Here is a 57377-nt window from a genome sequence, read left to right on the forward strand (position 1 = left end):
AGAACTCCACCTCCTACGGCAAGGACCTGGGCGACGTGCGCGCCTTGGAGAAGCTGCTGCCGCGCCTGGCCGCCGTCGAGGGGCTGGAGCGGGTGCGGGTCAGCTACCTGCAGCCCGCCGAGGTCCGCCCCGGCCTGGTGGAGGTGCTCACCACCACCCCCGGCGTGGTGCCCTACTTCGACCTGTCCTTCCAGCACGCCAGCGGCCCCCTGCTGCGCCGCATGCGGCGCTTCGGTGACCGTGAGCGCTTCCTGGAGCTGCTCGCCACCGCCCGCAAGGGCGCACCGGAGGCCGGCGCGCGCTCCAACTTCATCGTCGGTTTCCCCGGCGAGACGGAGGAGGAGTTCGAGGAGCTCGTGGCCTTCCTCGGCGAGGCCCGTCTGGACGCCATCGGTGTCTTCGGCTACTCCGACGAGGACGGTACCGAGGCCCTGAACCACGCCGACAAGGTGGCGGAGGACGTCGTCGCCGAGCGTGTGGACAGACTCAACCGGTTGGCCGAGGAACTCATGGCCCAGCGGGCCGAGGAACGCATCGGCGGTGAGGTGACCGTCCTGGTGGAGGCCGTTCTCGAAGACGGTGTCTACGAGGGCCGGTCCGACCACCAGGCACCCGAGGTGGACGGCAGTACCATCCTGTACGGCGAGGGCCTTTCCGTCGGTGACCTGGTGCGCGCCACCGTCATCCAGGCGGCCGGGGCCGACCTCGTCGCCGAACAGGATGGGGAAGCCGGAGAAAGATGAGCACCCACGACCCCGCGGCGTCGCCCGCCCCCCAGGTTCCCCTGTGGAACATCGCGAACATCCTCACGATGAGCCGCCTGGTCATGGTGCCGGTCTTCGTCTGGTTCATGTTCCTGGACGGCACGTGGTGGCGTCTGGCGGCGTTCGGCGTATTCGTCGTGGCCGCCATCACCGACCGTGTCGACGGTGAACTGGCCCGTCGCCGCAACCTGGTCACCGACTTCGGCAAGATCGCCGACCCGATCGCCGACAAGGCGCTCACCGGGGCGGCGCTCATAGTGCTGTCCATCCAGGGCGACCTGTGGTGGTGGGTGACCATCGCCATCCTGGTGCGTGAGTGGGGCATCACCTTCCTGCGCCTGGCCGTGCTGCGCTACGGGGTGATGCCCGCGAGCAGCGGCGGCAAGCTCAAGACCGTCCTGCAGATCGTCGCGATCAGCATCTACCTGTTCCCGTTGCACCTGCTGCCGTTCACCGACGTGTTCACCTGGATCGCCCACATCGTCATGGCGGCCGCCCTGACGATCACCCTGTGGACCGGGCTGACCTACGTCCTGGACGCGGTGCGTCTGGTGCGCGCCAAGGGTGGCAACAGGACGTGAGCGAAGAGGCGCCCCGGCCCGTGGGCGGATCCATCGGTACGGCGGCCCTGGAGGCCGCCACCGACGTCCACCGCGCCCTGTTCGAGGCCGGGGCCACCTGCGCCACCGCCGAGTCCCTCACGGGCGGTCTGATCGGCGCTCACCTGACCGCCGTCCCCGGCACCTCCGCCACCTACCGGGGCGGGTTGGTGACCTATGCCACCGACACCAAGGCCTCCTTGGCGGGGGTGCCCGCCGACCTACTGGCCGAGCACGGCGCCGTCCACCCCGACGTGGCCTTCCACATGGCCCGGGGCGCCCGCCGTGCGTTCGGATCGGACTTCGCGGTCGCCGTCACCGGCGTCGCCGGACCGGATCCCCAGGACGGGCGACCCGTCGGCACCGTCTTCGCCGCGGTGGCGGGACCCGACTCGCGCACATGGGTCGAACGGTTCCGTTTCACCGGCGATCGTGCGGGTATCCGCTACCACACGGTCGAGGGCGCGCTAAGGCTCCTGATGACCGCCGTTCGCGGGAACGATGCGGGCAGCAGCACCCGGTATTGACCCTTTCGCCCGGTGCCCTCTCCCATAGCGTGGGAACAAAAACACCCCCGGATGGGGTTCACCCTCCAGCGAACAGGACAATGAGAGGTGCCCGAATCGGGCGTGAGGCGGGTACGGTGTTGTATATGAAGGTCGCTACCGGTGGGAGGGAGCGCGAATGATGGTCCTGCTTCGTCACCTACTTGGTGACGTGCTCAGGCGGCTAAGGCAGCGCCAGGGCCGCACCCTCCGTGAGGTGTCGGCCGACGCACGTGTTTCCCTCGGTTATCTTTCCGAGGTCGAGCGCGGGCAGAAGGAAGCCTCTTCCGAGTTGCTGTCATCGATCTGCGGGGCCCTCGGGGTGCCGCTGTCGCAGGTGCTCAGGGAGGTCTCCGACCAGCTCGCGTTGGCCGAACTCCAGGAAGCCGCCCTGTTGGAGGACGCGGTCTCCGGCGACCCCGTTCCCGCCCGGGACCTCGGCATCGCGCCCGTACCCGACCGGGTGCCCCAGGTGGCCGACATGGCCGGCGTCTGACCAGGCCCTCCCACACATAGACGTGGGAAACCGGTCCTTCCCCTGAGGGGAGGACCGGTTTCTCGTGTCTTCGGGGGTTCAGCGGTGGCTGTGGTTGACCCAGGAATCGGGGTCCTCGGCCAGGACCCGCACCTGGTCGGGGAGGTCGTTGGTGACCAGGTGCTGGAGGTTGACCCCCTCCAGGATGGCGCGTTCACTGGCGCGCAGGGCGATCCACACCTGTTGCAGACTGCGGGCCGCCCCGTCGTAGTCGACGTGTTCGGGGCGTTCACCGCGCACGTTGGCGAGCGGTCCGTCGACCGCTCGGATGATGTCGGCGAGGGATATCTCCCCCGCGGGCCGGGCGAGCCAGTAGCCGCCAACGGGACCCCGTTGACTACGAACCAGACCTGCTCGGCGTAGCTGGGTGAGGATGTTCTCTAGGAATTTTCCGGGGATGGCCTGCGCGCGTGCGAGCTGCTCGGCCGTCACCGGACCGTCGCCGGCGACAGCGAGCTCTGCGGCCGCGCGAAGCGCGTAGTCGACCCGGGCTGAAAGGCGCATGCTGTGATTATGCCGTGGTTAGAAGGGCGAATGGGGCACCGGTCCCCGACGGGTGTCGCCGAAGGCCGGGATGCTACGGCTCAAGGATACTTCTCCTACCGGGTACGGGGGACATGGGTGACGATTCGGAGACGGGTACGGCGAGAGACATCGGGGCGGCCCACGCGACCGAAACCGGTCAGCCGGTCACCTCCAGGGCCCCGGCCGCGCCGAGAAGTTCGGCCGCGCTCAGCCCGTTGACGTGGGCGGCCCCGTACGTGCTCACATAGGCGCCGCAGTCGGGCCGCCAGATGGGCAGGCCCATCTCCACCACCACCGCCTTCGGGTGGGTCGCCAAAAGGCCTCTGACGAACGCCTGGGCGCTCGGGTAGCGGTGCGCGTCCCGCACGACCACGACCAGGTCGCGATCGCCCACCGCGGACAGGACCGTCGAGGGATCGTCGACCTCGGGGGAGACCCGCACCGTGTCGCGGAACCACGGACCCAGGCCCCAGGGGACGTCGCCCACCGCCATGCCGGCCGGTGCGTCCACCTCGACCACGTACGGGTCCGCCAACGACGGCAGCTCACCGTCCACCCGTACGGCCCGACGGGCGCCGGTCAGCCCGATGGCCGAAGAGGCGTCGTGGCGGGCGCGTTCGACGGCCGAACGACCCACCCACGCGCGCAGGTCCGCGTTGCGTTCGGCGGCCTCCTCCAGCCGTTCCCCGCGGAGCCGACCCTCGCGGACCGCCCGCACCAGGGCGGCCCGGACCTCGGCGACCTGGTCGGCGTACACGAAGCGGCCCAGGCACAACAGGTCGCAACCGGCCGCGACGGCCAGCACGCTCGCCTCGGGGATGCCGATGCGCTCGCTCACCCCGCGCATGTCCATGGCGTCGCTCACCACGACCCCGGTGAAGCCCATCTCCTCGCGCAGCAGGTCGTTGAGCAGCGCGTGGTTGAGGGTGGCGGGCCCCTCGGTACCCAGCGCGGGTAGTTCGATGTGGGCGGTCAGGATCGAACGCACACCCGCGTCGACGGCGGCCCGGAAGGGCATCAGCTCACGGCGGCGCAGCAGGTCGGCGTCGGCCTCCACCAGGGGCAGCGTGTGGTGGGAGTCCTGCGAGGTCGCCCCGTGGCCGGGGAAGTGCTTGGCGCAGGCGGCCACTCCGGCCTCCTGCAGGCCCCGCACCGAGGCGGCCGCGTGTCGGGCCACCAGTTCGGCGTCCGAACCGAAGGAGCGCGTTCCGATCACCGGGTTGTCGTCGGCGACGTTGACGTCCACCGATGGCGCCAGGTCCAGGTTGAAGCCCAGGCCGGCCAGTTCCAGCCCCAGGGCCCGGAAGGTCTCGCGGGTCAGGTCGGGGTCGTCGACCGCGCCCAGCGCGGCGTTGCCGGGGTAGTCGCTGCCGTGCGCCTGGCCGATGCGGGTGACGTCGCCGCCCTCCTCGTCCAGGGAGATCAGCGGCGGAAGGTCGGTGACCTCACGCAGGCTCGCGTTGAGCGCGGTCACCTGCTCGGGGCTGCGCAGGTTGTTGTGGAACAGACAGACGCCCGAGATCCCGTCCGCCAGACCGTCCAGGATCCAGCGGGGGGCCTGGTAGGACTCGAAGGGCACCAGCAGGGTGGCGTTGGCCAGACGCTCCAGGGTCGGGTCGTGCGGCATGGCGGACTCCGTTCGTGAACATGGGTGCCCGATCGCGGGCATACGTGTGGCGGGTGAAGGGGGTGTCGGTGTGTCTTACGAGGTCAGCCCTTGACCGCTCCCATGGTCAGGCCCGATACCATGCGGCGTTGGACGAAGAGGAAGAAGATCATCACGGGGACGGTCAGCAGCGTCGAGGCGGCCATGATCGACCCCCACTCGATGGACACGGCGCCGAAGTAGTACTGCAGGGAGATCGGCAGGGTGTAGGCACCGGTGTTGTTCTGCAGGAACGTGAAGGCGACGAGGAACTCGTTCCACGCGGTGATGAACGCGAAGATGCTCGCCGCGGCCAGGCCGGGCGCCACCAGCGGCATGAGGATCCGCCAGAAGATCGTCCACCCGCCGGCGCCGTCGATGGCCGCCGCCTCCTCCAACTCCCGGGGCACCGCGGACACGAAGTTGCGGATCATCAGGATGGTGATCGGCAGCGCGACCGCCACGTAGATCACGAACACGCCGGACAGGTTGCCGACCAGTTCGAGGTCCAGGGCGTTGCCCAGGTGGAAGAAGTTGATGAACAGGGAGATGATCAGCGCTTCGACCGGGACCATCTGGATCACCAGCAGCATGATGATGAAGGCCGAGCGCAGCTTGAACCGGAACCGGGCCACGGCGATGGCGGCGAGCAGGGCCAGCATCGCCGCGAAGGCCACCGATCCGACGGTCACCACCAGGCTGTTGCCGAGGAAGGACCAGAACGAGGTGCCGGGGATGAGGACGCCCGACAGGACCCGCTCGAAGTGCTCCAGGGTGATCTCACGTGGGAACAGGGTGGGCTGCCGGGTGAAGATCTCGCCGGTGGGCCGCAGAGCGGTGGCCAGGACCCAGTAGACGGGAAAGACCGCGAAGACGAAGACCGCGAGGGCGGCCAGGTACAGGCCGAGTCTTCCGACGGACCTGCGCAGTCGGTGGACGTTGTTCATCGGGCCTCCTCCTGGCGGATCATGGTGCGCAGGTAGTACGCGCTGATCACGAGCACCAGGACGGTCATGATCACGGCGATCGCCGACCCCATGCCGTAGTTGGGCGGGGTCGAGGCGAAGCCCAGTTGGAAGATGTAGGTCGGGATCAGCGAGATGTCCCGGTTGCTGACGCCGTTGCCGAGGATGAACAGCTGGGTGAAGATCCGGAAGTCCCAGATGACCTGCAGCACCAGCAGCAGCGCGAAGAGCGGGCGCAGCATCGGGAAGGTGACGCTCCAGAAGCTCTTCCACGCGCCGGCGCCGTCGATGCGGGCGGCCTCGTAGAGCTCGTGCGGGATGCTCTTGAGCCCGGCCAGGACGCTGATCGCCACGAACGGGAACGACTGCCACACCACGGTGACGATGAGGATGGGGAAGAGGGTGCTCGGTGAGTTGAACCAGTTGAACTCGTTCCACCCCGAGCCCACCAACCAGTCCGGCAGCGCGGTCAGGAGGGTGTTGATCAGTCCGTACCTGGTGTCGAACAGCCAGCGGTAGACGATGGCGGCACTGATGACGGGCGTGGCCCACGCCAGCATCAGGCCGAGTCCCAGGGTGGTCGACGCCCACTTGGGCAGCTTGTGCATGAGGAGGCCGACGAGCGTTCCGAGGATCATCGTCAGGACCACCATGGTCAGGCAGACGATGATCGTGTTCCGGAACACCGACCAGAAGCGCTCGTCGGTGAGCACGTAGAGGTAGTGGCCGAAATCGTTCCACTGCGCCTCTTGGCCCCGCAGCTGCTGTAGTCCGTAGTCGTGCAGCGAGATCCACAGCATCTGGCCGATCGGCCAGAGCAGGACCACCGCGAGCACGGTCAGCGCGGGCAGGATCAGGAGGTAGGGGACGAGTCTGATGCGGGTGCGACGGGAGGCGGCCCGTGGCCGTCCTGGCGAGGGCGCCTCGGGTTCCGTGGCGCGTTCCAACGTTTGAGTCATGGACCGTTCCTGGCGGGTCGAGGGGCGGCCGCCTGGTGCGCGACCGCCCCTGTGCTTGGGGCGACCTACTCGGAGACCTCACGGTTGAGGGCCTCGGTGAGCTCTTCGTTGAGCTCGGGCAGGACGTCGTCGGCGGACTCGCCCTCGGCCATGCGCTGGACGGCGGTCTGGATCGTGGTCAGTTCCCACTGGACGTGGCCCCAGTTGGCGGTGTCGGGGAACAGACGCAGGTCGCCGGTGGCCTGGGTGGCGGCGCCGGCCAGGATCGGGTCCTCCTGGAAGGTGTCGCTCTCCAGCACGTCGGTGTAGGTGGGGAACATCGACGACACCTCGTTGTAGGGCAGCGCGTTGTCCTTGCTGTTCAACGTGGTGATGTAGTCGAAGGCGGCGTCGGGGTACTCGGAGGTGCCCCACACGGCCAGGTCGGAGCCGCCGCCGAAGGCGGGCGCCATACCGTCCACCCCCGGGATGGGCGTGGTGGCCCAGTGGCCGGCGTGCTCGTCGTTGAGGTCCTCCAGCTGGGCCTGGGCCCAGGGACCGTCGATGAACATGCCGACCTCGCGGTTGACGAAGTCGGCGTGGGCGCAGTCGACCTCGTTGAGGCCCACGCAGGCGCTCGGGGAGATGCCGTCGACGGTCAGCCCGGCGTAGAACTCCAGGGCCTCGGCGGTCTCGGCGGAGTCGAGTTGTCCGACCCACTCGCCGCCCTCCTCGACGGCGAACTCACCGTCGTTGGCCCAGACGAAGCTGGCGATGCCGTTCAGGAAGTCGGTGGGCGCGGCGAAGCCGGGGACGTCGTACTCGTCCTCGATGTCCTCGGCGACCTCGACCAGTTCGTCCCAGGTGGTGGGCGGCTCGTGGCCCAACTCCTCCAGCTGGTCGGTGTTGTACCAAAGGGCGCGAACGCCGCTGTACCAGGGGATGCTGTACTGTGCGTCGCCGAAGGTACCGTTGGCGTAGGCCCCTTCGAGGAGGTCGGCGCTGTCGTCCCAGCCCTCGACGTACTCGGACACGTCGTAGAGGGCCTCGGCCTCGGCCCAGGTGGCGACCTGGTCGTTGCCGATCTCTACGACGTCGGGGCCGCCGGAGACCAGAGCGGTCTGGAAACGCTGGCTGAACTCGCCCCACGGGATCCACTGGACGTCCACGTCGGTGTCGGGGTAGAGCTCCTGGTACTGCTCGGTGACCGAGTCCATGAAGGCGTTCTGGTCCTCGTTGGCGTCGCCCATACGCCAGACGGTGAGGGTGTCGGGGGCGTCACCGGACGAGCCGCCGTCATCGGATCCGCCACCGCAAGCGGCGGCCAACATGACCACGGTCGAGGCCAGTGCGATCTTGGGGAACCTCATGTGAACCTATCTCCCTTCGCACGTCGCGCCGGGGCGCGGCGCCTGTGCTCGAAGCAACCTGGGATCATGAACGGATCCGTGTGCCTCGACGTCTGATCGGGGGGTGCTGGGGCAGCACTTTCCTGGTCGCCCCTCCGGCGCGGGTACCGGGGTCCGAAACCACTACGGACCAGCCGGGACGTGACCTCCTGTGAGGTTGTGAGCTAAATTAACAGGAAACTTTCCTAATAAAAACAGGGTGAGGTGTCACGGTTATGTCTCAACGTCCGGGGACTCCCCGGCTGCTGCGCCAATTGAACGATCGCGCGGCACTCGAACTCCTACTCTCCGGCGGCCCGTTGACCAGGACGCAACTCGGCACGAGGACCGGTCTGTCGAAGGTGACGGCGTCCCAACTCCTGGCTCGGCTGGAGGAACGCGACCTGGTCCGGGTGGTGGGCAGCAGGGCCGGAGGGCGAGGCCCCAACGCCGCCCTCTACGCGGTCGTCCCGGAGAGCGCCTACGTCGCCGTCCTCGACGTCAGCGCCCACCGCGTCACCGCGACCATCGCCGACATCACGGGTCGGATCATCAGTGACGTCAGTGTCGACCCCAGCGCCTCCGACGATCCGGTCGCCCTGGTCCACACCGCCGTGATGCGGCTGGTGGAGACCGCCGAGGTCCCCCTCGAAAAGGTCCGCGCCTGCGTCATCGGCACCCCCGGGGTCGTCGACCCGCGCACCGGGGACATCCGCTTCTCCTTCGACCTCATGTCCTGGCACGAAGGGGTGCTCGAAGCGCTGCGCGCCGACCTCGAACGCTCGGTCATGTTGGAGAACGACGTGAACCTGGCGGCCCTGGCCGAACACGCGGAAGGGGCGGCCAAGGGGGTCGAGGAGTTCGTGCTCATCTGGCTCAGCGCCGCCGGCGGTGTCGGTATGGCCTCCATGATCGGCGGGCGCGTCCACAGGGGCCGCTCCGGTGGCGCGGGCGAGATCGGCTACCTGCCGGTGCCCGGAGCCCCCCTGTCCACCGACGTGGGTCTCTCCGGTGGCTATGAGTCCCTGAAGTCCGACGGCGACCGGGAGCTGCCGCACGGCTTCCAGGCGCTGGTCCACGCCAAGCAGGTGCTGCGCCTGGCCGCCGAACACGGCTTCACCGGAGAGGACGTCACCGAGGTGGTCGCCCGCGCCGCCGGCTCCGGAACCCCCGAGGGCGACGCCTTCCTCGACGTCTTCGCCGAACGGCTCTCCCGAGGAATCGCCGCCGTCAGCGTGATGATCGACCCCGGGCTGGTCGTCCTGGGCGGGGACGTCGCCCGCGCCGGAGGACCCAAGCTGGCCGAACGGGTGGAGGCCGCGACCGCCCGGATCGCACCCAACGCCACCGAGGTCGCCCTGGGAACGGTCGAGGGCAGCCCGGTCGTGCGCGGAGCCCTTCTGCACGGCCTGGAACGCGCCCGCGACGAGGTGTTCTCGGCCACCGTCTGACACCGTCTGACCCCCGACCGCGCCCCGGACGCCCCGGGGCGCGGGGGAGTCAGTCCTCCTCGCCGTCCGGGGACGGGGCGAAGGAGTCGAGCACCATCTCGAAGTCCTCCCGCTGTTCCTCCCGCAGGTCCTGCGGGAAGTTGAAGCTCAGCCGGTAGGAGACCGCGGTGTTCCCGTCGGTGATCTCACGGGTGAACATCCACCGTTCGGGGATCTCGCGCTCCTCGTGGATGTAGGTGGCCTCGTAGACCGCGCTCTGCACGCCGGGGCCCTCCAACCGCGGCTCCAGCATCAGCTGTTCCGCGTCGCTGTAGGCCTCGTCCTCGTTGAGCAGCTCGTCCATCCGGAGCATGGCGCCCTCGGCGTCGAAGACCAAGAGGTCGTATCTGGTCACGAACAGATCCATGTCGCCGGTCTCCACGCCGGTATCGAACTCGTAGGAGGCCAACCGGGTGACGCCGTTGCCCGGTGAGTCCTCCTCGTTCTCGACCATCGCCCAGCCCTCGGGGGCGACCAGCGTGACCACCCCGTCGTCGTAGCGGGTGAACCCCTCGGGAGCCCCCTCGGTCGAACCCTCCTGGGCCTGGGCGGAGGGTTCCGCCGATGGTTCCGGACTGGGTTCGGCGGCGGGCGTTTCCGGATCGGCGGCGACCTCCCGATCATCGGAGGAGAAGACGGACCACACCGTGAACGCGCTCAGCACCAGTAGGGCCAGGACGGCGGCCGCTCCGACGAACAGCGGCGTACGCGAGCGGCCGGGCCTGGTTCCGGTCGACGGCTCCGAGGCAGGGGTCGGGGTCGGAACAGGGGCCGGGGTCGGGACGGGATCGTCCAACAGGGCCAACGCCCGCTCCGGCAGCAGCCGGCGGCGCGGATCCCGTTCCAACAACCCGTTGATCACCGAGGCCGTCCGTCCCCGGGCCGGTACCGGCGGTACCGGATGGGTGAGCACCGCGGTGAGCGTCGATGTGATGGTGTCGCGTTTGAACGGCGACTCCCCGGCCAGGGCCGCGAACAGGGTGGCGCCCAGGCTCCACAGGTCCGACACCGCGCCGTTGTCGTCGTGTTCCAGGCGCTCGGGTGCCGCGTACGCCGCGGTGCCCAGGATCGCGCCGGTCCCCGTCAGCGCCGTCCCCCCGTGGTCGGGCAGGTTGGCGATGCCGAAGTCGGTCAGCACCGGCCGGGTACCGCCCGACGTCAGCATGATGTTGGCGGGCTTGACGTCACGGTGGACCACCCCGGCCCGGTGCGCCGCCCACAACGCGTCCAACAACGGGCGCGCGATCCGCTCCACCTCGGCCTCCGGCATGGGGCCGGTGCGGCGCAGACGGTCGCGCAGGGACTCGCCCTCCAACAGCTCCATGACAATGAACGGGGTCCCGTCCACCTCCAGGACGTCGTGCACGGTCACCACCGAGGGGTGGGCCACCCGTGCCGCCGCCTGCGCCTCGCGGATCATGCGCGCCCGGGCGCGCTCGCGTTCACGTGGGGGCATGTCGTGGGGGAGGTGGACCTCCTTGACCGCCACCTCACGGTTCAAACGGGTGTCGTGGGCACGCCACACGGTGCCCATGGCGCCGCTGCCGAGCTCGCCTCGAAGCTCGTAACGGCCGACGGAGGTACGGGGCGCCGGGGGATCAGTGGGGACCATGGGCACATCATCTCAAATCGGGAGCGCCGGAGCGTCCCGAGGCCGGGACGGATCCCGCCACATCGCCACGCGGGGACGGACCAGGATGCCCGCCTCCTCTTCGATCTCCCACTGACGGACCAGACCCGGTCCCCACTCGGTCCGGGCGAGTGTGACGAAGCCCCGCCGCTCGTACCAGGGGCCGTTCCAGGGCAGGTCACGGAAGGTGGTGAGGGTGACCCGGTCTCGTCCCCGGGCGGCGGCCTCGGCGCACACCCGCTCCAGTAGGGCACCGCCGATTCCGCGCCGGCCGTGTTCCGGATCCACCGCGAGCTGTTCCAGATGTGCGGCGTCGTCCAACGTGATGGTCGCGGCCAGACCGACCACGGAGCCGGCCACCTCGGCCACCCACACGTGTTCGACGTGCTCCACCATCTCCCGCGGATCGTCAGGGGGCAGCTCCAGTCCCGCTCGCGCGAACAACGTGTCGGCGGCCAGGGAGACCGCCACCACCGCGTCCATGTCCTGTCGCCGCATGCGGCGGATCACCGGTTCGATCATGATGCTCAGCGTCGCAGACGCAGACCCTTGGGGGTGACGTGGAAACCCGCCGCCACCAACGCCGGGTCCAGCGACGTACCGAACACCTCGACCCCGTCGGCCCGCTCCACCAGCAAGGACTCGACCCGGCCGCTACGTACCAGATCGGCCACGGCCCGGGCCGCCCGCTCCAACAACGCCGGGGCGGACCCGAAGGTCAGCGCGGACCGGCCCGGCGACAGGTACAACGTGGGCAGGCCCCCGTCCAGGACGACCAGGGCCCCCGCCGTGCGACCCGGTCGATGCGCGCCCACCACGCCCGCCGGCCACGCCAGCTCGACGCCGTACGGATTGGCCGGATCGGTGGCCGCCAACACCACCGGATCCGAGGTCCCACCGGGTGTCTCTCCCGACAGGGCCCGCAGCCGGTCCACCGCACCCGGCAGCGCGAACTGCGCGCCACCGAGACCCTCCACGAAGTAGCCCCGACGCACCCGCCCGGTCTCCTCCATGGACCGCAGCACCCGGTATTCGTCCGTCGACAGGCCGCGCCCCTGGTGCCCGCGCACCAGGACCCCGCCGCGTGCCAGTCGTGCCTCCACCCGTGCCAGGGCCCGCCGGGTCGGATCCGGGTCCGGTTCGGGCAGCGCCCACCACCGGCCCGCCGCCGTCGGCGGCCCCGCGCGGGTCGGCAACACCGGGCGTCGTCGCGAACGTGACGAGGGCCGACGTGGCGCCGGGCCCGAACCCGCCCACGCACGCAACGGCGCCAGGGAGTCATTGGTGACGCACCCCGACCACACCAGCTCCCACAACGCCGTCACCAGATCGGCGTCGGAGAACACCGCACCGCCCGCCGCCCGGGCCACCCCGTCGGCGAGGTCACGGAAGAACAGGGCCCCGCCCGAGCGCAGTGTCCCCAACACGGCCGCCGCCGTCGTTCCCTCCTGCGGTGGAAGCGGCTCCGGCAACGACGACGAGGCGTCCTCGGCGGGGGCCACCACCAACCAACCGTCCCCACCCGGCAGCGAGCCCGCGCCCGTCCACACCACCTCACCGGCCTGGGTGAGCGCGTCCAACGAGGCGGGGACGAAACCCTCCACCCTGGCCGGCAGCACCAACGATTCCAGGGACGAGGCCACCAATGGCACGCCCCGAAGCGACTCCACCGCCTCGAACACCGCGTCCGGACCACGCCACCGCTCACCCGGAACCGCCCGTTGCCACAACGGGACGAAGACCGCCAACGTCGCCGGTTCCACCGGTTCCACCTCGCGGCGCAGCCGGGCGATCGACCCCCGCCGCAACCGGCGCAGCACGTCCGCGTCACACCACTCGGTGCCCGTGCCACCGGGACGGAACCCACCACGGGCCACCCTGCCCCGCCGGGCCAGGTCCCGCAGGGCGCCCTCGACCGCGTCGACGCCCACACCCCAGCGGGCCGACACCTCCGCCGACGTGAACGGTCCGTGCGTGCGCGCGTACCGGGACACCAGGTCCGAGAGGGGATCCTCCACCGGTTCCAGGAACACCGACGGGACCCCGGGCGGTGGCTCGGAGCCCAACGCGTCCCGCAGCCGCGACACGTCCTCCACCGCGCACCAGCGCTCCACCCCGGCCACCCACACGCGCACCACGCGCCTGGCGCCCTCCAGGGCGAACAACCAGTCGGGGTCCGCCCCACGCTCGACCGCCTCATCGGTCGACAACGGACCCACCTCCCGCAGCAGGTCCGCGGTCCCCTCCAGGTCCCGCACCGGAGCCGCCGACCGCTGCAACAGGGCGCCGGTACGCTCCACCACCTCCGGGTCCAACAACTCCCGCAGGTCCGCGCCGCCCAACAGGTCCGCCAACAACGACGTGTCCAGGGTCAACGCCTGCGCCCGCGACTCCGCCGCCGGCGCGTCCCCCTCGTACAGGAACGCGGCCGTGTACTCCATCAGCAACGACCGCGCGAACGGCGACGCGTGCGTGGTCTCCACCTCCACCACCCGGATCCGCCGCGCCCGCACGTCCGACAGCACCCGCGCCAACTCCGGAACGTCGAACACGTCCCGCAGACACTCGCGCACCGTCTCCAACACGATCGGGAACGACCCGTACCGACCCGCCACCGACAACAGGTGCCGCGCCCGCAGACGCTGCTGCCACAACGGCATCCGACGGTCCGGGCGTTGACGCGGCAACAGCAGCGCCCGCGCCGCGCACTCACGGAACCGCGACGAGAACAACGCCGACCCGGTCAGCTCTTCGGTGACCAGCGCCTCCACACCGTCGGGGTCCACCGACACCAGATCCGTCAACTCGCCGGGACGACCCACGCCGCCGTTCTCCACGTCCGGCAGCCGCAGCACGATCCCGTCGTCGCCGTGCACCACCTGGGCGTCCATCCCGAACCGGTCGCGCAACCGCCCACCGATCGCCAACGCCCACGGCGCGTGCACCCGGGCGCCCAACGGCGAATGCACCACCGCGCGCCAGTCGCCCACCTGGTCACGGAAACGTTCGATCACCACCGTGCGATCGTCGGGCACCTGACCGGTGGCCTCACGTTGCTCCGCCACGTACTCCACCAGGTTGTCCGCCGCCCACTCGTCCAACCCGGCGGTGATCGCCCAGGCGCGCCCCTCCTCGGCGTCCGCCCCGGCCAACTCCCTGGTGGCCGCGCCCACGGCCCGACCCAGCTCCGCCGGACGACCCTGCGCGTCCGCCTTCCAGAAGGGCATCCGCCCCGGTCGCCCCGGCGCGGGCGACACCATCACCCGGTCCGCGGTGATCGCCTCGATCCGCCACGACGTCGAGCCGAGTACGAACACGTCGCCCACCCGCGACTCGTACACCATCTCCTCGTCCAGCTCACCGACCCGGGTGGGCGCCCGACCGTCCGGATCCGAGGCCAGATGCACCTTGAACAGGCCCCGGTCGGGGATGGTCCCACCACTGATCACGGCCAGTCGCTGGGCGCCGGGGCGGGCGCGCAGCACGTCCTCCTGCCGGTCCCAGACCAGACGTGGGCGCAGCTCCGCGAACTCGTCCGAGGGATAGCGTCCCGACAGCATGTCCAACACCGACTCCAGCACGGAGTCGGCCAGGTCGGAGAAGGGGGCCGCGCGCCGCACCACCGAGGCCAGCTCCGACACCGACCACTCGTCCATCGCCACCATCGCCACGACCTGCTGGGACAGCACGTCCAGGGGGTCGCGCGGCATCTCCAAACGCTCGATCCCGCCCTCGCGCATCCGCCCGGTCACGACGGTGGTCGCCAACAGGTCGCCCCGGAACCGGGGCAGGAACACCCCGCGCGAGACCTCGCCTACCTGGTGTCCGGCCCGTCCGACGCGTTGCAGACCACTGGCCACAGACGGGGGAGAGGCCACCTGTACGACCAGGTCCACGGCGCCCATGTCCACACCCAGTTCCAGGCTGGAGGTGGCCACCACGCAGCGCAGTCGGCCCGTCTTCAGGTCGTCCTCGATGAGTGCCCGCTCCGACTTGGACATCGACCCGTGGTGGGCGCGGGCGATCACGGCGTCCGCGCCCCGGCTCTGTCCGGACTGGCCGGCGACCTGCGCGGCGACCTCCTCCTCGGGCAACGTGACGCCGGTGCGTTCGGCGTACAGATCGTTGAGCCGGGAGCACAGCCTCTCAGCGGTGCGGCGGCCGTTGGTGAAAACGATGGTGGAGTGGTGCGCCTCCACCAGGTCCAGGACCCGGCGTTCCACGTGCGGCCACACCGATCCGCCCGGCTCGTCCAGGTCCGGCACCGGGACCTGCACCCGCAGATCCATGTGCGGGGCGTCCGGAGGGGCGACGATCCGCGCGCCGCCCAGATAGTCGGCGACCACCTCGCGCGGGCGCACGGTGGCCGACAACCCGATCCGCTGCGCCGGACGTTCCAGGAGTCGGGCGAGTCGTTCCAGACTGAGGGCCAGGTGGGCGCCGCGTTTGGTCCCCGCCAGGGCGTGCACCTCGTCCACGATGATCGTCTCCACCCCGGCCAGCCCCTCACGGGCCTTGGAAGTGAGCACCAGGAACAGGGACTCGGGGGTGGTGATGAGTACGTCCGGCGGGTGTGTGGCCAGACGGCGACGTTCCCGAGCCGGGGTGTCTCCGGTGCGCACCCCCACCGTGACGGGGGAGAGTTCCTGTCCGTCGGTGGCCGCGGCGTCGGTGATGCCGGCCAAGGGGCGACGCAGGTTGCGCTCCACGTCCACCGCGAGCGCCTTCAACGGGGACACGTACAGGACCCGGCAACGCCGAGAACGGTCCTCGGGCACGGGGGAGTGGAGCAACCGGTCCAACGACCACATGAAGGCGGACAGGGTCTTGCCCGAACCCGTGGGCGCCACCACGAGGGTGTCGTCACCGCCCGCGACCGAGGCCCACGCCTCGGCCTGGGCCCGAGTGGGCCCGTCGGGGAAGGCCTGTTCGAACCAGGTCCGCGTCGCCGTGCCGAAGGGTTCCAAGGGGCCGCTCATCCGGCCAGTCTGCCGAACGGCTCGGACAGAAGGAGGCGGAGGACACACCCGGCACCTCGAAAAAGGGCCTGTGGACAACGCCGTCGGGGTCCCGTCCATCACCCATACTGGGGCCGATGAGACTCACCAACTTCTGGAACAACATGCGCGAGCAGTTCGGCGAGGCCTACGCCGAGAGCCTCGCCAAGGACTACGTGATCGAGGGACTGGGCTCTCGCACCATCGAGCAGGCGCTGGCCGAGGGGGTCGGGGCCAAGGAGGTCTGGCGTGCGGTGTGCGAGGCGTTTGACCTTCCGGCCACCGCCCGCTGACCGACACGTTCGGTCCGGGTCCGATCCGCGTTCGATCTGTGGATGAACCAAGAATCGAACATAGGTTCGGGTAGAGTGGCCGCATCGCCGGCGAACGTCGCGATTGTCGTACCGAAGGCGTAGCGTCAGGCGCATCATGAAGAAAAAGGCATCGACCCTACAGGGGAACCCCGTGGCTTCTGGAGACCGAGACAAGGCTCTCGAAACAGCGCTCGCGCAGATCGAGCGGCAGTTCGGCAAGGGCTCCGTCATGCGCCTGGGCGACGACGATCGTCCGCCGATCGAGGCGATCCCCACCGGCGCCATCTCGCTGGACGTGGCCCTGGGCATCGGTGGCCTTCCCAAGGGCCGGGTCGTGGAGATCTACGGTCCCGAGTCCAGCGGTAAGACCACCGTCGCCCTGCACGCGGTGGCCAGCGCGCAGAAAATGGGTGGCATCGCCGCCTTCGTCGACGCCGAGCACGCCCTGGACCCCGAGTACGCCAAGAAGATCGGCGTCAACACCGACGACCTCCTCCTGTCCCAGCCGGACACCGGTGAGCAGGCGCTGGAGATCGTCGACATGCTGATCCGCTCCGGCGCGATCTCCGTCATCGTCATCGACTCCGTGGCGGCCCTGGTGCCCCGCGCCGAGATCGAGGGTGAGATGGGTGACAGCCACGTCGGTCTGCAGGCTCGCCTGATGTCCCAGGCCCTGCGCAAGATCGCCGGCGCGCTGAGCTCCACCGGCACCACCGCGATCTTCATCAACCAGCTCCGTGAGAAGGTCGGCGTCATGTTCGGCTCGCCCGAGACCACCTCGGGTGGTCGGGCGCTGAAGTTCTACGCCTCGGTCCGGTTGGACGTCCGACGCATCGAGACCCTCAAGGACGGCACCGACGCGGTCGGTAACCGTACGCGGGTCAAGGTCGTCAAGAACAAGGTCGCGCCGCCCTTCAAGCAGGCGGAGTTCGACATCCTCTACGGGGTTGGCGTCTCCCGAGAGGGCAGCCTGATCGACCTGGGCGTGGAACACGGCATCGTGCGCAAGTCCGGTGCCTGGTACACCTACGACGGCACGCAGCTGGGCCAGGGCAAGGAGAACGCCCGCAAGTTCCTGCACGAGAACGTCGACATGGCCAACGAGGTCGAGAAGAAGATCAAGGAGAAGCTGGGCGTTGGCGTGACCGCCGGTGACGACAGCGCCTCCGGATCCGACGCCGAGTCCAAGGCCGACCCGGTCAAGGACGCGATCGGCAAGGACGCCGTCGCCAAGGCCCCCGCCGCGAAGAAGGCCCCGGCCAAGACCGCGAAGGTGACCGACACGGATGCGTGAGCGGCGCCGGTCATCCGACCGCGCCGGGGCGGATGAGTCACCCGACCCGATGAACGCCGAGCACACCCCGGACGGGCCCGAACGCCCGTCCGGGGAGGACACCGAGGCCAAGGTCAAGAACCTGGTCCTGCGTATGCTCACGCACTCCCCGCGCACCCGCGCCCAACTCGAACGTTCCCTGCACCGTCGGGAGCACGAGGAGGAGGTCATCACGCGAGTCCTCGACCAGATCGAGGAAGCGGGGTTGATCGACGACGCCGCCTTCGCCAAGGGGTGGGTCTCCTCCCGCCACCACAGCCGACACCTGTCCCGCCGCGCGCTCTCCCAAGAGCTGCGCACTCGCGGAGTCGAAGAGGAGACCGTCCGCGAGGCGGTCGCCGAGGTCAGCGAGGAAGACGAGACCGAGGCCGCTCGCGTCTTGGCCCGCAAACGGCTGACCGGTAGCCGAGGCCACGACCCCGATACCCGTACCCGCCGGGCCCTGGGCGCCCTGGCCCGCAAGGGCTACCCGGCCGGTCTGTCATACCGGATCGTTCGGGAGGAGTTGGAAGCGGAGCTGGCGGCGGAGGCTGAGTTGGAGGCCGAGGGCGGGGGAGCTGAGGGCGTGTAGGGCATGTGGGGTCGTGAGGTTGTGGGGTTGTGGGGTCGTGGGGCATCGGGATGCTGTCTGAAGCAGGCCGGCCCTGAACTGGGCCCTTGGGTGGTTGGGCGTTGCTCGGGTGGGTGTGTGGGGCGCCTCAGGTAGAGAACCTTGGGGTTGTTGGGCGTTGCTCGGGCGGGTGCGTGGGGCGCCTGGGGTCGAGTTCCTTGGGGTGGTTGGGCGGGGTGGGGGTGGGTTCTCCCTCCTTCCCCGCCGCGTGATTGTTGCCGCCCGCACCGCACGCGTCAAGGCGATGGTGAGTGCTCTGGCAGCGTGGCTGGTGGCCTTGACCCGTGCGGCACGGGCGGCGGTTTGGCGGCTATCGGGGAAGGGGGGAGAGTGGTTGAGGTCCCAACGGCCCTGTGGGCCTGCGGGCCCCGGGGGCCCGGTCCGGCCGTGGCCGGCCGGATCCCTTCCCCACCGCCTCGCTGCATCGTTGAGCGCGTCGCCACTACGTGACGGGTCCGGTAACGAAGGGCCCGCTATAGGTGGGGCACGGGGCGGGGCGCGTCCCCGCGGTAGCCGGCTCTGGTCTTCACAGCGATGATCTTGCTCCTAGCGCCATGTTGGGCGCCCAAATGGGCGCTACGGACAAGATCAAAAACAGGAGCCCATTCGATTCCGGGATGTGGATAACCCAGAATAACCACCCCGCCTATGGTAGGCGCATTCACCGACCTGGAAATAGGTTGAATATACCCGCCGGTAAGCCTGTCATTCTCTGATGCATTCGCATATAATCAGAGTATGAGCTTTCCTCCCCACGCACCGCGCCCGACCGGGAACACCCCGGTCGATAAGGCGATGGCGGGTGCGCGGGAGATGGCGGTGGAATTCTCCGGCCGGGATATCCCGTTCGGGTGTGAAACCGAGACGCTCGCCCAGTTTCGCCGGCTCAATGGGGAAGTCGACCGGATCCGCTACGGGATGTTGCCCGCCCTGGCCCGGATGGAGGCCACCGGCGCCTTGTTGGAAGAGGGTGGCCAGCGCAGTATCCAGGCGTGGATCACCCACCAGTGGGGGACCTCTCCGGCCGAGGCCAAGAGCCTTGCCACCCTCGCCCGAGCGTTGTACCAGCAGCAGCTGCCCCTGGTGGAAGAAGCGTTCGGGAAGCAGACTCTGTCTTTGGGTGAGGCGTGCGCGATCGCGACCTCCACCGAAAAGGCCACCACCGAATGGGCGAAGGTCCTGGAAACGGCGGATGAGGAATTCCGTGCCCAGCGTCCTTCGGTGGAGGGGTTTCGGGCCCGGTTGGAATACGGGCTGATCGCCTATAAGCAGGAGTGCCCGCAGGCTTCGGTGCGCCAGTTGCGGGACGCGGCGAAATGGTTCGTCGCCCGCCTGGACCCGGAAAAGGCCGACCGGGACTACGATGAAACGTTCGAGAACCGGGGCGCCCAGTTCTCGCCCACGTTCGAGTCCGGGTTTTTGCTGCGGATGTGGGGGCCGGGGGCCGATAACGAACTGATCCAGGCCGCCCTGGAGGCTTACACGCAGCCGTATGGGCCGGAGAACGCCGCCGTGGCGAAGCATCAGCGCACTTATGACGCGATGATGCGGATCTTCGAGACCGCTCTGACCCACCGGGGTTGCTCCAGCCTGAGCCGCCAGCCGTTGGCGACCCTCAACATCACCGTCCCGCTGAAGCGCTTCCTCGGAGACGGCACCGCAGAGCCGGCCACCACCGAGGATGGTGTGGTGTTGCCCGATCAGATGGTGGCCCGCCTGACCCCCCACAGTTGGCTGCGCCGGTTCGTGACCGACGCCCAGGGCCGGACTCTGTTGGATGTGGGGCGTAAGCAGCGGTGCGCTCCGGACCCGGTCCGCCAAGCGGCCGGGTTCAAGAAGCCCTACTGCGAGTGGCACGAGGGCTGTGATGTGCCGCGTAGCTGGTCGCAGTACGACCACATCGTCCCCTTCTCCCACGGCGGGGCCACCAGCGCCGACAACATGCAGATCCTGTGCTCGACCCACAACAGGCTCAAGCACCGGTTACAGGCCAAGGTGAACCGGCAGATCTGGGAACACCACCACGCCCAGAACCGCCAAGAAGCAGGAAAGGAAGCCGGGTCCGGGGATGGGGAAGGAGAGCCAGCCCCAGCCACCGCCCCCTAACCACCGCGTACTTCCGCCAGGTGGAACACCACCCCGACGAGACCACCCCCGGTTGGGTGTCAGACCCCAAGGGCCCTATGCCCTGTGGGGATATCAGCATGCCCAGGGGCAGAAACACCGCGAACCCCCCACCCAGAGCCACATTCCGGGGCTGGAGTGGCTCCCATCGGGGGTGTCGGCACGACTCCCACCCCCGGTACTGGCTCCCGCCCCAGGTACCGGCCCACCCGCACCACCAACCCCATGTTGTCTCTTCATCATGATGATCTTGTCCGTAGCGCCATGTTGGGCGCCCAACATGGCGCTACGAGCAAGATCATCGCTGAGAAGACCAGAGCCGGCCACCGCAGGGACGCGGCCCGCCCTGTGTCCGGCCTGTAGCGGGCCCTTCGTGACCGGACCCGTCACGTAGTGGCGACGCGGCCAACGAGAAAGCCAGAGGGAAGGGAAGGCATCCGGCCGCCTGCGGCCGGACCGGGCCCCGGGGGCCCGAAGGGCCTGGGGCCGTTGGGACCTCAACCACTCTCCCCCCTTCCCCGATAGCCGCCAAACCGCCGCCCGCACCGCACGGGTCAAGGCCACTAACCCCATCGTCACAGAACCCGACATCGCCTTGACGCGTGCGGTGCGGGCGGCAACAATCACGCGGCGGGGAAGGAGGGAGAACTACCCGAACAACGCCCAACAACCCCCAGGACCCCGACCCGAGGCGCCCCACCAGCCACCCGAACAACGCCCAACAACCTCAAGGTTCTCGACCCGAGGCGCCCCACCCATTCCCATCCGGACAAACCCCACCGACACCCCCACCGGTACGGATCGGTGCGGATCGGCTCGGGTCCGGCGCGTGCCGGGGATTTTTCCGGGGGCCATGTCGATCGTCCACTTCCACAAGGCAGGATGGTCTTGTGGGACGGCCCATACGGACGTGTACTCGCATGCTCACCCTGGAGGAGGCGGTTCAATGACGAAACGCAAGCCCACCGGTATGGAATTCGAGTCCTGGATCGATGTCCAGATCCGTGAGGCTCAGGAAAAGGGAGAGTTCGACGATCTTCCCGGTGCCGGCAAGCCCATTCCCGACATCGACCGCCCCTATGACGAGAACTGGTGGATCAAGCGCAAGCTCAAGCAGGAGAACGTCTCGCTGCTGCCGCCCACTCTGCGACTGCGCAAGGAAGCCGAGGACACCCTGATCGAGGCGCGCAAGGCCCGGACGGAGAAGCGGGTCAGGGAACTCCTGGAAGGCTTGAACAAGAAGATCCGGGCGATGAACACGAACGCGCCCCCGGGGCCGCCGCTCAACCTGATGCCCTATGACGTCGACGAGTTCCTTCGCGACAAGTGGGAGGGCCCTGGAGCCTGATCCCTCCCAGGTGCGAGTGGCCGACTGCGGCCGGCGGGGCCACCCGAACGGTCGGATGGGGCATGGCTGGATAGTCTTCCGGTACCCCAGCAGTCGCGCACCGTGAGGTGGACCCGTTGAGCGTCGAAACCCCCAGGGACAGCACGTCCAACAACGCCCGGGATGTCTTCGGAACGTTGTTCCAGGCGCGTGACATCACGGTCCACTACATCAACGGTGCCATCTCTGACGTCTCTGATGTCTCCGACGACTCCGAACGCGCCTTCGATCTCCTGGTGCCTCCCTCCTATGTGGACCGGGATGAACCTCGGGCCGACGCGCAACGGATCATCGACGAGGACCCGAGTGCCTCGACCATGCTCACGGTGTCCAGCAGGATCCAGGGCGGGGGCACGACCGCCTTCGGCCTGAAACTCCTGCACGACGGTTTCGAGCGGGATCGTGCCCGTTTTCCCGGCGGCCACGTCCTGGTGGACCTGGTCCGGGAGGATCCGTGGATGGCCGTGGGCCGCCTGTTGCGTCTCATGGACATTGCGGAGGAGGACATTCCGGCCACCCTGGAGTGGCGTGTCCAGAAGCTGCACCAGAGCCCGCGATGGCGGAGTGGGATCGCCGTCATGGTGGATTCTCCCGGCAACTTCACCGACGTCCGCCTCTTCCTGGCGACCTCCCCCGGAAGTCTCACCGTGGTCACCGGACCCCAGAACTTCGACCTGAGGACGCTGGGCCGTGACGACAGGAGGCTCCTGCGCCACGTTCAATGGCGCTCTATCCAGCTGGACGCCCTGTCGGACGAGGACGCCACGACGATGTTCCGCCTGCGGTCGGACCTGGCACCCTCCCGGCCGCGGGAATGGGCGATGGTCGCCGACTTCGTGGCCGCGGCCGGAGGCAATCCCGGACTCATCGCGGACTACGCCTTCGATGTCCACGTCGAACGCCAGTGCGGGGCACCGGACCCACTCGCCACCGCGCACCGGAACCACTTCGGTTCGGACGCCGTCCCAGGGCGGCGTCCGCGTGATCGTGTGGACTTCGCGGGACTCGATGACGGGCAACGTGCCTTGGCGGTCCGACTGGCCGGCCTCCCCGACGTCGATTTCGGTTTCGATCTGGCCGAGGCCCTCATGGCCGACTCCGTGAGACCGGAGGACGTGCGTGCGGGGCTGGGAATCCTGGCGGAGAGGGGCGTCCTCGACACCGTCGTGACCGGCCCCGAACCCAGGTACCGCTTCATCACGCGCAGTATGCGGTCGACCTTCACCCCTGACACGGAGAAACCCTTGGACACCCCCCGGCGCACCCTCACCCACTACTACGAGATCGGTTACGCCGCGCACCGAAAGCTGATGCCGGGTCGCTGGCTCCAGGTCGAACTCGACGGCCGTTCGGCCTTCCCCGACGGCGCGCGGGCCGCTCGCTCCTTCGGGAGCATCGACGAGGCCCGACAGGCGCTGACCCCCGAACGTCAGACCCTGGTCAAGGTCGTGATCGACGCCGTGGCCGCGGGCCACTTCGCGATGGCCGCGGAACTGTGCGAGGTCCTGTGGCCCTTCTGGTTCCACTCCGGCTGGTTCACCGACATGGTCGATGCGCAGGCGCCCGTATTGCGGGCGACCCTGGACACCCACCACCTCGAACCCGCTCGGCTCTCCCGCCTGTGCGTGCAGACGGCCATCGCCTATCGCCGGGACCGGAACCCCACGGACGCGCGCCTTCAAGCGGAGCGGGCCCTGGAACTCGCCCAGGGCGAGCACCCGCTGGTGGTCCTCACCGCCCACGACGCGCTCGGGGACGTCGAGACCGACGCTGAAGAGTACGACGCCGCGATCGGGCACTTCGCCGAGGCCCGCCGCATCGCCGAAGGTCTGGACCCCGTCGATCTCAGGGCACTGCACATCATGGAACGCAAGGAGGGCGTCGCCCACCGGCGGGCGGGACGTCCGGCAGAGGCGGAGTCCCTGCTCCTGCACGCGAGAGGGATGCTCGCCGAGGGCGACCACCAGAACCACGCCCGAACCGGCACGGCCCTGGGCGACCTGCGTCGGGACCAGGGCCGGGTCGAGGAGGCCCTGGAATCGTACGATGGCGCGATCGATCGCCACCGTCTCCTTGGTGACCTGCGCCGGGTCGGAGACGTGTACGTGCTGCGAGCCGACGTGAACCGGGTGCGGGACACCGTGGCCTCCCGATCGGACCTGGAGCGTGCGTTGGAGGCGTACGAGGCGGCGAACGCCGAGCGCGACGCGGCCGATGTCCGCGAGCGACTCGCCGGATGATCTCGGGGTGGTCACCCTTCGTTCGATGCTCGGATGGTGAAGCTCGACTCGTGCTCGCCCAGCAGGACGAGGAGTGACCCCTCGGGGGCTTCACCCTCGACCCATTGATGCCAGTACGCCGAGGCGGCGGCGGTGGGATCGTGTCGGTGTCCGGGGTCGTCCGCCATCAGTCTGATCCGTGTGCCGTCACGGTCGACGAGCAGGCAGTCGGGGCCGTCCGCGGCGACTGCGAGGTGGGCCCGAGGGTGATCGGACAACCTTGCCCGCAGCACTGCCCATGAGGTACCCCCACCGGGGCTCCCCGACTCGGGGCCGCAGAGGAGCAGGCAGGCGGCTTCGCTCCACCGGGCCTGGGTCTCGTCCGTATGGGTGACCAAGTGGGGGCGGTCCAGGAAGAGCCGTTCCCTGGTGATGGATTCGGCGGGGTGGCGGCGCACCCGGAGCCCGGAACCCTCCTCTTGGACGGTGCTCCACAGTGGTGCGTGGTCGGTGGCGTCGGGCCAACCCCGTCGATAGGGGATGGGGACGTCGGCGGGGAGGGTCCGTACCGGGCGCTCGGGTTCGGGTAGATCCAGGAGCCGGTAGAAGGTCTCGCGCAGGATCCGTCCGGAGCCGCCGGGTTGGGAGTTGAGCCGGTCGGTGAAGGCCGCGAACCGGTCGGGTTTGTGGTCGGCGGCGTCGGCGAGGATCTGCGGGAGCAGGGGGAGGTCGGCGCGTAACCGGGTGGCGGAGCGGCCGAATCGGGCGATGGGGGAGAACGGATCCATCTCGGTGTCGGGAAAGGCCCCGAGCATGGTGTGGGTACCCAGGGACGCCCCATAGGCGGTGACGGATCCGTGGTCGCCGATGACGTGGTCGGCGGCCACGAGCGCGGCCTGCCAGCCCTGGCGGGGCGGAAGTACGCGCAGACCGGCGCGTTCGGCCTCGGCGAGCCAGGAACGTACCTGGTGGTGACCGTGGCCGTGCCAGGTGTTGGGGTGCAGGGCGAGGGCGACGCGGTACTCGTCGACGGGCAGTTCGGCGAGCAACCGGTTCAGGAGTTCGGGCCGGGAGCCGAGGAGGGAACCAGGCCCCCAGGTGGAGCTGACCACGACCAGTTTCCGGTGCCCGGTTTCGAGGTGGTCGCGGTAGCGGTCACGCCAGGGGAGTCCGGCCAGGATGCGGTCGTGGGAGGGGTCTCCGGCGATGAGCGCGGCGTTCACGGCCTCGGGGCAGCTCCGGCGGAGACGGTCGAGCTGTTCGGGGTGGGACAACACGAGCGTTCCGGGAACGAGGGTCCCGTCCCGCAGGAGGGTGGCCGGACCGAGCCCGAAGGCCGCTTTCCGCTTTCCGCTTTCCGCTTTCCGCTTTCCGCTTTCCGCTTTCCGCTTTCCGCTTTCCCTATCTTATTGTACCCCGCGCCATGAGAGAAAACAATCAAAGGCGCGTTTATCAGGTGTAGGTCATCGCCGTAACTGGCCGCGATCGCCAGGTCGAATTCCTCCTCCAGTGCCTGTTCCCAGGGTGCGACGAGAGCACCGATGTCATCGAGGAATTCGGTGACGCCCTCGCGGAAGTTGGAGGTTCTGGCCCGGGTGAAGACGAGCTGGATCCTCGGGTCGGAATCGAACAGCGGAAGGACGTCGAGAAGCCTCGTCAGGGTGGTGACGGTGTGGGCCACGACGAGGATTCGGCGGGCGTCGGGATAGGTGGACCAGTTCGGCGCCGATCCGATCGGTACCCGCAACCGTTCCTCGACCGACATGCATGCTCCCGCAGCTCGAAAGTCCGGAGTGCCCCGGAACACGATGGAACAGCGTACCGAACCCGTGTTCCGGGGCCTTCGCGGGCCTATACCCCGTGAACGGTGTGCCGGAAGTGCGCGTAGCGTTCACGCAGTTCCGTTCCGGCCTCGGAGTTGTACGTGGACGACTCCTCCGGTGCGCCCAGGGTCCACACCGGCGGTGATTCCTCGCCGGACAGCGCCCAGGCGGCCTGGCGGGCGGCGCCCAACGCCACGTACTCGGCGGCCGGTGGAACCACCACGGGCGCGCCCAGGACGATGGGGGCGATGGCGCGGACCGCGGCCGACCGGGCGCCTCCGCCCACCAGCAGCACCCGTTCGGTGGGCACACCCTGCCCGGAGAGGGCGGCCAACCCGTCGGCGAGTCCGCACAACATCCCCTCCACGGCGGCGCGGGCGATGTTGGCGGGGGTCATGTTGTCCCTGCGCAGGCCGTGCAGGGATCCGGTGGCCTCGGGGAGTTCCGGGGTGCGCTCACCGTCCAGGTAGGGCAGCAACACCACGCCATCCGACCCCGGGCGCGCTCCCAACGCGAGGTGGTCGAGCCCGGCCAGGTCGGTGCCGAGCATCGCGGCGGCCGAGCTCAGTACCCGGGCGGCGTTGAGGGTGCACACCAATGGCAGGTGGCCGCCGGTGGCGTCGGCGAAACCGCACACCGTTCCGGTGGGGTCGTGGGTGGGGCGGTCGTGGGCGGCGAACACGGTGCCGCTGGTGCCCAGGGACACCACCACGTCGCCGGGGCGCACGCCCAGGCCGAGGGCGGCCCCCATGTTGTCTCCGGTGCCGGGCGCGATGAGCGCGCCCTCGGGGGTGTGGCCCACGGTCTCGGCGGGGGCGGCCACGCGGGGGACCTCCAGTTCCCGGCCGAACCCGCGCACCAGCAGGTCGGTGCGGTAGGTGTTCTCGGCGGGGGACCAGTAGCCGGTGCCGGAGGCGTCGCCGCGGTCGGTGGTGGGTGCCCGGCGGGCGCCGCCGAGCCGCCAGGTCAGCCAGTCGTGGGGGAGCATGACACCGTGCGCGCGGGCGGCGAGCTCGGGTTCGTGTTCGGCGAACCAACGCAGCTTGCCGACGGTGAAGCTGGCCACCGGCACGTTTCCCACGGCGTCGGCCCAGGCCTTGGGGCCGCCCAGTTCCTGGACCAGGTCGTGGGTCGCCCCGGCGGAGCGGGCGTCGTTCCACAGCAGGGCGGGGCGGATGACCTCCCCGTCCTCGTCGACCACGACCATGCCGTGTTGTTGACCGGCCACGGAGACCGCGGCGACGTCGTCGAGCAGCCCGGAGGAGGCCTCGCTCAGGGCGCTCCACCAGTGGCGGGGGTGGGTCTCGGTGCCGTCGGGGTGTGGGGCGCGTCCCTCGCGCACCACCTTGCCGGTGGTGCTGTCACAGACCACGACCTTGCAGGACTGTGTCGAACTGTCGATTCCGGCGACGAGTGCCATGTTCGCTCCGTGTGGGTGAGGGGGTCCTGGCCGGGGCTCGGCGGGCTCATTCTCGCACTCTGGTGACCCCTCTCACAGTCCGGGGTGCGCCTCGATGAATCACTTGCCCGAGCAGATGGGCGTCAATAAAATTGAGTCCAGACAACTCAACGCGATGGGAGTGGTCCGATGCGCGTCACCGACGTCTTCGAAGGGGTCGAGCACACCCTGTGGGCGCAGCTCGCCGTGGATCCGGTCGTCCGGGTCGACAGTGGGCGTCGCGGCGCCGACCTCGTGGTCGAGGTCGAGCTTGCCCCGGGTGTGGATCCCGGTGGGGTCCTCGTGCTGCGAGAGGATCGTGCTCTGACGCTGGTGAACGCCTCCGATCGCGCGGTGTTGTACCGGATCCCCCTGGAGACCGCCGTGGGTCGCCCTGTTCGACGCGACCTCCCGGGTGGACTGCTCCTCACCGCACCCTTGGCCGGCCCGGCCCCGGTCTCCGTGGCCCCTGGAGTGCGCCCGCCCGTCGGACGTCTGCGCGCCGCCCTGACCCGCCTGTACGACCGTCTTCGGGGATTTCTCCGGGTATGACGAGGGTGCCCCCGATCGAGCGGGGGCACCCTCCTTCCCGAGGTGGGGCGGACGTGAGGCCCGTCGAGTGCAATTGCCAACTAAACCTGTAGGGAATGTGGTTTACTGGCGTGCATGGAAGCCGGCGCACCATCACACCTTCGGCCCTGGTGGCGGCCGTTCACCTTCGATGAGCGCTGTCGATGACAGGAGTCCCCGGATCACCACCGACAGCACGAGAAGGCGACAAGGACCATGACCATCAACGACATCGCCGCGCCCACGCCGCTCACCCTGGACCGCCTGTCCGGGTTGGCCGCGAAGGTCGCGGAGGAGGTCCGCCAGGGGCTCCACGAGATCCACTTCGACGCCGAGAATCGGTGGTCGGTCCGGCTGCACGCCGACGACTACACCGACGTCTGGCTCATCTCCTGGACCCCCGACCAGTCCACCCGACTGCACGACCACGCCGGTTCGCTGGGCGCGCTCACCGTCGTCACCGGCGAGCTGGTGGAGTACTACTGGGACGCCGGACCGCGTGAGCGCACCCTGGTCGAACCCGGGGGCGGTCGCTTCCCCCTCGGTCACGTGCACGACGTCGTCAACGCCTCCGACGGTCCGGCCGTGAGCGTCCACGCCTACTCGCCGCCGCTGACCGCCATGCACTACTACGAGATCACCGACCAGGGCTCGCTGCGGCGTACCAACAGCATCCTCACCACCGCGCCCGAGCCGGGTGTCCCCACCCTGGAGACCGTCCCCTCCGCGGAGGCCGCGACGGGGGAGGGGTGGCGATGAGCGGGCCTTCGGTCAGCGCCATCGAACGGCTCCTCGACCAAAAGCGCGCCCGCCTGGAGCGGCTCGACCCGTACCGGGCCCATGTCGCCCAGCGCGAGGGTGCCCTGCTGGTGGACACGCGTCCCGTCATCGATCGGGAGACCGAGGGGGAGATCCCCGGCGCCCTGGTGATCGACCGCAACGTCCTGGAGTGGCGGTTGGATCCCACCAGCCCCGACCGGGTGCCCGAAGCCGACTCCGCCGACCGCCGCATCGTGCTGTTCTGCAACGAGGGCTACGCCTCCAGTCTGGCCGCGGTCCAGCTCCAGGAGTTGGGGCTGGAGTACGCCACCGACCTGGACGGTGGTTTTCGCGCCTGGCGTGCCGCCGGCCTGCCGGTGACCGATCCACGCGGCTGACCCGCGCCTTTTCCCGAAGGCCCGCGACGGCGTGACCCGCGTCGTCGCGGGGTCCGGCTCGACCCACGCCCTCTAGCTATACTAAATAAGTAGGTTTAATCGAGTTGGGTCGACGCCTCCCCACCACCCCCGTCACCCCAGGGCGCATCGACGCCCGGAGATCGAGAAGGACATGAGCGAGACACCCTCCACCCCACACCCGAAAGCGCCCCCGCGCGGTCGGGGTTCCGACTCGGCGAGGACTGGGCCGCCACCATCACCGGCCTCGTCCTGCTCGGCCTGGCCCTGGTCGGCGTTCTAGGGTTGGCCGCCACCACCCGGTCAGTCCCCCCGCTCCGGCGCCGACGCCCGGGGGCCGCGATAGATGTACCCGACCTTGCGGACCGTGGCGATGCGTTCTCCGGCCGGCCCCAGCTTCCGGCGCAGTCGGTGGATGTGCACGTCGATGGTGCGCGAGTGCAGGTCCCGACTCACACCCCAGACCCGTTCGAGGAGTTCGGAGCGGGTGACCGCGCGGCCGGGGGCGGCGGTCAGGCAGTCCAGCAGCTCGTACTCCTGGTAGGTCAGGTCGATCTCTTGGCCTTGGACCCAGACCCGACGGGCGTTGCGGTCCAGCAACAGGACACCGTCGGTCGCCTCGGCGGTGGGATGCGCCCGGGGATGGGGTTCGTCCACGACGACCCCATAGACCAGCATGTACCGGCCGCTCTCGGGCAGGGGCAGGACGCCGAGCAGGGAGTGTTCCCCTTCGGGGACCGTGACCTTCGGGGGGTGGCCCTCGGGGGAGCGGACGGCGGTCAGGGGCGGCCGCGTGAGGGTGGAGCGACCGTTGGTTCCGGGTATGGCGGTGCGTGCGCTGAGCATGATTCCATGATGCGCCGTATTCCCCTTAATATCTACCTTATTAATAGGTAATCTCTGGGCTGTGGCCAAGGCCACGTTTCGGTCGGCGTTAATCGGATTATTCCTACCATATAGGTTGGATAGGGTCTGATCGGCTCGTAGGCGCACCAAAGGGGCGCCCGAGTACACCGCGTCCAGGTCCGTCCCGGCCTCGGCCACCCCCCGCGATCCTCCATCCCACGATCACGAAGGAGCGCACTCATGCGCACGACCTCGATCCTCATCGGCGCGGCCGCCCTGACTCTCGCGGTCGCGGCCTGCGGTGCCCCCAGTGAGCAGGCCGCCGAGTCCACCGAGGACGGCCAGGCACCGCTCCGGATCGGTGTCAACCCCGTTCCGCACGGTGACGTCCTCGCCTTCATCGACGAGAACCTCGCCGAGGAGGCCGGGCTGGACCTCGACATCGTGGAGATCGCCGACTACAACACGCCCAACGCCCAGTTGGTCGACGGCGACCTGGACGCGAACTACTTCCAGCACCGCTCGTTCCTGAACGAGTGGCTGGAGAACGGCCCCGAGGCCGACCTCACCTACATCACCGACGTGCACATCGAGCGCCTGGGGCTGTACTCCGAGAGCGTGGAGAGCATCGACGACCTGCCCGAGGGCGCCGAGGTCGCGGTTCCCAACGACCCGGCCAACCTCAACCGAGCCCTGGGCATTCTTGAGACCGAGGGTCTGATCACCGTCGACCCGGAGGCCGGTGAGACCGCCACGGAGAAGGACATCACCGACAACCCGAACGACCTGACGATCACGCCGCTGGAGGCCGCCCAGCTTCCGCGCTCGATCACCGACGTCGACGCCGCGGTCGTCAACGGCAACTACGCCATCGAGGCCGACCTCGCCGAGGAGTCCAACCTCCTGGCCTGGGAGCCCGAGGGTGACGACTACGTCGAGAAGTACGCCAACGGCCTGGTGGCCTTGGACGAGAACGTCGACGACGAGCGGGTCCAGCTGCTGGCCGAGCTGCTCCACGACGAGCAGGTCCTGGAGTACATCCAGCAGACCTGGCAGGGCGTCGTCCTGGCCGTCGACGCCGAGGGTCGGCCGGTCGAGTAACCGCGCGCCGTACGCCGTTCGGGGCGGTGGAGTCCTTCGACTCCACCGCCCTTTCGCGTGCCAGGGGCCGGATCCGAAGTGGCGCAGGTCACATGGGGGAATGGCGCCCTTCCTTCCCATTAATCCTACTCATTAAGTAGGATTTCCTTGTCCGGTCGACCCCACGACAGAAGAGGGCCCCATGAGCATGCGAACCTCCGCGCTTTCGACCGCCGCCGCGGCACTGGCGATCGGGCTGGTCGCGACCGGCTGCGGGGGCTCCGACGCCGACGCGGGCGGAGACGCCGACACCCTCACCCTCGGCTACTTTCCGAACGTCACCCACGCGCCCGCCCTGGTGGGTGTGGAGAACGGGACCTTCGACGAGGCGCTCGGCGACGTCGATCTGTCCACCCAGACCTTCAACGCCGGCCCGGACGCGATCAACGCGCTCTTCTCCGGCGAGATCGACGCGACCTTCATCGGTCCCAACCCGACGATCAACGGCTGGTCCCAGTCCGGCGGCACCGCGCTGCACGTCATAGCCGGCTCCACCTCCCAGGGTGCCGGTCTGGTGGTGCGCGAGGGCATCGACGACGTCGAGGACCTGCCCGGCCACACCATCTCCACGCCCCAGCTGGGCAACACCCAGGACGTGGCGTTGCGCTGGTTCGCCGAGGAGCAGGGGTGGGACATCGACACCGAGGGCGGTGGCGAGTTGTCCATCCTGCCGCAGGAGAACGCCGAGATCATCAACGCCTTCGAGCTCGGTGAGATCGACGGCGCGTGGGTGCCCGAGCCGCATCTGAGTCGGCTGATCCTGGAGCACGACGCCGAGTTGCTCGTCGACGAGAAGGACCTGTGGCCGGACACCGGCGGTGAGTTCGTCACCACCAACCTGATCGTCAACGCCGAATTCCTGGAGGAGAACCCCGATACCGTCCGGGACCTGCTGCGGGGCCACGTCGAGACGATCGACTGGATGAACGACAACTCCGAGGAGGCCCAGGAGGTGACCCTGGCCCACCTGGAGGCCCTCACCGGCGGAGACCTCTCCCCGGAGGTCGTCGCCTCCGCCTTCGACAACGTCTCGTTCACCGCCGACCCCATCTCTGCCTCGCTGCGAGGCGGAGCCGAGCACGCCGAGGCCGTCGGTCTGCTCGACCCGGTGGAGCTGGAGGGGATCTACTCGCTCGAAGCGCTCAACGAGATCCTCGCCGAGGAAGGACACGACGAGGTCGAGGGCTTCTAGCGCTTCCACAAAACCTACTTATTAAGTAGAGTTTTTCCGTGCCGCTTCAGACCTCGAACCCCCGACACGCGGGTCCGCCCGAACCCACCGAGAGCCGCCTCGGCCGCCCCGGTGGGCCTGGAAGGCGAAGGGAAACAATGAGCACCATCACCGAGACCCGCACCGACACCAACGCCGTGCGGATCGACGACATCTCCAAGGTGTTCGGGCGCGGCGGTGGCGCCGTCACCGCCATCGACGGGATGTCCGTCCAGGTAGAGGAGGGCGAGTTCCTGGCCATCCTGGGCGCCTCCGGATGCGGCAAGAGCACCCTGCTCTCCCTCGTCGCCGGACTGGAGGACCCCACCACCGGCAGCGTGGACGTGGGTGAACACCGTGTGGCCATGATGTTCCAGGAGTCCGCGCTCTTCCCCTGGCTCACCGTCGGCGCCAACATCGAGATCCCCATGAAGGTCAACAAGGTTCCCAAGGCCGAACGTCGCAAGCGTGTGGCCGAACTCCTGGACCTGGTGCGTCTGACCGGACTGGAGCGCAAGCGCCCGCACGAACTCTCCGGCGGCATGCGCCAGCGCGTGGCCCTGGCCCGAGCCCTGGCCCAGGACGCCGACGTCCTGCTCATGGACGAACCCTTCGGCGCGCTGGACGCCATGACCCGCGACATCCTCCACGACGAACTGGAACGGATCTGGCGGGAGAAGTCCCTGACCATCATGTTCGTCACCCACAACGTGCGTGAGGCGGTGCGCCTGGGCGACCGGGTCGTGCTGTTGTCCAGCCGTCCCGGGCGCGTCATCTCCGATTTCGAGGTGAAGGGTGAACGCCCCCGCCGCATCGACTCCGCCCTGATCGCCGAACAGGCCGCCGCCATCACCGACCGACTCCGTGAGGAGGTCTCACGCCATGCCTGAGACCCAGGACAGGGACACCGCCGTCCAAGGCCTGGACGCCCTCGAACTACAGCCCAAGCGTGGCAGCGACGAACGGAGCGTGGCCGAGACCGCGGGCAGGATCTGGGCGGCCACCTGGCCCAAGCTCGCCGCCGTCGCCTTGGTGCTGTTGGCCTGGCAGGCCGTGGTGTGGAGCGGCTGGCGTACCGAATGGGTCTTCCCCGGGCCCGACCGTGTCCTGCCCACCCTCTTCGGGGAGATCACCACCCCCGAGTTCTGGGAGGCCGTACGGGTCACCATGCGGCGGGCCTTCATCGGCTTCGCTCTGGCCCTGGCCGTGGGTGTGGTCGTCGGCCTGGCCGTGTCGCAGTTCAAGCCGTTGCGGGTGGCGATCGGCTCGCTCATCACCGGCCTGCAAACGATGCCGTCGATCGTGTGGTTCCCCTTCGCGATGCTGCTGTACGGCATCAGCGAGTCCGCGATCATGTTCGTGATCGTTCTGGGCGCGGCGCCCTCGATCGCGGGTGGTCTCACCTCGGGTATCGACTACGTGCAGCCGTCGCTGCTGCGCGCCGGCAAGGTCATGGGGTTGCGCGGGGCACAGCGGTACCGGCTGCTGATCATCCCCGCCGCGCTGCCGATGTTCGTCACCGGGCTCAAACAGGGCTGGGCGTTCGCCTGGCGCTCCCTGATGGCGGGAGAGCTGCTGGTGATCATCAACCAGCAGAACTCGATCGGGTGGGCGCTGAGTCAGGCGCGCCAGCTCAACGACGCCGAACGACTGCTCAGCTACATCATCATCGTGCTGGCGATCGGGATCCTCATCGACGTGTTCTTCAACTGGGCCGACCGTTCTCTGCGCCGCAGGTGGGGCATCACCCGGTAACGGGGCCGAAGGGGAAGGGGCCGCACTTCGCGTGCGCGGCCCCCTCTCCCGATCAGCCGTAGACGGCGTGGTACAGCTCCACGACCTCCTCGGCGGTGGGCACCCGCGGATTGTTCCCCGGCGAACCCGACGCCAACGCCTGCCGTGCCATCAACGGCGCCAGCTCCCACCAACGCTCGGCGTCGATCCCGTGGGCGCGCGGGGAGGGCACCCCCAACTCCTCGTTGAGCAGTCGCAGCTCCCACACCAGCGCCCCGGTGGCCTCACCGTCCGTGCTGCCCGGCGCGGCCATTCCCATCGCCCGTGCGCAGTCGGCGTAGCGCTCAGGCGCCGCGCTCACCGAGAACTCCGTGACCGTCGGCAACAGCATCGCGTTGGACAATCCGTGCGCCACCTTGAAGTGCGCGCCGATCGGTCGACTCATCCCGTGCACCAGGGCCACGCTGGAGTTGGAGAAGGCCATACCGGCCTGGGTCGCGCCCGCCATGACCGCCTCCCGGGCGGCCCGGTCCGCGGGGTCGGCGTACGCCGAGCGCAGGTGGGCGAAGAGCGTGCGCATCGCGTCCCGGGCCAGACCGTCCGAGATCGGGTTGGCCTTGGTGCTCACGTACGCCTCGATGGCGTGGGTCAAGGCGTCCACCCCGGTGTCGGCGGTCAGCCGGGCCGGCATCTCCAAGGTCAGTTCGAAGTCCACGAGTGCCGCCCGCGGCAGCATCGCCAGCCCCGCGCACAGCATCTTCTCGTCGGTCTCCGCGTCGGTGATGATGCTGTAGCGGGTCGACTCCGAACCCGTGCCCGCGGTGGTCGGGACCGCGATCACCGGAAGGGCGGGCGCGTCGGTGACCACCGGGGCCTTGTAGTCGCGCATACGGCCACCGTGCGAGCCGAGCAGGGCGACGGCCTTGGCGGTGTCGATGGGGCTACCGCCGCCCACCCCCACCAACGAGTCGAAATCGCCCTCCCGCAACGCCCGCACCCCCGCGTCCACCACCTCGGTGGTGGGGTCGGGCACGGTCTCGGTGAACACCCCCGGCGAGATCCCGGCCCGTTCCAGCCGGCTCAGGATCTCGTGGAAGAAGGGTCGGGAGGCGACGAAGGGGTCGGTCACCAACAGGGGACGGGACAGGCCGAATGAGTCCAGGACCTCGGCCAACTCGGATGAGGCCCCCGCACCCACGCGTAGAACACGGGGCAGGGCCAGGGAAGCGGACACGTCGAGTACCTCCGGGGGGTCGGGAGTACGGGCTTGGTACCCCGACCGAAAGCTCCGACGAGGCACGGATCAACGTCCCGGTACCTACCCTCTCGCCCCGTTCGATTCCTCCCGGACGCGGTCCGTTTCCGGACCGCGACCTCGCCTCGACCCGGGGCCGGGCACCGCTATGGCGCCCGGCCCCGGTGGTCCGTGTGGATCAGCCGCTCACCAGCGGGGTGTCCACCAGGTGTTCGGCCACGAACCACGCCTCCAGCTCGTTGGTGCGGATCACGTCCGAGACCAGCACGTCGTTGGTGCCGTCGTCACCCAACTCCTGCACGCGCGCGGCCGCGTCGTGGGCCTCCTCCAGGATGGTCTCGTGGGCCTCCAACAGACGGGAGAGCATCGCCGGGACCTCCTCGGCCCCGTTCGGTGGACGTGGGATCCTCGTGATCTCCGCGACGTGTCGGGGGTCGCCCACCGCCACACCGCCCAGGGTCTGGACGCGCTCGGCGACGGTGTCGATCAGCTCCAACTGCTCGTCGGCGTGCTTGTCCATGAGCAGGTGCAGTTGGTAGAAGGTCTGACCGCGCATCAACCAGTGGTGCTTCTTGTAGAGGTCGTGCAGGATGCGGGTGTCGCACAGGACCTGGTTGAGTCGCTGGCACGAGTACATCCGGGTGTCGTAGGACAACCCGACCGGAAGTTGGCGGACCGTCCCGAACTGCTGGATCTCCTCGCCCCGCTGATGGAGCCACGGCTGGCTGCTGCGCGGCTTGGGCGTGTTCGTACGCTGATCGGAGGTCGTCACGACCGATTCCCCCTTGCGAGTAGGTGGCGGAACGCGGTTGGACGCGTCCCGCCTGCCAGTCTCGGCCACCGACCGTTGTCACGGGAGAAACAGCACCCCATGGCAGGGCAAGACTTCACCCGGCCGGCCGGAACACGGTCTACCGGCCCGGGTCGAAGGTCACCGGCAGCGCGAACAGCCCGTGCATGATCATGCTCGGCCACCAGCGCAGCTCGGATTCGGGGACGGAGAGCCGTAGCCCGGGCAGACGGTCCAGGACCGCGCCCACCGCGACCCGCGCCTCCATCCGCGCCAGGCGAGCCCCGATGCAAAAGTGCGCCCCGTGCCCGAAGGCGAGGTGGGAGGAGCCACGTTCGAGGTCGAAGGTGTCGGGGTCCTCGTACTGTTGCGGGTCGCGCCCGGCGGCCAACAGCGACACCAGAACGGGTTCGCCCGCCTCCAGGCGCACCCCGCCCACGGTGGTGGGCCGGGCGGGGAAGCGCCAGGTCGCGTTCTGCAACGGGCTCTCCAGCCGCAACGATTCCTCGATCGCCGGGTCCAGCAGGGAACGGTCCTCGCGGACGCGTTCCAACCGGTCGGGATGGCGCAACAGGGTCAGCAGCATGTTGCCGATCAGCGCCACGGTCGTCTCGTGTCCGGCCACCAGCAACAGGAACGCGGTGGAGGTCACCTCGTCGCGAGTGAGGTCCCCGGCGCGGTGCGCCTGTACGAGGTCGTTGAGCAGGTCGTCGGTGGGCTCGGCCAGTCGGGCGTCCACCAACGACCCCAGGTAGGAGTCGAACCAGTCGGTCGTCGCGGCGATCGCCTCGACCTCTTCGTAGGACGAGGAATCGATCACCGCGGCCTGACGGTGGAACTCGGGCCGGTCCGCCTCGGGCACCCCGAGGATGTCGCAGATGATCGCGATCGGTAGCGGGTAGGCCAGGTCGCGCACCAGGTCGGGGTCGGGGGAGGCGACCAACGCGTCCAACAGCCGGGCGGTGACCCGTTCGGCGCTCTCCTCCAGTGCCCGCACGCGCCTGGGTGTGAAGGCGGCGCTCGCCGCCCGACGCAGCCGGGTGTGATCGGGGGCGTCCACGTTCACCATGCTGCGCCGCAGGCTGTCCCGGTGGTCGTAGGGCAGACCCAACCCGGCCTCGAACCAGGTCCGCTCACCCGCCAACGGGTCCTTGAGCATCTCGGGGTCGGCGAGCACGTCGCGGGCGTCACCGTAGCGGGTCACCACCCACGCCCACGCGCCGCCGGGCAGGTCCACCCGGTGTACCGGCCGGTTCTCGCGCAACCACCGGTAGGCGGGGTGCGGGTCGGCCTCGAACTCGGGGCCGTGCAGGGGCGGAGGGGTGGTGGTCATCGTGGGCCTTCCTCGGACGGGGGGCGGTATTGCCGCACGGTTCCTACCCATCCGTCCCGCCTTCCGCACCCGGGTTCCGGCCAGGGCACGGCGGGCTCAGGGCGCGATGGCGCAGGCCGTCTCCAACACGAATCGCGACCAGGGACGGTGCGGATCATGACCGGTCAGTTCACGGACCCGACGCAGTCGGTAGCGCAGGGTCTGGGCGTGCACGTGCAGCTCGTCGGCGGCGGTGGTGGCCGCCCCGGACCGGAAATAGGCGCCCAACGTCTCCAACAGGTGCCGGTGTTCGAGGTTGAGCAGTGGGCCCAGGACCGTGCGGCGCACCGTGGCCGGGGCGACGCCGCCACCGTTGAGCAGGGCGAGCACACAGGCGTCGGCCTCACGGAGCAGACCGTCGTCGCCCAGGGCGTGGGGTGGCGCGGTCTCCAGGGCGCCGTCCGCCAGCCGGTAGGCCGCCGACATGTCGCCGAGCGCGCGTGGCGCCAACGCGCATCCCCGTAGGCCCCGTTCCACCATCGCGGCGATCACGCGCGCGGCGTCCTGGGCCGCGACCAGCACCACCACCCGGCCCGAACGCGTGGTCACCAGCGGGTCCGCGCCGGTCACCTCCCGCAACAGGTCCAGGCCGGTCGCCACGGTCGCGCCCGACTCCCCGTCGGGTTCGACCACCACCAACGTCGCCGGGTCGGGTGGCCCGATGCCCAACGTGCGCGCCCGGTCGCGGATCGCGCCGGGGGAGGACTGGCGGCCGATGAGCAGGTCGTCGAGCAGGGCGCGGCGGGCCCGTTCCCGGTCGGCGTCGAGACGGTCGGCGGCCTCGACGTGGCCCTGGGACAGGCTCTCGGAGATCTGGTCGAGGGAGGTCAACCAGAGTTCGCCCAGAGCGAACACGTCGTCGGTGTCGAGCCGATCGCCCGCCCGCTCCCGGATGATCCGCACCGCGGCGGCCGAACCCACCCGGTGCGCGCGCACCACCGCGCCGATGGACCGGCCGTCGGCGGCGCGTGTCCGCCCGATGCCACGCAGCCGCTCCACGTCCTCCTCCGCAAGCCGGTCCGCGCCGCGCACCCACAGCTCCATCGAACGGGTGACCAACCACGACGTGATCGCCCGGACCTCCGCCAGCTGCGAGGTGTGCAGCGCCCGGTAGGCGGGCACCTGCGCGTACACCTCGGTGACGATCCGCTCGACCAGCGCGCCACGGTCCCGCCCGAGTTCCGCGCTGACCCGAAGCCGGTCCTCTTGTCCCATTCGTCCCCTCCCGGGTTCGGGCGGGCAGACTATCGCCCCCCGCGCGGGCGTGGCCGGGTTCGGACATCCGGGTGAAAAGCCCGGCCGACAGCGGCGCAGCCTCAGGTCCGCACCAGCGCCGACGTGGCAGTATGCGCACAGTGGTCGAACAGACCACGAATAGGGGAGCAAGAAGGACGACGTACACGGCGATCGGCCGGTCGGACCGACGGGGGATGAGGACGATGACGGTTCCCGCCATCACACTGAACAACGGGCTTCGCATGCCACAAATGGGCTTCGGCGTGTGGCAGGTACCCGACGACGCCGTGACCGCGGCGGTCATGGAAGCCTTGGCCGTCGGGTACCGCAGTATCGACACCGCGGCCTCCTACGGCAACGAGGCCGGTGTGGGGGAGGCACTGCGCCGTTCCGGGCTGGCGCGGGACGACGTCTTCGTCACCACCAAGGTCGCCAACCCCGACCACGGCTACGACCCCACCCTGCGCGCCTTCGACGCCAGCGCCGAACGTCTGGGGACGGACGTGGTCGATCTCTACCTCGTGCACTGGCCACAACCCGGGCACGACCGGTACGTGTCCACGTGGAAGGCGCTGGAACGCCTCTACTCCGAGGGCCGGGCACGTTCGATCGGGGTGTGCAATTTCAACCGCCCACACCTGGAACGTGTCCTGAGGGAGGGCGGGATCGCCCCCATGGTCAACCAGATCGAGTTGCACCCGCTACTGGCCCAGGCCGAACTGCGCGCCTTCGACGACGAGCACAACATCGTCACCGAGGCGTGGAGTCCCTTGGGCTCGGGACGGTTGTTGGACCATCCGCTCATCGTGGAGATCGCCCGGGAACTGGGACGGACCACCGCGCAGATCCTGCTGCGGTGGCACATCCAACTGGGCAACGTGGTCATCCCCAAGTCGGTCACGCCCGAGCGCATCCGCTCCAACTTCGAGGTGTTCGACTTCGAGTTGTCGCGGGAGGCGATGGAACGCATCGAGGGACTCGACGAGGGGCGTCGCTTCGGTCCCGACCCCGAGACCCTGGAGAGCTGAGGGGGTCGAGGTCAGCGCAGCTCGCGCACCTTGCGGGCGCCGGCCAGCATGGCCTCGGTTCCGTTGCGACGAGTCCGCGCGACGTATACGGCGCCACCGACGAAGATCGAGAGGAAGATCCCGACCACGACGATCAGGGCCAGGACGGACAGCACAGTAGAGATCATGCACTCATCGTAGCCGTACCCGATCGCACCAGCCATACCGCCATCAGGCACACGCCCAGGCCGGCCAGGGCGCCGGGGCCCACGGGGTCGCCGAACATCCACCAGGTCCACAACATCGTGGTGGGCGGGGTGAGGTAGAGCAGCGCCGAGACCCGGGCCACGCCGGTGCGCGCCAGGTTGACCCAGTACAACCCGTACCCGCCCAGGGTGGACAGCACCACCACCCAGAGCACCGCCGCCCAGAACCCCGGTTCCATGGGTGGGGCGAGGGTTCCGGTGACCGAGGCCAGACCCATGAACAGCACCGCGCTCACCGTGCACTGCACGGCCAACGCCTCGATCAGGTTCCCGCCGGGCCGGGTCCGACGCTCCACGAGGGTGGCCGTCACCAACGACAGCATCGCCCCCAACGGCAACAGGTAGGCCCACCAGGGGGCGGCTTGCGCGCCCAACAGGTCGGAGCCCACCGCCAACCCCACGCCGCCCAGTCCCACGGCCAGCCCCAGGACCTGCCGGCCGCGCACCGATTCGCCCAACAGGGGGATGGCCAGGGCCGTGGCCACCATCGGTTGCAGCGCGGCGACCAACGCGCTCGTACCGGCCGACACCCCGTGTTCGGCGGCGGCCACCACGCCGTACAGGAAACCGGCCTGCGCGAGTAGCCCGACGAGGGCGTGCAGGGCCAGGTCGCGACGGCGCACGCGCGAGCCCCGCCACAGGCACCAGGCGACCAACGCCGCGGCCACCAGGAGGAACCGCCAGGCCAGCAGGGTCGTGGAGGACGCGTACCGGGTGCCGAGCTCGGCTCCGACGAAACCCGAGCTCCACATCACCACCAACCCCACCGCGAGCAGCGGTGTGACCAGGTCGGTACGGCGGGAAGGGACGCGGGGCGCGGTAGTGGAGAGACTCATGCCATGGAGGTAAACACACCGGTCGGTATACTCGCCATGTAGTCGCCGGACCCGATCAGGGAGACGTCATGCACACCATCGAACAGCGCCCGCTCACACCCGCCGCCCGTCGGGTCCTGGAGGTCGCCTCCGAGCTCTTCTACAGCCGGGGCGTCAACGTCGTGGGCATGGAACTGATCGCCGAGGAGGCCGGGGTCACCAAGAAGACCATCTACGACCGCTTCGGCTCCAAGCAGCGCCTGGTCGTCGCCTACCTGCGCGCCCGCGACCTACGGTGGCGCGACTTCCTCACCTCACGGGTGGAGGCGCACGATCCGCCCATCGACCGGATCGTCGCCACCTTCGCCGCCTTGGACGAGTGGATGGACCGGGAGAACGAGCGCGGCTGCGCCATGGTCAACGCCTACGCCGAACTCTCCGACCCCGAACACCCCGGTCGCGCCGTGGCCCAAGAGCAGAAGCACTGGCTGCGGGACCTGTACCGGACCCTGGTCGCGCGGACCGGAGCCGGAGAGCCCGACGCCTTGGCCGACACCCTCGTCATGCTCCACGAAGGAGCGGTGGTCGCCCGCAACGTCACCGGGATCGCCGACGCCGCGCCCACCGCGAAGGAGGCCGCCCGGATCCTGCTCCGCGCACATGGGGCGGACGGCCCCGATCAGAGGTAACCCAGACGGGACAGCTCGTTGCGGGCCACCTCGTGCACGTCACCGTGGTCCCGGCGGGACAACCGCTCCTTCCACGAGCCCACCCCCGAGTCGTCGCTCAGCAGCTCGCCGGCCGACACCCGCGCCCCGGTGAACTCCCTCAGCTTCTCGGCGGTCTGCACCTCGCCGCCGCGCACGTCCTCGTACCGCAAAGTCAACAGTTGGTCTGGGCCGATCTCCCGGCGCAACCCGGCGGACATGCGCAACGCGCCCCGCCACCGCATCGCGCACTTGGTCGCCGTCGATCCCTCGGTGAACCGCTCCAGGTCCGACTCCTCGTCCAACCCGAAGAAGTGGTTGGGGAACTCGTGCTCCAACTTCATGAAACTGGGCTTGAGCCAGGCCAACGACAGCTCGTCCTCCAACATGTCCGCGACGACGTCACGGCCATCGCGGATGATCTGCACGAACAGGGCGTCGGAGAAGGCCGCGTGCAGGGCGCCGGCGCTGTAGAGCAGGTCGGGGCTGGCGTCGCCGTAACGGCGCACCCTGGAGCTGTGCTCACACGGCTCGGAGGCCGTGTTCGCGGGCACCCGGGCATACGGGCCCGGACACTTCGGGCAGGTCAGGGGGGTGAGCTGCCAGGCCTCCGCGTAGGCCTCCCGGAACAGGCTCGCGGTCGCCGAGGCCTTCTCCGAGGCGAGGGAGGGGCGTCTGGCCACCGCGTACACGGTGTTGAGCACCCCGGAGGAACCGGCTCCCACGTGGAAGCCGGGCGCGCGGGACAGGGCACGGGCGATCAGCGGAACCCCGGAGTGAGGGGCGCCCAGTACGAACACCGGGCGTTGGACCTTGGTCCCGTTGACCACGAGAATGTAGGACTGCTTCATGATTGTGTGCATTTTGGCACCCTTTGCCCCCCTCGTGCGCATCGGTGGGGCAATGCGACCACCCGCCCCACACGTACCCGAGAGTACGACGTCGGCTTCCGCCCGGGCCCGCGACTCGTGGCGGGCCGTGCGGAAGGGGGATCACGGGCGCTGTAAGAATGGAGTATGGCCTCGATGACCGACGACACCGCGAGCTTCGCCGACCCCGAGGGGTTCGAGCACGCCGCCGAACTCCTCGCGTCCGCGCGACGCATCACCGTCCTGACCGGCGCGGGGGTGTCCACCGACTCCGGAATCCCCGACTACCGCGGTCCCCAGGGGTTGTGGACCAACGATCCCGACGCCCAGGCGTTGTCGGACATCGACTGCTACATGGGCGACATCGACGTGCGCCGTGAGGTCTGGTCGTCGCGCCGCGCCCACAGCGTGTGGAAGGCCGAACCCAACGACGCGCACCGCGCCCTGGCCGACCTGTCCGCGTCGGGCAGGTTGCGCGCCCTCATCACCCAGAACATCGACGGCCTGCACCAGCGCGCGGGGGTCCCCGACGAGCAGGTCATCGAGGTGCACGGCACGATGCTCCGGGTGATGTGCATGGAATGCGGGCTGCGCACCCCCAGCCCCGCCGTGCTCGCCCGCCTGGACGAGGAGTCCGATCCCCGATGTGTGGAGTGCGGAGGGATCCAAAAGTCCGACACCATCTCCTTCGGCCAGCGATTGAACCCCGAGGTCATCGAGAGCGCCGCCGAGGCCGCCCGCGACTCCGACGTGTTCTTGGCCATCGGTACGTCCCTGACCGTGCACCCGGTCGCGGGGCTGTGCGACGTCGCCATGATGTCCCGCTCCGCCCTGTGCGTCATCAACGCCGAACCGACCCCCTACGACGACTACGCCGGCGCCGTGCTGCACGACCCCATCGGCCGGGTCGTCCCCGCCCTGGTCAAAAGGGCCCTGGCGGGCCAGGTGCGCTGACCACGGAGCGCCGGTCCGTCGAACGAACTCCTCACCATCCGGAGGAACCCCACCACGCACCGGAAACGTCGGCGTCCTCCGCGGGTTCCTGCGATACCGGGGAAGACGGGTACGACACCGGGGGCAGTGGCGGGTACCGGAAGGTCCCCGCGGCGGGTGGGGCGGGGCTCGGCGCGTCGAATCCGTCCCGCTCCGCGTCCCTCTCCAGGAACCTGAAGATCTCACCGCGCAGTCGACGGAGCGACTCCATGACCTCCGGTGTCTCGGCGGAGCGGTTCCCCGCCTCCCGGAGGGCGTCCTGGGCCATCCGGGCCAGGGTCTGGCGCTGTTCACCGTGCCGGGGCTCGGGCCAGGAACGCAGGTCCTCCAAGGCCTGTCGCAGGACGGTCAGGGTGACCCCGCCGGCGTCGAAGGCGAGCAACCGCCGATAGCGGGTGAGCCGTTCGTCGACCTGCTCCGCGGAAAGACCGTCGAGCGGCTCCAGGCGCAGCCGCAACACGTCGTGGGCCACCTCCCAGACCCCCTCCTCCCCGGGGTCCTTGGCCACGAATCTCCCCAGTTCGTGGGAGACGTGCTTCAAGTAGGGGGAGAGGGTCAGCGCCAACCGGGAACCGGTTCCGTTGACCCGCAGCGTCAGGGAACGCAGGAATCGGTGCGCGACCGTTCCCGCCGGGATCTCGATCTCGTACGGATTGATGTAGGACGGGGCCGCGTGGGCTTCGTGGCGCAGTTCGAAACCCGTGCACTCGCCGAGGTTGACCGGGCCGCCCCTCTCGCGTTCCAGGACCGAGACGGGGTCCTGGCTCTCCCAGAACCCCAGGTGTCGGACCCGCACCGTCTCCAGGATCCCGAACCACTGTGAGGCGGGCAGTAGACGCCACAGACCCACCATGCGGCGCCAGGTCTGGCGTGGGTCCGGCACGTCGTGGTAGAGCTCCGTCAGCGGAACCGGCTCCTCGGTGAGCAGAACCAACAGGGTGATCAGGTTCGCCGTGTAGCACGCCTCCCGGGTGGCGATCGGCAGCCGCTTGGGTTCGTACTCGGCGAAGGAACGGTTGGGGGCGGGGAAGGGTGCCTCGCGGAACAGGTCGATCAACAGCTCCCGCAGGTCGTCTCCGAGCCCGGGATCCTCCCGCACACGGGCTTGGAGCATCTCGTCCAGGAAGGACACCACCTTGTCCCGTCCGGCGAAGGCGGCGAAGGAGGACAGGGCGTAGAGCTCGCCGTCGTCCAACCGGGACGCCCGGTTCCGTCGGCGCGTGGCCCGGCTCCGATCCTCGGCGAGTTCCTCCAGTACCGCCACCACCAGGCGGGCCACCAGGTACTCGCCGAAGGTCGCGTGCAGGAACTCGAAGGCGCTGCTGGTGCCCTCCGCGGTTTGGGCGCGGTCCTCGTGGACGAAGAAGAACCGGCCCAGCACCTGGTGGGCGGGGGCGATGGTGCCGTGCAGGCCCGTGTCCTCGGGGCGTTCGGCCGCCTCGGGCATCAGAACGGACAGGTCGTATTCCAACTCCTCGGCGCGCACGCTCTGCAGGCCGCGGGCGAACATCGCCATCGCGACGACCTCCAGACGGCGTAGCTCGTCCTCCACCGCCTCCTCGCGGGCCCGTCCGCCCAGGCGGGCGCGGTGCTTTTCCACCTCGCGTTTGGCGAACATCGTCAACAGGCGTTCGTACAGCTCGCCGTGGGAGAGCGTCTCCGAGTCCCGGCGCAGCGCGTTGCCGTGCGCGTCGTAGATGAGCAGCATCAACATCAACAGCGGCTGTTCCGCCAGCTCTCGGTAGTGGAGAAGGGACCGGGCCTCCAACGGCAGCAGGCCCTTGCGCTCGAACGCCTCGGCGTTGGCCTGGTTCCACACCCGCAAGAGCTGTTCGATCTGGCCGTCGTCGAAGGGCTCCAACCTGATGACCGTGGTCAGTGACGGAAACCGGGTCCGTTCGGTCACCAGGGTGCGGCTGGTGACCATCACGACCACCGGTTGCCCCAGTGCCTCCTGTTGTTGCTGGAACTCCTGGACGCGTTCCAGGTAGTCGGAGCGGTCCACGCCGGTGGCCTGGAGGAGTTCGTCGAACCCGTCCAGGATGATCACCGGCAGGGCGCCGTCGGCGTCGTCGGCCAGGTCCCGCCAGGAGATCGAGGTGTGCAGGTCGGCGTTGAGCCCTTCCTCGATCTGGGTGTGCAGGGGCGCGTTCGGGCTGACCGAGCGCAGCTCCACCCGGATGGGCAGGAAGTCCTCGGGGGGTAGCTGGGCGGCGAGCATCTCGGTGAACTTGGACTTGCCCGCGCCCGGATGCCCCAGGACCACCACCGGGTACTCGGTGGCGCGCGGATGCGTGATCAACGAGGCCACCAGGGTCTGGAGGTCGTCCTGGACGGGGAACTCCCGCCACCAGCGGTCGAGGGCGGGGGAGCTGCCGCTGTTGATCAGGGTGATGCGCCCGCGCGGGGGGATGTAGGCCTCGCGTAGCGAGGGCAGGGAAAGCCCGGAGGGGACCTCGTCCGACCGGAGCACGGGACGGTTGAGCACCGCCTGGTAGGAGGCGGAGAGCTCCCGTCGACGCCGCGAGACGGGGCGGTCCGAACCGATCCGGGTCAGCTGTTCGTGCAGGTCGGCCAGGCCGGTGCCGATCTCCCTCCGGTCGCGTTCGCGTTCGGACGTGTGCAGCCACATGGCGAACTCGGGGATGTCGGCCCCCAACCGCAGGATCCCCTCCTTGAACCGGGCCGAGGCATGGCGGGCCAGGGACCGTTGGAACCTCTCCTTCAGTGGGTGATCCGGGGTGAACCCGTTCCGTTCGGCCACGGCGAGTCCGAACACGAAGGACGTGAAGTCGCCCGTGGCGCCGGTCCGCTCCAGCGGCCAGTCGATCCCCGCGCGGCCCGACCCCGAGTGGGTGAAGGGGAACAGGACGCGGGTGCCCTGGCTCAGGTGCCGCCCCAACAGCGTGTACTGCTCCTCGGCGGTGATCTCCAGTTCGTCGATCCCGAACGGCAGGCCGACCTCCTCGAAGGCCTCCTCGGCCCCTTCGAAGAACGAGGTGATCACCAGGACCTGGTAGGCGGCCGAGATCTTCTCCGTTCGCGACATCCGGCTCTGGCCCTTGAGCTTGTCTCGGATGCCCTCCAGAGCCTTGCGTCCCTTGCCCACCAGCGCGCCGCGCACCCCGAACAGGTCCGGGACGCCTATCAGCCCCAACCCGCCGTCGGCGAGTTTCTCCGCCAGGTCCAGGACCTCGGAGTCGTTCTCGCCGAGGGTCCGAAGCGCGTCTTCGTAGCCGAGTCTTCTCGCCATAGCCGGGGGTGGCCTTTCCGGGTTCGAGGGGGTGGAACGCGGCGGACCCGGCGCCGGGGGAGGCACCGAGTCCGTGGGCTGGTTCGTGTTCGAGGGTGGAATTTGCGTGAGGGCTCCCAGGGGATGGGAGTGCCTAGGGCAGCCGCCAGTTCACCGGTTCGGCGCCTTGTTCGGCCAACAACGCGTTGGTCCTGCTGAACGGCCTGGAACCGAAGAAACCGTTGCGCGCCGACATCGGGCTGGGGTGGGCGGACTCCACGCAGGGGACCCCGGGCATCAGTGGCCGCAGGTTTCGGGCGTCGCGTCCCCACAGGATGGCCACGAGCGGCCGGCCGCGGTCGGCCAGGGCGCGGATGGCCTGTTCGGTGACGGCCTCCCAGCCCTTGCCTCGGTGCGAACCGGGGTTGCCCGGAGCCACGCTGAGCACACGGTTGAGCAGCAGGACGCCTTGCTCGGTCCAGGGGGTGAGGTCGCCGTTGGAGGGCATCGGCACGCCGAGGTCCTCGCCCATCTCCTTGTAGATGTTGCGCAGGCTCGCGGGCAGACGCACGTCGGGGGCGACGGAGAAACTGAGCCCCACGGCGTTGCCCGGGGTCGGATAGGGATCCTGACCCACGATGAGGACGCGTACCTCGTCGAAGGGCTGTTGGAAGGCGCGTAGGACGTGGTCGCCCGCGGGCAGATAGGTGCGCCCGGCGGCCACTTCCTGACGGAGGAAGTCGCCCATCGCGGCGATCTGTGGGGCGACCGGCTCCAGCGCCTTCGCCCAGCCGCTGTCCATGATCTCGTTCAGGTCCCTGGATGACATGGCCAGAACACTAGTGCCCACCACCGACACCCGCGTCCGATTCCGCCGATCGATGGTGGTTTTCGCACGATCGCCACGGAACCCTTGGGGCCTCGAAGGATCAGGGGGTGTGGGCGCGCCAGAGGGTGAGGTGGGTGCGAATGCCACGAGTGCTCTCGGCCTCTTCCCCGTGGACGCGGACGTGGTCGGCGAGCAGCGCCTCGTACTCGCGCACCGCCTCCGCCGGGCGGCCGTCGTAGCCCAGGTAGGCGGCGCGGTAGTGGCGGGCGCGCAGGGTCACCGGGGCGTCCGCGCCGCGCAGTCGGGCAAGGTCCGGGATCAGCGTGCCGAGCAGGTCCACCGCGCGGCCCGACTCGCCGGCCTCGCCCACCTCGAACCCCAGGTACAGGCGTGCGGTGAGCACCTTGGTCGAGTCGGGTCCACCGACCGCGACCAGGTCGGGTAGGAGCGCTTCCAGGGTGCGGGCGGCCAGGACGTGGTCGCCCGCCCGGCCCGCGTTGGTGGCCAGGTAGTAGCGGGCCGCCAGGGTCTCGGGGTGGCGCGTCCCGTAGACCCGGATCAGGTCGGGCAGGAGCGTCTCGAACCCGGTGACCGCCTCGCCGTGGTCGCCGCCCTTGCCGGTGGCGTACGCCTCCCGACGGCGGGCGCGCAGCGTGTCCGGGTGGTCGGCCCCGTACACCGCCCGCAGCAGCGGGATCAGGGTGCGCAGCTCCTCGGCGGCGGTGTCGAAGTCGCCCTCGTCGACACGGTCCCTGGCGGCGTCCACCAACTCCGTGAGCCGGATCGGGTGCGCGTCGCCGCTGATCTCCGGCTGTTGTCCCTGCTGTGCGCGGGGCGGGGTGGGCGCCGGCTTGGTGACCGGGATCGGAGTGGACCGGTACGGCAGGTGCGGGGCCAGACGGTCACGCACCTCCTCGGCCCCGGCCGGGCGTTGCTCGGGCTTCTTGGCGAGCATCTGCGTCACCAGTTCGGACAGCGCCGGCGGGATCTCCGGGCGCAGCGCGCAGGGTCGCCGGGGCTTCTGGTTCAGGTGCATGCGCAGCACCGTGAGCGGGCGGTCACTGTGGAACGGGGGCTCACCGGTCAGCATCTGGTACAGGATGGCGCCCAGCGAATACAGGTCCCCGGCCCGGTCCACACGGTCCCCGCGCACCTGCTCGGGGGGCATGTACAGCGGGGTACCGATCACCTGTCCCGTCCGGGTGATGCGGTCGTTCTGGGTCGCCGCGACCACCGCCGCGATACCGAAGTCCAGTACCTTCAGCCCGGGCCCGTCGGGGCCGTCCTCGATCACCATGAGGTTGCCCGGTTTGACGTCCCGGTGGACGATCCCGGCGGCGTGCGCCGCGCTCAACCCCGCCGCGGCCTGCGACACCAGCGACGCCGTCAGGTCGATCGGCATCGGGCCGTTGTCCTTGATCATCTCCGACAACGGACGTCCCGGCACCAGTTCCATCACCGTGAACACCACGCCCCCGGCGTCGTGACCGAAGTCGTGCAGGATCACCACGTTGGGATGTCCCGCCAGGCGTGCGGTCAGCCGTGCCTCGCGGCGGAATCGGGCCGCGACCTCGTCGGAGTCCGCGCGTCCGGGCTGGATCAGCTTCACCGCGACCGGTCGATCCAACAACTCGTCCACGGCCTGCCAGACCTGGCCCATCCCGCCCGCGCCCAGCTTGGACAGAAGGCGGTATCGGCCGCCCAGGACCCTCTCCTCAGGCACGCGTGACCCCCTGCGATCGGACTGAAAAACCCTCGCCCCTGACCGATGGCGGTCACGATGGCCTACGGGGCGTAAGCGTACAACCGCTCCCGATACGGTGTTCGAGGTGTCCGCGGGCACCTGAGGCCCGACTCGCACGTCGGACCGACGACGAACGCACCCGCGCGCCGAGCGTACGAGGGCGTTCCGTTCCGCCGAGATCGCTACTCCGCGCGCCAGCCGCCCTGGCGGTCCTCCAGGTTCAGCGCCGTGGTCACCAACGGCACGTGGCTGAAGGCCTGTGGGAAGTTGCCGACCTGCCGCCCCGAGCGCGGGTCCCACTCCTCGGCCAGCAGACCCACGTCGTTGCGCAAGGACAGCAACCGCTCGAACAACTGCCTGGCCTCGTCCTGGCGGCCGATGGACAGCAGCGCGTTGGCCATCCAGAAGCTGCACGCCAGGAAGGCGCCCTCGTCACCGGGCAGTTGGTCGGCGGAGTCCTCCAGGTCGGTGCGGTAACGCAGCACGAACCCGTCCACCATCAGGTCCTTTCGGACCGCGTCGATGGTGCCGATGACCCGGGGGTCGTCGTAGGGCAGGAACCCGACCTCGGGGATGAGCAGCAGGGCGGCGTCCAGCTCCTTGCTGCCGTAGTACTGGGTGAAGGTGTTGCGCTGCGGGTCGTAGCCGTATTCGCACACCTCGGCGTGGATGGTGTCGCGCAGCGCCGTCCATCGTTCGATGGGCCCTTCCTTGCCGAACTCCTCGATGCTGCGCACGGCGCGGTCGGCCGCCACCCACGCCATCACCTTGGAGTGCACGAAGTGCTGCCGTGGTCCACGTACCTCCCACAGGCCCTCGTCGGGTTCGTCCCAGCACCACTCCAGGTAGTTGACCAGGGACCTCTGCAACCCCCACAGGTGGTCGCCGCCACGGATCCCGGATCGTCTGGCCAGGTGCAGCACGTCCATGACCTCGCCGTACACGTCGAGCTGGTACTGGCCCACGGCGGCGTTGCCGATCCGTACCGGGCTGGAATCCTCATAGCCCGGCAGCCAGTCGGCCTCCCACTCGGTGAGCCGTCGTTCGCCCCGGATGCCGTACATGATCTGCATCAGCTGGGGTTCGCCCGCGACCGCGCGGACCAGCCACTCGCGCCAGGCCTGCGCCTCGTCCTTGTACCCGGAACGGATGAGGGCTTCCAACGTGATGGTGGCGTCGCGCAGCCAGCAGTACCGGTAGTCCCAGTTGCGGACCCCGCCGATGTCCTCGGGCAGGGAGGTGGTGGGCGCGGCGACGATACCGCCAGTGGGCTGGTAGGTGAGGGCCTTGAGCACGATGAGGGAACGCACCACCGCCTCCCGGTAGGGGCCCTCGTACCTGCACTGGCTGACCCACTGTTCCCAGAAGCGCTCGGTGCGCGAGAGCGCCTTCTCGGCGTCCAGGTGGTCGGACTCCTCGACCTGGGAGGGGTGCCAGGTCATCACGAAGGGGATCCGCTGGCCCTCGTTGACGGTGAAGGTGGCGTCGTGGGTGAAGTTGTGCCCCTTGAGGTGGACGGGGCTGCTGAGCCAGACGGCGTCGGGGCCGGCGATGGCGACCAGTTCGGAGCCGGTCCGGTGCACCCAGGGGACGACGTGCCCGTAGTCGAAGCGGATGCGCATCGCCGTGCTCATCTCCACCGTGCCGCGCACACCCTCCACGATTCGCACGATGTGCGGGGCGCCGCCGCGCGGTGGCATGAAGTCGATGACCCGTACCGTGCCGGTCTCGGTGTCCCATTCCTGTTCGAGGATGAGGGTGCCGCCCCGGTAGCGGCGCCGGTCGGCGTGGGTGGTGCCACCGGTGGGGCGCAGGCTCCACAGGCCGTTCTGTTCGTCGCCCAACAGGGCGGCGAAGCAGGCGGAGGAGTCGAAGTCGGGCAGACAGGCCCAGTCGATGGAACCGTCGCGACCGACCAGCACGGCTGTCTGCATGTCGCCGATCACTGCGTAGTCTTCAATCCGGCCGGGCACGCGGCACACCCCCATCACGTCGTCACGAGTATGCGGTAGGCGCTGATGTCCCCGACCGAACGAGGGGCATCGCGCCGTCGCGAATCGCGGTGCGCACGTCCGTGCGCACGCCCCCTCGGGGTTTCGTCGCCCGACCTCTCCATGGGTCGGGGCGCTGTTCGGGCCACAGTTCCCCCGGTCGTCCGTCGCCGCCTCACCCGGTTATGTGCCCAAGTGAGGGCAGCCGAAAAGAACGGTGGGAGAAAGTGTCGATCCCGACCCTCGCCGTTTACCGCGATCCCCATCTTCCACGCTCCACGGGGTCGTCGCCACCCTTGGGTGCACGTGCATATGCCGGTGCGCGGAAGTATGAGGTGGAATGGGGAGTTTTTCCGTGGAGAAGTTATGTCGTGGTGATCATCGAGGTGTCTGCTCCGGATTCCCCTCGCCGTGGGAGGTCGGCTCCGGCATTCGCATCATCGGCAGGAACACCTGTGCCAGTGGGCCGATGGCCACCATGAACACCACTGTGCCGATCCCCACGGTGCCGCCCAGCAGGAAACCGGCCAGCGCCACGGTCAGTTCGATGAGTGTGCGGGCCAGGCGAACGGAGAGCCCGCGCGCGGCCAACCCGGTCATGAGTCCGTCCCGGGGCCCGGGCCCCAGTCCCACCCCGATGTAGCAGCCGGTCCCCACCGCGCACACCAGTACGCCCCCCACCAGGAGCGTCACCCGCCAGAACATGAGGTCGGTGGTGGGCAGCAGCCACAGGGACAGGTCCGTGGAAAGCCCGATCACGACCACGTTGCTCAGCGTGCCGACCCCGGCCTTCTGGCGCAGCGGGATCCACAGCAGCATCAACAGCGCGCCGATGATCACGCTCCAGGTGCCGATCGTCAGCCCCGTCTGCAGGGACAGGCCCTGGTGCAGCACGTCCCAGGGCGTGGCGCCCAGGTCGGAGCGGATCAGCATGGCTCCGCTGAGCCCGAACAGGTACAGGCCCAGGTAGAGCTGGACCAGGCGGCGCAGACGCGGACGCGGCAGCGCGGGGGTGATCAGGATCCTGGACGCCAGGGTGCGGACCGTACTGGACACGGCCTTCCTTTCAAAGTCATCTCAAGCAAGTCATCCTGTCATTGGATGACAATCAACCAGGGGGAGCCACATCGGTATCGTGGACCAAGAAATCCCGGAAATGAAGAGCCAATCAGGACAAGTGGTCTGATTCAGACCCACCGAGGTGGACCCCTTTGGTAAAACCGCGCAGCGACCGTCCCGGAACCGGAGGCGGAACCCGACGGATCAACGGGCGTCTGCTCGCCCGTCTCATCGGCGAGGCGCCCGTCGAACGCCCCTACTACCTTGCCATCGCCCACGCCATCAGTGGCCTGGTCCTGGACGGTCGTGTGCCCACCCACACCCGCCTGCCGGCCGAACGCGACCTGGCCACCGCCCTGGGGCTGAGCCGCAACACCGTCACCGCCGCCTACGCCTGGCTGCGCGACAACGGCTACCTCGACAGCAGGCAGGGCGCCGGAAGCTGGACGGTCCTGCCCGACTCCGGAAGCCACGAACCCTCCACGTTCGCGCCGGCCACCGAGCACATCGACCTCGGGGTGGCCGCCCCGCCCGCCGTGGCGGGACTGCGCGAGGCCTCCTTCCACGCCTCGGAACAGCTCGCCGCGCACGTCGCCGGCATGGGCTACTACCCCTATGGGTTGCCCGAACTACGCCACGCCATCGCCCGTCGCTACGTCGAGCGCGGACTGCCCACCACACCCGAACAGATCTTCGTCACCAACGGCGCCCAACAGGGCATCACCCTGGCCATGGACCTACTGGTCCAGGAGGGCGACCAGGTGCTGCTGGAGTCGCCCACCTACCCGCATGGGCCGGACGCCGCACGCCGCAACGGGGCGCGCATCCGCACCACGGGGGTGACCCCGCAGGGATGGGACATGGAGTACCTGGTGGACGCGTTCCGCCAGTGGAAACCGGCCGTGGCGTACACGGTCGCCGACTTCCACAACCCCACCGGCGCGCTGATGGACGACGACGAACGAGGCGTCCTGGTCCGGGAGGCGCGTCGCGCCAACACCCACCTCATCGTCGACGAGTCCGCCGCGGAACTGGCCATCGACTCCGGTGACCTGCCCGCCCCGGTGGCCGCCCACGACATCGACGGGCGGGTGCTGACCGTGGGGTCGGTGGCCAAACTGTTCTGGGGTGGGCTGCGGGTGGGCTGGGTGCGCGCCACTCCACCGATGGTGACCCGGCTGATGCAGGTGCGCCAACGCTTCGACCTGGCCGGTTCGGTGCACGACCAGCTCACCGCCACCCACCTGCTCGCGGACGTGTTGCGCATCCGCGCCGAACGCAGTCGGGAGTTGCGCCGCAACCGGGACGCCCTCCTGCGCGCCCTGCGCGAGCGGCTGCCCGACTGGCGGCCGAGCGTGCCCGGGGGAGGACTCGTGCTGTGGGCGACGCTGCCACAGCCGGTGGCGAGCGCACTGTCCACCACCGCGATCCGGCACGGGGTCCACCCGGCGGCCGGGCCGGTCTTCGGCGCGGACGGGACCCTGGAGCGGTACCTGCGCCTGGCCTACACCCGCCCGCCTGAGGTCATGGTCGACGCGGTGGACCGCCTGGCCGCCGCCTACGCCGAGATCCTGGCCCACCCCGCCCAGCCGCGCGGTCGCCTGTACGTGTGAGGGCCGGCCCTTCAAAAGGTCGGATCGGTCAGGGACCGGACCCTTGCCGGGCACCGTCCCCATCGTGAACCGCCACACCCAGTTCCGTCAGCGCCCGCCACCCGACCCGTGCGACCTCGGCCTTCGGTACCGCGGCGAGCGTGATCGCCTTCACCAACCCGATCCCCCTCGCCCGTGCCTCCGTGGCCTCGTCGAGGCCGCCGTAGGCCCGGTAGGCCTCGCCCACGGCGTCGCGCCGCAGCAGCAACCACAGGAAACCCAGGTCCACCGCGGGGTCCCCTCGCGCGATGTCGGACCAGTCGATGATGCCGCCGAACCGGCCCTCGTCGGAGATCACGTTGAACGGGTGCAGGTCGGCGTGGATCCAGACCCGCGGGGCGTCGTCGGGCACCGCGAGCGCCCGCCCCCACAGTTCCTCCACGGCGCCCGGGTCCACCATCGGTCCCCGCCCCGCCCCCACCGAGGGCAGGGTCCGCAAAAACCTTCGGAGCACGGGATCCCGCTCGGCGAGCCGAATGCTCTGCTCGACATCGAACGGGGCGTCGGCGGGCGCGGGCCGGTGGATCTCGGCCAGGGCCCGACCCAGGTCCGGCGCCGCCGACGCCTCCAGGGGGTGTCGTGCCGCGTTCCGGCCGGGAAGCCAGGACGTGACGGCCCAATTCCAGGGGAACTCCTCACCCGGGACACCCGTTCGCACGATCCGCTGCGTGGGGAAGGTCCACCCTTCGCTCAGTTCCCTCACCCACCGGACCTCCACCGCCAACGAGGCGATCGCTTCCCGGTGACGCGGTAGTCGGACCGCGAGGTCCTCACCGAGTCGGAACACGGCCATGTCGAAGCCCTCGACAGGGTCGGTGATCTCGCGATCGGCCAGGTCCGGGTGCTGCTCGCGCAGCAGAGCGCGCACGACCTCCCGCGAGGTCGCCACCTCCGAGGGCGGTGGTGTGAGCGAGGGCATCGAGCGGCCGTACGATTCGTCGTGCCGTCCGGACTCCGACGTCGGCGGTGGGATGGTCATGCGCCTCGGCTCCTCGTTGTGGGATCAGTTCGTGAAGCGGTGGGCGAAGCGGATCACCTCGGCCAGGACCTCGTCGCGGTCGGTCTCGTTGAACACCTCGTGCCGGGCGCCGGGGAAGATCCGCGCGGTGAAGTCCTCACCGGCGAGCCTTTCGATCCCCACCCGAGTGTCGGAGACGGGGACCAGCGCGTCCTCGCTGCCGTGCACCCACAGCATGGGCAGCGAACCCACGGTCCCGGACGCGTTGCCGCGCTCCAGTTCGGTGAGCAGCGCCTCGACCGTGGTGCGCTTGAACGGACCATGCCAGACCAGTTCGTCGGCCAGGTAGGCCCGCCCCACCTCGGGGTCGCGGGACAGGACGGAGGGGTCGATGGGGTCGTCGGGGATCTCCGTGGCGGCGGCGAGCCGTTCGGCCGCGGTCCAACGGCCCAGGACCGGCCCGGACAGCACCAGTGCCTGCAACGACTCGGGGTACACCTGGGCGTAGCGGGCGGCGATCATGCCGCCCATGGAGTGGCCGATCAGCACCAAGGGGATCGTGCGGTAGGCGGTGCGCGCCTGGGTGACGACGCGGTGGACGTCCTCCACCACACCGGCGTAGTCGTCGATCAGGACGCGCTCGCCGGAGGACCGTCCGTGTCCGCGGTGGTCGGCGCCGTAGACCACCGCGCCGGCCGCGCACAGGTCCTCGGCGACCTGGTCGTAGCGGCCCAGGTGTTCGCCGTAGCCGTGCACCAGGACGGCCAGCCAGGTGGGTTCACCCGTCGTGGGCGCCCAGGCCCGTGCCGCCAGCTTCGCCGAACCGTCGGGCCCGCCCGCCAGGGCCCACTCGCGTGTACTGATCACCGTGTCCTGCCTCCTTGTCGCCGTGCGGCTCTGGGACGATCGAACCGTCGTCCTCGGTAGAGCATGGGGCATCGGGTACGGCGATGTCATCACCCGTGGTGCCGGTCCGGCCGCCGAGAGGACACATGAAGCGGTTCTTCGGAAACGTTCGGACAACGATTCGCGTTGTTCCTTGGGGTGAAGGTCCACACGTGGGCGGAGATCCTGGTGGTCACCGACGAAATGCGGCAAAAGGCGCGATTGAGACTACTCACCGTGAAAGTGGATCTTCTACGCTGTTGAGTGGGTATCCCTCGGGTGGGTGCAAATTGGCGTACCGCCTACTCGGCAATTCAGACTGGAGAGGGTGACCGCCTGTGCTGTCCGACTCCTATGGGCGCGTGGCGACCGACCTCAGGGTCTCGCTCACCGACCGCTGCAACCTCAGATGCACCTACTGCATGCCTCCTGAGGGCCTGGAGTGGCTGCCCAAACCGGAACTGCTCACCGACGAGGAACTCCTGCGACTGGTCCGTATCGGGACCACTCGTCTGGGCATCGACGAGGTCCGTTTCACCGGTGGCGAGCCCCTGCTGCGGCGCGGCCTGCCCGGCATCGTCGCCGGCACCACCGATCACGAGCCCCGCCCGCGCACCGCCCTGACCACCAACGGCATCGGGCTCGCCCGGATGGCCCCCGCGCTCGCCGAGGCCGGGCTGGACCGGGTCAACGTCTCCCTCGACACCCTCGACCCCGTCGTGTTCGAGAAGCTCGCCCGACGTCGTCGCCTGGACGACGTCCTGGAGGGGATGGCCGCCGCCGCGGACGCCGGCCTCACCCCCGTCAAGGTCAACACCGTGCTCATGCGCGACATCAACGACCACGAAGCGCCCGCCCTGCTGCGTTTTTGCATCGAACGCGGCTACGAACTGCGCTTCATCGAGCAGATGCCGCTGGACGCCCAACACGGCTGGCGGCGCGACAACATGATCACCGCCGACGAGATCCTTCAGCGGCTGGAGGCCGAGTTCGACCTCGAAGCCGCCGACGCCGACACCCGGGGCAGCGCCCCGGCCGAGCTGTTCCACGTACGAGGTGCGAACTTCCCCGATGGTCGCACCGCCACCGTCGGCGTCATCGGATCGGTGACCCGACCCTTCTGCGGGGCCTGTGACCGGGTGCGACTGACCGCCGACGGCCAGATCCGCAACTGCCTGTTCGCCCGCGAGGAGTCGGACCTGCGCACGCCCCTGCGCGAGGGCGCCACCGACGACGAGATCGCCCAACGCTGGAAGGCCGCCGTGGCGAGCAAGCTGCCCGGTCACGGCATCAACGACCCCAGCTTCCTGCAACCGGCCCGCCCGATGTCCGCGATCGGCGGCTGACCCGCCCGCCCCGACCGGCGACCGCGAATATTCGGTTGCCCGCGACCTCCCGTTCTGACTTGATGTCCCGGGGGCGCCGACCGGCGCCTCCGGGGCCGACACGAGAGGGAGGTGGCCCCATGTCCTACACCGAGGTTCCCGGCGAACGAGTGCCGATCCGTATGTGGGCCGACCCGAACGGGGTCGAGTCCGCCGCCATGGAGCAGCTGCGCAACGTCACCCGCATGCCCTGGACCCACGGCCTGGCCGTCATGCCCGACGTCCACTACGGCAAGGGCGCCACGGTGGGTTCGGTGATCGCGATGCGCGACGCCGTCAGCCCCGCCGCGGTCGGCGTCGACATCGGCTGCGGCATGACCGCGGTGCGCACCGGCCTGAGGGCCGGGCGCCTGCCCGACAACCTGCGTCCCCTGCGCTCGGCGCTGGA

At 69.5% G+C, this 57377-nt stretch carries 50 protein-coding genes (1 of these 50 running past the window's edge); 24 read left to right on the forward strand and 26 right to left on the reverse strand.

Annotation, left to right across the window (positions count from 1 at the left end; all coding sequences use genetic code 11):
• The 4 genes from ABZ717_RS05905 to ABZ717_RS05920 form a co-directional block, all read left to right on the forward strand.
• Positions 1 to 743: radical SAM protein (locus ABZ717_RS05905; protein WP_358506240.1), on the forward strand; the 743-nt coding region annotated here is incomplete at its 5' end.
• Positions 740 to 1345 carry a CDP-diacylglycerol--glycerol-3-phosphate 3-phosphatidyltransferase gene (gene pgsA, locus ABZ717_RS05910; RefSeq protein ID WP_358506243.1) on the forward strand — a complete coding sequence of 202 codons (606 nt, stop codon included), beginning with the start codon at positions 740 to 742 and terminating at the stop codon, positions 1343 to 1345. The genes ABZ717_RS05905 and pgsA, both read left to right, overlap by 4 nt.
• Positions 1342 to 1890, forward strand: a complete 549-nt coding sequence (locus ABZ717_RS05915) for a nicotinamide-nucleotide amidohydrolase family protein (protein ID WP_358506246.1) — start codon at positions 1342 to 1344, stop codon at positions 1888 to 1890. The genes pgsA and ABZ717_RS05915 overlap by 4 nt, the downstream gene beginning before the upstream one ends.
• A 157-nt stretch (positions 1891 to 2047) precedes the next feature.
• Complete coding sequence (locus ABZ717_RS05920) at positions 2048 to 2404, forward strand: helix-turn-helix domain-containing protein (protein ID WP_067604946.1); 357 nt, start codon at positions 2048 to 2050, stop codon at positions 2402 to 2404.
• Positions 2405 to 2482: 78 nt separating this feature from the next.
• On the opposite strand, the gene ABZ717_RS05925 is transcribed toward ABZ717_RS05920, so the two are convergent.
• The 5 genes from ABZ717_RS05925 to ABZ717_RS05945 all read right to left on the reverse strand — a co-directional run bounded on the left by ABZ717_RS05925 (position 2483) and on the right by ABZ717_RS05945 (position 7886).
• Entirely contained in the window at positions 2483 to 2947 is a 465-nt protein-coding gene (locus ABZ717_RS05925; protein ID WP_358506250.1) for an Rrf2 family transcriptional regulator, read from the reverse strand.
• Positions 2948 to 3125: 178 nt separating this feature from the next.
• Positions 3126 to 4595: a glycoside hydrolase family 3 protein gene (locus ABZ717_RS05930; RefSeq protein ID WP_358506253.1), complete on the reverse strand. Its 1470-nt coding sequence runs from the start codon at positions 4593 to 4595 to the stop codon at positions 3126 to 3128.
• Positions 4596 to 4678: 83 nt separating this feature from the next.
• Positions 4679 to 5560, reverse strand: coding sequence for a carbohydrate ABC transporter permease (locus ABZ717_RS05935; protein WP_067604953.1), 882 nt, complete (start codon positions 5558 to 5560; stop codon positions 4679 to 4681).
• Positions 5557 to 6537, reverse strand: coding sequence for a sugar ABC transporter permease (locus tag ABZ717_RS05940; protein ID WP_358506256.1), 981 nt, complete (start codon positions 6535 to 6537; stop codon positions 5557 to 5559). Before ABZ717_RS05940 ends, ABZ717_RS05935 begins: the two co-directional genes overlap by 4 nt.
• A gap of 65 nt (positions 6538 to 6602) precedes the next feature.
• Positions 6603 to 7886, reverse strand: a complete 1284-nt coding sequence (locus tag ABZ717_RS05945; RefSeq protein WP_358506259.1) for an extracellular solute-binding protein — start codon at positions 7884 to 7886, stop codon at positions 6603 to 6605.
• Between the two features lie 254 nt (positions 7887 to 8140).
• On the opposite strand from ABZ717_RS05945, the gene ABZ717_RS05950 reads away from it, so the two are divergent.
• On the forward strand, positions 8141 to 9355 hold the full coding sequence (locus ABZ717_RS05950) for an ROK family transcriptional regulator (protein WP_358506262.1): 1215 nt from the start codon (positions 8141 to 8143) through the stop codon (positions 9353 to 9355).
• A gap of 49 nt (positions 9356 to 9404) precedes the next feature.
• On the opposite strand, the gene ABZ717_RS05955 is transcribed toward ABZ717_RS05950, so the two are convergent.
• From ABZ717_RS05955 to ABZ717_RS05965, 3 genes are read right to left on the reverse strand one after another with little or no spacing between them, the layout of a single operon-like run.
• A complete protein-coding gene (locus ABZ717_RS05955) occupies positions 9405 to 11006 on the reverse strand; it encodes a serine/threonine-protein kinase (RefSeq protein ID WP_358506265.1) in 1602 nt (533 codons plus the stop codon).
• A 12-nt stretch (positions 11007 to 11018) separates the two neighbouring features.
• Complete coding sequence (locus ABZ717_RS05960) at positions 11019 to 11546, reverse strand: GNAT family N-acetyltransferase (protein ID WP_358506268.1); 528 nt, start codon at positions 11544 to 11546, stop codon at positions 11019 to 11021.
• Positions 11547 to 11551: 5 nt separating this feature from the next.
• A complete protein-coding gene (locus tag ABZ717_RS05965) occupies positions 11552 to 16003 on the reverse strand; it encodes a DEAD/DEAH box helicase (RefSeq protein WP_358506271.1) in 4452 nt (1483 codons plus the stop codon).
• Between the two features lie 116 nt (positions 16004 to 16119).
• Here ABZ717_RS05965 and ABZ717_RS05970 point away from each other — a divergent pair, with 116 nt between their 5' ends.
• The 6 genes from ABZ717_RS05970 (at position 16120) to ABZ717_RS05995 (ending at position 24029) form a co-directional block, all read left to right on the forward strand.
• A complete protein-coding gene (locus tag ABZ717_RS05970) occupies positions 16120 to 16314 on the forward strand; it encodes a DUF3046 domain-containing protein (RefSeq protein WP_358506277.1) in 195 nt (64 codons plus the stop codon).
• A gap of 172 nt (positions 16315 to 16486) precedes the next feature.
• Complete coding sequence (gene recA / locus ABZ717_RS05975; RefSeq protein ID WP_358506280.1) at positions 16487 to 17629, forward strand: recombinase RecA; 1143 nt, start codon at positions 16487 to 16489, stop codon at positions 17627 to 17629.
• On the forward strand, positions 17622 to 18239 hold the full coding sequence (locus ABZ717_RS05980) for a regulatory protein RecX (RefSeq protein WP_358506283.1): 618 nt from the start codon (positions 17622 to 17624) through the stop codon (positions 18237 to 18239). Before recA ends, ABZ717_RS05980 begins: the two co-directional genes overlap by 8 nt.
• Before the next feature lie 777 nt (positions 18240 to 19016).
• Complete coding sequence (locus ABZ717_RS05985) at positions 19017 to 20384, forward strand: DUF222 domain-containing protein (protein ID WP_358506286.1); 1368 nt, start codon at positions 19017 to 19019, stop codon at positions 20382 to 20384.
• A 964-nt stretch (positions 20385 to 21348) separates the two neighbouring features.
• The gene (locus tag ABZ717_RS05990; protein WP_358506289.1) at positions 21349 to 21750 is read left to right on the forward strand and encodes a DUF1992 domain-containing protein; all 402 of its coding nucleotides are present in this window, start codon (positions 21349 to 21351) and stop codon (positions 21748 to 21750) included.
• A gap of 116 nt (positions 21751 to 21866) precedes the next feature.
• Positions 21867 to 24029 carry a tetratricopeptide repeat protein gene (locus tag ABZ717_RS05995; protein ID WP_358506292.1) on the forward strand — a complete coding sequence of 721 codons (2163 nt, stop codon included), beginning with the start codon at positions 21867 to 21869 and terminating at the stop codon, positions 24027 to 24029.
• Positions 24030 to 24040: 11 nt separating this feature from the next.
• Here the strand turns inward: ABZ717_RS05995 and ABZ717_RS06000 are convergent, their stop codons facing one another.
• From ABZ717_RS06000 to xylB, 3 genes are all read right to left on the reverse strand, one after another.
• The gene (locus tag ABZ717_RS06000) at positions 24041 to 25285 is read right to left on the reverse strand and encodes a hypothetical protein (RefSeq protein ID WP_358506295.1); all 1245 of its coding nucleotides are present in this window, start codon (positions 25283 to 25285) and stop codon (positions 24041 to 24043) included.
• Positions 25228 to 25773, reverse strand: a complete 546-nt coding sequence (locus ABZ717_RS06005) for a hypothetical protein (RefSeq protein ID WP_358506298.1) — start codon at positions 25771 to 25773, stop codon at positions 25228 to 25230. Before ABZ717_RS06005 ends, ABZ717_RS06000 begins: the two co-directional genes overlap by 58 nt.
• Positions 25774 to 25859: 86 nt before the next feature.
• Positions 25860 to 27251: a xylulokinase gene (gene xylB / locus ABZ717_RS06010; RefSeq protein ID WP_358506301.1), complete on the reverse strand. Its 1392-nt coding sequence runs from the start codon at positions 27249 to 27251 to the stop codon at positions 25860 to 25862.
• A 168-nt stretch (positions 27252 to 27419) separates the two neighbouring features.
• Here xylB and ABZ717_RS06015 point away from each other — a divergent pair, with 168 nt between their 5' ends.
• The 3 genes from ABZ717_RS06015 to ABZ717_RS06025 all read left to right on the forward strand — a co-directional run bounded on the left by ABZ717_RS06015 (position 27420) and on the right by ABZ717_RS06025 (position 28996).
• The gene (locus ABZ717_RS06015; RefSeq protein WP_358506304.1) at positions 27420 to 27821 is read left to right on the forward strand and encodes a hypothetical protein; all 402 of its coding nucleotides are present in this window, start codon (positions 27420 to 27422) and stop codon (positions 27819 to 27821) included.
• 234 nt (positions 27822 to 28055) lie between these two features.
• Positions 28056 to 28598, forward strand: a complete 543-nt coding sequence (locus ABZ717_RS06020) for a cysteine dioxygenase family protein (RefSeq protein ID WP_358506307.1) — start codon at positions 28056 to 28058, stop codon at positions 28596 to 28598.
• On the forward strand, positions 28595 to 28996 hold the full coding sequence (locus ABZ717_RS06025; RefSeq protein WP_358506310.1) for a rhodanese-like domain-containing protein: 402 nt from the start codon (positions 28595 to 28597) through the stop codon (positions 28994 to 28996). Before ABZ717_RS06020 ends, ABZ717_RS06025 begins: the two co-directional genes overlap by 4 nt.
• Positions 28997 to 29317: 321 nt before the next feature.
• On the opposite strand, the gene ABZ717_RS06030 is transcribed toward ABZ717_RS06025, so the two are convergent.
• The gene (locus ABZ717_RS06030) at positions 29318 to 29860 is read right to left on the reverse strand and encodes a winged helix-turn-helix domain-containing protein (protein WP_358506313.1); all 543 of its coding nucleotides are present in this window, start codon (positions 29858 to 29860) and stop codon (positions 29318 to 29320) included.
• A gap of 240 nt (positions 29861 to 30100) precedes the next feature.
• On the opposite strand from ABZ717_RS06030, the gene ABZ717_RS06035 reads away from it, so the two are divergent.
• The 4 genes from ABZ717_RS06035 to ABZ717_RS06050 all read left to right on the forward strand — a co-directional run bounded on the left by ABZ717_RS06035 (position 30101) and on the right by ABZ717_RS06050 (position 33965).
• The gene (locus ABZ717_RS06035; protein ID WP_358506316.1) at positions 30101 to 30961 is read left to right on the forward strand and encodes a MetQ/NlpA family ABC transporter substrate-binding protein; all 861 of its coding nucleotides are present in this window, start codon (positions 30101 to 30103) and stop codon (positions 30959 to 30961) included.
• Between the two features lie 181 nt (positions 30962 to 31142).
• Positions 31143 to 32192 (forward strand): ABC transporter substrate-binding protein, encoded by a 1050-nt coding sequence (locus ABZ717_RS06040; RefSeq protein ID WP_358506319.1) that lies wholly within the window; start codon positions 31143 to 31145, stop codon positions 32190 to 32192.
• 137 nt (positions 32193 to 32329) lie between these two features.
• Complete coding sequence (locus tag ABZ717_RS06045) at positions 32330 to 33100, forward strand: ABC transporter ATP-binding protein (protein ID WP_358506322.1); 771 nt, start codon at positions 32330 to 32332, stop codon at positions 33098 to 33100.
• A complete protein-coding gene (locus tag ABZ717_RS06050) occupies positions 33093 to 33965 on the forward strand; it encodes an ABC transporter permease subunit (protein WP_358506325.1) in 873 nt (290 codons plus the stop codon). The genes ABZ717_RS06045 and ABZ717_RS06050 overlap by 8 nt, the downstream gene beginning before the upstream one ends.
• Positions 33966 to 34017: 52 nt before the next feature.
• Here the strand turns inward: ABZ717_RS06050 and ABZ717_RS06055 are convergent, their stop codons facing one another.
• The 4 genes from ABZ717_RS06055 to ABZ717_RS06070 form a co-directional block, all read right to left on the reverse strand.
• Positions 34018 to 35178, reverse strand: a complete 1161-nt coding sequence (locus tag ABZ717_RS06055) for an iron-containing alcohol dehydrogenase (RefSeq protein ID WP_358506328.1) — start codon at positions 35176 to 35178, stop codon at positions 34018 to 34020.
• Positions 35179 to 35377: 199 nt separating this feature from the next.
• Positions 35378 to 35971, reverse strand: coding sequence for a DNA starvation/stationary phase protection protein (locus tag ABZ717_RS06060; RefSeq protein ID WP_067606094.1), 594 nt, complete (start codon positions 35969 to 35971; stop codon positions 35378 to 35380).
• Positions 35972 to 36110: 139 nt separating this feature from the next.
• Positions 36111 to 37322, reverse strand: coding sequence for a cytochrome P450 (locus ABZ717_RS06065; RefSeq protein ID WP_358506331.1), 1212 nt, complete (start codon positions 37320 to 37322; stop codon positions 36111 to 36113).
• A gap of 96 nt (positions 37323 to 37418) precedes the next feature.
• Positions 37419 to 38576: a helix-turn-helix domain-containing protein gene (locus ABZ717_RS06070; RefSeq protein ID WP_358506334.1), complete on the reverse strand. Its 1158-nt coding sequence runs from the start codon at positions 38574 to 38576 to the stop codon at positions 37419 to 37421.
• 224 nt (positions 38577 to 38800) lie between these two features.
• Between ABZ717_RS06070 and ABZ717_RS06075 the strand changes: the two genes are divergently transcribed.
• Complete coding sequence (locus ABZ717_RS06075; protein ID WP_358506337.1) at positions 38801 to 39625, forward strand: aldo/keto reductase; 825 nt, start codon at positions 38801 to 38803, stop codon at positions 39623 to 39625.
• An 11-nt stretch (positions 39626 to 39636) separates the two neighbouring features.
• Here the strand turns inward: ABZ717_RS06075 and ABZ717_RS06080 are convergent, their stop codons facing one another.
• Together ABZ717_RS06080 and ABZ717_RS06085 are read right to left on the reverse strand one after the other, a co-directional pair.
• Entirely contained in the window at positions 39637 to 39792 is a 156-nt protein-coding gene (locus ABZ717_RS06080) for a hypothetical protein (RefSeq protein WP_190318510.1), read from the reverse strand.
• Positions 39789 to 40706, reverse strand: coding sequence for a DMT family transporter (locus ABZ717_RS06085; RefSeq protein WP_358506340.1), 918 nt, complete (start codon positions 40704 to 40706; stop codon positions 39789 to 39791). The genes ABZ717_RS06080 and ABZ717_RS06085 overlap by 4 nt, the downstream gene beginning before the upstream one ends.
• A gap of 68 nt (positions 40707 to 40774) precedes the next feature.
• Between ABZ717_RS06085 and ABZ717_RS06090 the strand changes: the two genes are divergently transcribed.
• Positions 40775 to 41374: a TetR family transcriptional regulator gene (locus ABZ717_RS06090; RefSeq protein WP_358506343.1), complete on the forward strand. Its 600-nt coding sequence runs from the start codon at positions 40775 to 40777 to the stop codon at positions 41372 to 41374.
• Here ABZ717_RS06090 and ABZ717_RS06095 read toward each other — a convergent pair.
• Positions 41365 to 42243 carry a sulfotransferase gene (locus ABZ717_RS06095; protein ID WP_358506346.1) on the reverse strand — a complete coding sequence of 293 codons (879 nt, stop codon included), beginning with the start codon at positions 42241 to 42243 and terminating at the stop codon, positions 41365 to 41367. The two genes, ABZ717_RS06090 and ABZ717_RS06095, sit on opposite strands and share 10 nt — an antisense overlap.
• 165 nt (positions 42244 to 42408) lie before the next feature.
• Between ABZ717_RS06095 and ABZ717_RS06100 the strand changes: the two genes are divergently transcribed.
• Entirely contained in the window at positions 42409 to 43215 is an 807-nt protein-coding gene (locus ABZ717_RS06100; RefSeq protein WP_358506349.1) for a Sir2 family NAD-dependent protein deacetylase, read from the forward strand.
• 31 nt (positions 43216 to 43246) lie between these two features.
• Here the strand turns inward: ABZ717_RS06100 and ABZ717_RS06105 are convergent, their stop codons facing one another.
• The 5 genes from ABZ717_RS06105 to ABZ717_RS06125 form a co-directional block, all read right to left on the reverse strand.
• Complete coding sequence (locus tag ABZ717_RS06105) at positions 43247 to 46507, reverse strand: hypothetical protein (protein WP_358506352.1); 3261 nt, start codon at positions 46505 to 46507, stop codon at positions 43247 to 43249.
• Between the two features lie 133 nt (positions 46508 to 46640).
• Positions 46641 to 47315: a uracil-DNA glycosylase gene (locus ABZ717_RS06110; RefSeq protein ID WP_358506355.1), complete on the reverse strand. Its 675-nt coding sequence runs from the start codon at positions 47313 to 47315 to the stop codon at positions 46641 to 46643.
• 100 nt (positions 47316 to 47415) lie between these two features.
• Positions 47416 to 49038 carry a serine/threonine-protein kinase gene (locus tag ABZ717_RS06115; protein ID WP_358506357.1) on the reverse strand — a complete coding sequence of 541 codons (1623 nt, stop codon included), beginning with the start codon at positions 49036 to 49038 and terminating at the stop codon, positions 47416 to 47418.
• Positions 49039 to 49241: 203 nt separating this feature from the next.
• The gene (locus tag ABZ717_RS06120; protein ID WP_358506568.1) at positions 49242 to 51047 is read right to left on the reverse strand and encodes a glycoside hydrolase family 15 protein; all 1806 of its coding nucleotides are present in this window, start codon (positions 51045 to 51047) and stop codon (positions 49242 to 49244) included.
• Positions 51048 to 51428: 381 nt separating this feature from the next.
• A complete protein-coding gene (locus tag ABZ717_RS06125; protein ID WP_358506360.1) occupies positions 51429 to 52106 on the reverse strand; it encodes a hypothetical protein in 678 nt (225 codons plus the stop codon).
• A gap of 155 nt (positions 52107 to 52261) precedes the next feature.
• Between ABZ717_RS06125 and ABZ717_RS06130 the strand changes: the two genes are divergently transcribed.
• Entirely contained in the window at positions 52262 to 53722 is a 1461-nt protein-coding gene (locus ABZ717_RS06130) for a PLP-dependent aminotransferase family protein (protein WP_358506363.1), read from the forward strand.
• A gap of 28 nt (positions 53723 to 53750) precedes the next feature.
• On the opposite strand, the gene ABZ717_RS06135 is transcribed toward ABZ717_RS06130, so the two are convergent.
• Positions 53751 to 54740: an aminoglycoside phosphotransferase family protein gene (locus tag ABZ717_RS06135; protein ID WP_358506365.1), complete on the reverse strand. Its 990-nt coding sequence runs from the start codon at positions 54738 to 54740 to the stop codon at positions 53751 to 53753.
• Between the two features lie 24 nt (positions 54741 to 54764).
• Complete coding sequence (locus ABZ717_RS06140; protein ID WP_358506368.1) at positions 54765 to 55586, reverse strand: lysophospholipase; 822 nt, start codon at positions 55584 to 55586, stop codon at positions 54765 to 54767.
• A 356-nt stretch (positions 55587 to 55942) separates the two neighbouring features.
• On the opposite strand from ABZ717_RS06140, the gene moaA reads away from it, so the two are divergent.
• Both moaA and ABZ717_RS06150 read left to right on the forward strand, forming a co-directional pair.
• Positions 55943 to 56950 (forward strand): GTP 3',8-cyclase MoaA, encoded by a 1008-nt coding sequence (gene moaA / locus ABZ717_RS06145; RefSeq protein ID WP_358506371.1) that lies wholly within the window; start codon positions 55943 to 55945, stop codon positions 56948 to 56950.
• Between the two features lie 119 nt (positions 56951 to 57069).
• Positions 57070 to 57377, forward strand: the start of a protein-coding gene (locus tag ABZ717_RS06150) for an RtcB family protein (RefSeq protein WP_358506374.1). It continues 880 nt past the right edge of the window; the window shows 308 of its 1188 coding nt (coding positions 1–308); its start codon is at positions 57070 to 57072; its stop codon lies beyond the right edge, outside the window.

This window comes from Nocardiopsis sp. NPDC006832 (genome assembly GCF_040635885.1).
Taxonomy (GTDB): Bacteria; Actinomycetota; Actinomycetes; order Streptosporangiales; family Streptosporangiaceae; genus Nocardiopsis.

Excerpts from the sequence above, each read along its gene's own strand:
- ABZ717_RS06015 (WP_358506304.1), top strand. The coding sequence starts at position 27,420 with ATGCGCGTCACCGACGTCTTCGAAGGGGTCGAGCACACCCTGTGGGCG.
- ABZ717_RS06035 (WP_358506316.1), top strand. The coding sequence starts at position 30,101 with ATGCGCACGACCTCGATCCTCATCGGCGCGGCCGCCCTGACTCTCGCG.
- ABZ717_RS05985 (WP_358506286.1), top strand. The coding sequence starts at position 19,017 with ATGAGCTTTCCTCCCCACGCACCGCGCCCGACCGGGAACACCCCGGTC.
- ABZ717_RS06075 (WP_358506337.1), top strand. The coding sequence starts at position 38,801 with ATGACGGTTCCCGCCATCACACTGAACAACGGGCTTCGCATGCCACAA.
- ABZ717_RS06095 (WP_358506346.1), bottom strand. The coding sequence starts at position 42,243 with ATGAAGCAGTCCTACATTCTCGTGGTCAACGGGACCAAGGTCCAACGC.
- ABZ717_RS06065 (WP_358506331.1), bottom strand. The coding sequence starts at position 37,322 with ATGACCACCACCCCTCCGCCCCTGCACGGCCCCGAGTTCGAGGCCGAC.
- ABZ717_RS06100 (WP_358506349.1), top strand. The coding sequence starts at position 42,409 with ATGGCCTCGATGACCGACGACACCGCGAGCTTCGCCGACCCCGAGGGG.
- ABZ717_RS06040 (WP_358506319.1), top strand. The coding sequence starts at position 31,143 with ATGAGCATGCGAACCTCCGCGCTTTCGACCGCCGCCGCGGCACTGGCG.
- ABZ717_RS06090 (WP_358506343.1), top strand. The coding sequence starts at position 40,775 with ATGCACACCATCGAACAGCGCCCGCTCACACCCGCCGCCCGTCGGGTC.
- ABZ717_RS06025 (WP_358506310.1), top strand. The coding sequence starts at position 28,595 with ATGAGCGGGCCTTCGGTCAGCGCCATCGAACGGCTCCTCGACCAAAAG.
- ABZ717_RS05950 (WP_358506262.1), top strand. The coding sequence starts at position 8,141 with ATGTCTCAACGTCCGGGGACTCCCCGGCTGCTGCGCCAATTGAACGAT.
- ABZ717_RS06135 (WP_358506365.1), bottom strand. The coding sequence starts at position 54,740 with ATGACCATCCCACCGCCGACGTCGGAGTCCGGACGGCACGACGAATCG.
- ABZ717_RS05955 (WP_358506265.1), bottom strand. The coding sequence starts at position 11,006 with ATGGTCCCCACTGATCCCCCGGCGCCCCGTACCTCCGTCGGCCGTTAC.
- ABZ717_RS06020 (WP_358506307.1), top strand. The coding sequence starts at position 28,056 with ATGACCATCAACGACATCGCCGCGCCCACGCCGCTCACCCTGGACCGC.
- ABZ717_RS06120 (WP_358506568.1), bottom strand. The coding sequence starts at position 51,047 with ATGGGGGTGTGCCGCGTGCCCGGCCGGATTGAAGACTACGCAGTGATC.
- ABZ717_RS05990 (WP_358506289.1), top strand. The coding sequence starts at position 21,349 with ATGACGAAACGCAAGCCCACCGGTATGGAATTCGAGTCCTGGATCGAT.
- ABZ717_RS05935 (WP_067604953.1), bottom strand. The coding sequence starts at position 5,560 with ATGAACAACGTCCACCGACTGCGCAGGTCCGTCGGAAGACTCGGCCTG.
- ABZ717_RS05925 (WP_358506250.1), bottom strand. The coding sequence starts at position 2,947 with ATGCGCCTTTCAGCCCGGGTCGACTACGCGCTTCGCGCGGCCGCAGAG.
- xylB (WP_358506301.1), bottom strand. The coding sequence starts at position 27,251 with ATGGCACTCGTCGCCGGAATCGACAGTTCGACACAGTCCTGCAAGGTC.
- ABZ717_RS05930 (WP_358506253.1), bottom strand. The coding sequence starts at position 4,595 with ATGCCGCACGACCCGACCCTGGAGCGTCTGGCCAACGCCACCCTGCTG.
- ABZ717_RS05970 (WP_358506277.1), top strand. The coding sequence starts at position 16,120 with ATGAGACTCACCAACTTCTGGAACAACATGCGCGAGCAGTTCGGCGAG.
- ABZ717_RS06030 (WP_358506313.1), bottom strand. The coding sequence starts at position 29,860 with ATGCTCAGCGCACGCACCGCCATACCCGGAACCAACGGTCGCTCCACC.
- ABZ717_RS05920 (WP_067604946.1), top strand. The coding sequence starts at position 2,048 with ATGATGGTCCTGCTTCGTCACCTACTTGGTGACGTGCTCAGGCGGCTA.
- ABZ717_RS05965 (WP_358506271.1), bottom strand. The coding sequence starts at position 16,003 with ATGAGCGGCCCCTTGGAACCCTTCGGCACGGCGACGCGGACCTGGTTC.
- ABZ717_RS06085 (WP_358506340.1), bottom strand. The coding sequence starts at position 40,706 with ATGAGTCTCTCCACTACCGCGCCCCGCGTCCCTTCCCGCCGTACCGAC.
- ABZ717_RS06005 (WP_358506298.1), bottom strand. The coding sequence starts at position 25,773 with ATGTCGGTCGAGGAACGGTTGCGGGTACCGATCGGATCGGCGCCGAAC.
- ABZ717_RS05945 (WP_358506259.1), bottom strand. The coding sequence starts at position 7,886 with ATGAGGTTCCCCAAGATCGCACTGGCCTCGACCGTGGTCATGTTGGCC.
- ABZ717_RS06050 (WP_358506325.1), top strand. The coding sequence starts at position 33,093 with ATGCCTGAGACCCAGGACAGGGACACCGCCGTCCAAGGCCTGGACGCC.
- ABZ717_RS05960 (WP_358506268.1), bottom strand. The coding sequence starts at position 11,546 with ATGATCGAACCGGTGATCCGCCGCATGCGGCGACAGGACATGGACGCG.
- ABZ717_RS05940 (WP_358506256.1), bottom strand. The coding sequence starts at position 6,537 with ATGACTCAAACGTTGGAACGCGCCACGGAACCCGAGGCGCCCTCGCCA.
- ABZ717_RS05980 (WP_358506283.1), top strand. The coding sequence starts at position 17,622 with ATGCGTGAGCGGCGCCGGTCATCCGACCGCGCCGGGGCGGATGAGTCA.
- ABZ717_RS06110 (WP_358506355.1), bottom strand. The coding sequence starts at position 47,315 with ATGTCATCCAGGGACCTGAACGAGATCATGGACAGCGGCTGGGCGAAG.
- ABZ717_RS06070 (WP_358506334.1), bottom strand. The coding sequence starts at position 38,576 with ATGGGACAAGAGGACCGGCTTCGGGTCAGCGCGGAACTCGGGCGGGAC.
- pgsA (WP_358506243.1), top strand. The coding sequence starts at position 740 with ATGAGCACCCACGACCCCGCGGCGTCGCCCGCCCCCCAGGTTCCCCTG.
- ABZ717_RS06080 (WP_190318510.1), bottom strand. The coding sequence starts at position 39,792 with ATGATCTCTACTGTGCTGTCCGTCCTGGCCCTGATCGTCGTGGTCGGG.
- ABZ717_RS06045 (WP_358506322.1), top strand. The coding sequence starts at position 32,330 with ATGAGCACCATCACCGAGACCCGCACCGACACCAACGCCGTGCGGATC.
- ABZ717_RS06105 (WP_358506352.1), bottom strand. The coding sequence starts at position 46,507 with ATGGCGAGAAGACTCGGCTACGAAGACGCGCTTCGGACCCTCGGCGAG.